General features: G+C 37.5%; 57 protein-coding genes (2 of these 57 only partly in view). 12 read left to right on the top strand and 45 right to left on the bottom strand.

Features of this window, described 5'->3' with window-relative positions; translation table 11 throughout:
• The 34 genes from T8I65_RS11975 to T8I65_RS12140 form a co-directional block, all read right to left on the bottom strand.
• Nucleotides 1-226 carry the beginning of a glycosyltransferase family 4 protein gene (locus tag T8I65_RS11975; protein WP_322300821.1) on the bottom strand. 779 nt of this gene lie to the left of the window's left edge, so 226 of the gene's 1,005 nt are visible here — the first part of the coding sequence; it begins with the start codon at nucleotides 224-226; its stop codon lies beyond the left edge, outside the window.
• A complete protein-coding gene (locus tag T8I65_RS11980) occupies nucleotides 226-1,239 on the bottom strand; it encodes a glycosyltransferase (protein ID WP_322300822.1) in 1,014 nt (337 codons plus the stop codon). Before T8I65_RS11980 ends, T8I65_RS11975 begins: the two co-directional genes overlap by 1 nt.
• On the bottom strand, nucleotides 1,196-2,536 hold the full coding sequence (locus tag T8I65_RS11985) for an O-antigen ligase family protein (protein WP_322300823.1): 1,341 nt from the start codon (nucleotides 2,534-2,536) through the stop codon (nucleotides 1,196-1,198). The genes T8I65_RS11980 and T8I65_RS11985 overlap by 44 nt, the downstream gene beginning before the upstream one ends.
• 50 nt (nucleotides 2,537-2,586) lie before the next feature.
• Nucleotides 2,587-3,654 (bottom strand): glycosyltransferase, encoded by a 1,068-nt coding sequence (locus T8I65_RS11990; RefSeq protein WP_322300824.1) that lies wholly within the window; start codon nucleotides 3,652-3,654, stop codon nucleotides 2,587-2,589.
• The gene (locus T8I65_RS11995; protein WP_322300825.1) at nucleotides 3,651-4,757 is read right to left on the bottom strand and encodes a glycosyltransferase family 4 protein; all 1,107 of its coding nucleotides are present in this window, start codon (nucleotides 4,755-4,757) and stop codon (nucleotides 3,651-3,653) included. The genes T8I65_RS11990 and T8I65_RS11995 overlap by 4 nt, the downstream gene beginning before the upstream one ends.
• Nucleotides 4,758-4,766: 9 nt before the next feature.
• The gene (locus tag T8I65_RS12000) at nucleotides 4,767-5,735 is read right to left on the bottom strand and encodes a hypothetical protein (protein ID WP_322300826.1); all 969 of its coding nucleotides are present in this window, start codon (nucleotides 5,733-5,735) and stop codon (nucleotides 4,767-4,769) included.
• A complete protein-coding gene (locus T8I65_RS12005) occupies nucleotides 5,732-6,754 on the bottom strand; it encodes a glycosyltransferase family 2 protein (protein ID WP_322300827.1) in 1,023 nt (340 codons plus the stop codon). The genes T8I65_RS12000 and T8I65_RS12005 overlap by 4 nt, the downstream gene beginning before the upstream one ends.
• Nucleotides 6,755-6,756: 2 nt before the next feature.
• A complete protein-coding gene (locus T8I65_RS12010) occupies nucleotides 6,757-8,304 on the bottom strand; it encodes a glycosyltransferase family A protein (RefSeq protein ID WP_322300828.1) in 1,548 nt (515 codons plus the stop codon).
• A complete protein-coding gene (locus T8I65_RS12015; protein WP_322300829.1) occupies nucleotides 8,301-9,452 on the bottom strand; it encodes a glycosyltransferase family 4 protein in 1,152 nt (383 codons plus the stop codon). Before T8I65_RS12015 ends, T8I65_RS12010 begins: the two co-directional genes overlap by 4 nt.
• 9 nt (nucleotides 9,453-9,461) lie before the next feature.
• On the bottom strand, nucleotides 9,462-10,529 hold the full coding sequence (locus T8I65_RS12020) for a glycosyltransferase family 4 protein (protein WP_322300830.1): 1,068 nt from the start codon (nucleotides 10,527-10,529) through the stop codon (nucleotides 9,462-9,464).
• A complete protein-coding gene (locus T8I65_RS12025; RefSeq protein ID WP_322300831.1) occupies nucleotides 10,526-11,965 on the bottom strand; it encodes a hypothetical protein in 1,440 nt (479 codons plus the stop codon). Before T8I65_RS12025 ends, T8I65_RS12020 begins: the two co-directional genes overlap by 4 nt.
• 3 nt (nucleotides 11,966-11,968) lie before the next feature.
• On the bottom strand, nucleotides 11,969-13,093 hold the full coding sequence (gene neuC, locus T8I65_RS12030; RefSeq protein ID WP_322300832.1) for a UDP-N-acetylglucosamine 2-epimerase: 1,125 nt from the start codon (nucleotides 13,091-13,093) through the stop codon (nucleotides 11,969-11,971).
• 1 nt (nucleotide 13,094) lies between these two features.
• Nucleotides 13,095-14,153, bottom strand: coding sequence for an N-acetylneuraminate synthase family protein (locus T8I65_RS12035; protein ID WP_322300833.1), 1,059 nt, complete (start codon nucleotides 14,151-14,153; stop codon nucleotides 13,095-13,097).
• The gene (locus tag T8I65_RS12040) at nucleotides 14,150-14,818 is read right to left on the bottom strand and encodes an acylneuraminate cytidylyltransferase family protein (RefSeq protein ID WP_322300834.1); all 669 of its coding nucleotides are present in this window, start codon (nucleotides 14,816-14,818) and stop codon (nucleotides 14,150-14,152) included. Before T8I65_RS12040 ends, T8I65_RS12035 begins: the two co-directional genes overlap by 4 nt.
• Nucleotides 14,819-14,825: 7 nt before the next feature.
• The gene (locus T8I65_RS12045; RefSeq protein ID WP_322300835.1) at nucleotides 14,826-15,722 is read right to left on the bottom strand and encodes a glycosyltransferase family 2 protein; all 897 of its coding nucleotides are present in this window, start codon (nucleotides 15,720-15,722) and stop codon (nucleotides 14,826-14,828) included.
• Complete coding sequence (locus tag T8I65_RS12050) at nucleotides 15,722-16,954, bottom strand: UDP-glycosyltransferase (protein WP_322300836.1); 1,233 nt, start codon at nucleotides 16,952-16,954, stop codon at nucleotides 15,722-15,724. The genes T8I65_RS12045 and T8I65_RS12050 overlap by 1 nt, the downstream gene beginning before the upstream one ends.
• Before the next feature lie 119 nt (nucleotides 16,955-17,073).
• A complete protein-coding gene (gene wecB, locus T8I65_RS12055; RefSeq protein WP_322300837.1) occupies nucleotides 17,074-18,108 on the bottom strand; it encodes a non-hydrolyzing UDP-N-acetylglucosamine 2-epimerase in 1,035 nt (344 codons plus the stop codon).
• A 67-nt stretch (nucleotides 18,109-18,175) separates the two neighbouring features.
• Entirely contained in the window at nucleotides 18,176-19,141 is a 966-nt protein-coding gene (locus tag T8I65_RS12060; protein WP_322300838.1) for a glycosyltransferase family A protein, read from the bottom strand.
• Nucleotides 19,142-19,187: 46 nt separating this feature from the next.
• Complete coding sequence (locus T8I65_RS12065; RefSeq protein WP_322300839.1) at nucleotides 19,188-20,123, bottom strand: SDR family NAD(P)-dependent oxidoreductase; 936 nt, start codon at nucleotides 20,121-20,123, stop codon at nucleotides 19,188-19,190.
• Nucleotides 20,111-21,007: a glycosyltransferase family 2 protein gene (locus T8I65_RS12070; RefSeq protein ID WP_322300840.1), complete on the bottom strand. Its 897-nt coding sequence runs from the start codon at nucleotides 21,005-21,007 to the stop codon at nucleotides 20,111-20,113. The genes T8I65_RS12065 and T8I65_RS12070 overlap by 13 nt, the downstream gene beginning before the upstream one ends.
• Before the next feature lie 69 nt (nucleotides 21,008-21,076).
• Nucleotides 21,077-22,024 (bottom strand): glycosyltransferase family 2 protein, encoded by a 948-nt coding sequence (locus T8I65_RS12075; protein ID WP_322300841.1) that lies wholly within the window; start codon nucleotides 22,022-22,024, stop codon nucleotides 21,077-21,079.
• A gap of 6 nt (nucleotides 22,025-22,030) precedes the next feature.
• Nucleotides 22,031-22,975: a glycosyltransferase family A protein gene (locus T8I65_RS12080; protein WP_322300842.1), complete on the bottom strand. Its 945-nt coding sequence runs from the start codon at nucleotides 22,973-22,975 to the stop codon at nucleotides 22,031-22,033.
• Nucleotides 22,976-22,983: 8 nt separating this feature from the next.
• Entirely contained in the window at nucleotides 22,984-23,820 is an 837-nt protein-coding gene (locus T8I65_RS12085; protein WP_322300843.1) for a glycosyltransferase, read from the bottom strand.
• Between the two features lie 9 nt (nucleotides 23,821-23,829).
• Nucleotides 23,830-24,699, bottom strand: a complete 870-nt coding sequence (locus T8I65_RS12090) for a beta-1,6-N-acetylglucosaminyltransferase (protein ID WP_322300844.1) — start codon at nucleotides 24,697-24,699, stop codon at nucleotides 23,830-23,832.
• 5 nt (nucleotides 24,700-24,704) lie between these two features.
• Nucleotides 24,705-25,535: a glycosyltransferase family 2 protein gene (locus T8I65_RS12095; protein WP_322300845.1), complete on the bottom strand. Its 831-nt coding sequence runs from the start codon at nucleotides 25,533-25,535 to the stop codon at nucleotides 24,705-24,707.
• 12 nt (nucleotides 25,536-25,547) lie between these two features.
• Entirely contained in the window at nucleotides 25,548-26,603 is a 1,056-nt protein-coding gene (locus T8I65_RS12100) for a glycosyltransferase (protein WP_322300846.1), read from the bottom strand.
• Nucleotides 26,604-26,659: 56 nt separating this feature from the next.
• Nucleotides 26,660-27,616: a glycosyltransferase family 2 protein gene (locus tag T8I65_RS12105; RefSeq protein ID WP_322300847.1), complete on the bottom strand. Its 957-nt coding sequence runs from the start codon at nucleotides 27,614-27,616 to the stop codon at nucleotides 26,660-26,662.
• Nucleotides 27,613-28,545, bottom strand: coding sequence for a glycosyltransferase family 2 protein (locus T8I65_RS12110; RefSeq protein ID WP_322300848.1), 933 nt, complete (start codon nucleotides 28,543-28,545; stop codon nucleotides 27,613-27,615). Before T8I65_RS12110 ends, T8I65_RS12105 begins: the two co-directional genes overlap by 4 nt.
• Before the next feature lie 12 nt (nucleotides 28,546-28,557).
• Nucleotides 28,558-29,304: a class I SAM-dependent methyltransferase gene (locus T8I65_RS12115; RefSeq protein ID WP_322300849.1), complete on the bottom strand. Its 747-nt coding sequence runs from the start codon at nucleotides 29,302-29,304 to the stop codon at nucleotides 28,558-28,560.
• Nucleotides 29,294-30,571 carry an ABC transporter ATP-binding protein gene (locus T8I65_RS12120; protein ID WP_322300850.1) on the bottom strand — a complete coding sequence of 426 codons (1,278 nt, stop codon included), beginning with the start codon at nucleotides 30,569-30,571 and terminating at the stop codon, nucleotides 29,294-29,296. The genes T8I65_RS12115 and T8I65_RS12120 overlap by 11 nt, the downstream gene beginning before the upstream one ends.
• A gap of 78 nt (nucleotides 30,572-30,649) precedes the next feature.
• Nucleotides 30,650-31,513, bottom strand: a complete 864-nt coding sequence (locus T8I65_RS12125) for an ABC transporter permease (RefSeq protein ID WP_322300851.1) — start codon at nucleotides 31,511-31,513, stop codon at nucleotides 30,650-30,652.
• Nucleotides 31,514-31,532: 19 nt separating this feature from the next.
• Nucleotides 31,533-31,889, bottom strand: coding sequence for a four helix bundle protein (locus T8I65_RS12130; RefSeq protein ID WP_322300852.1), 357 nt, complete (start codon nucleotides 31,887-31,889; stop codon nucleotides 31,533-31,535).
• Nucleotides 31,890-31,935: 46 nt separating this feature from the next.
• Complete coding sequence (locus T8I65_RS12135) at nucleotides 31,936-34,401, bottom strand: GumC family protein (RefSeq protein WP_322300853.1); 2,466 nt, start codon at nucleotides 34,399-34,401, stop codon at nucleotides 31,936-31,938.
• Nucleotides 34,401-35,189 carry a polysaccharide biosynthesis/export family protein gene (locus T8I65_RS12140; protein WP_322300854.1) on the bottom strand — a complete coding sequence of 263 codons (789 nt, stop codon included), beginning with the start codon at nucleotides 35,187-35,189 and terminating at the stop codon, nucleotides 34,401-34,403. The genes T8I65_RS12135 and T8I65_RS12140 overlap by 1 nt, the downstream gene beginning before the upstream one ends.
• A 68-nt stretch (nucleotides 35,190-35,257) precedes the next feature.
• On the opposite strand from T8I65_RS12140, the gene T8I65_RS12145 reads away from it, so the two are divergent.
• The 9 genes from T8I65_RS12145 to secA all read left to right on the top strand — a co-directional run bounded on the left by T8I65_RS12145 (nucleotide 35,258) and on the right by secA (nucleotide 45,506).
• Complete coding sequence (locus T8I65_RS12145; RefSeq protein ID WP_322300855.1) at nucleotides 35,258-35,491, top strand: hypothetical protein; 234 nt, start codon at nucleotides 35,258-35,260, stop codon at nucleotides 35,489-35,491.
• 1,317 nt (nucleotides 35,492-36,808) lie between these two features.
• Nucleotides 36,809-38,632: an ABC-F family ATP-binding cassette domain-containing protein gene (locus T8I65_RS12150; RefSeq protein WP_322300856.1), complete on the top strand. Its 1,824-nt coding sequence runs from the start codon at nucleotides 36,809-36,811 to the stop codon at nucleotides 38,630-38,632.
• 143 nt (nucleotides 38,633-38,775) lie between these two features.
• A complete protein-coding gene (locus T8I65_RS12155; RefSeq protein ID WP_322300857.1) occupies nucleotides 38,776-39,180 on the top strand; it encodes a four helix bundle protein in 405 nt (134 codons plus the stop codon).
• An 80-nt stretch (nucleotides 39,181-39,260) separates the two neighbouring features.
• Entirely contained in the window at nucleotides 39,261-40,067 is an 807-nt protein-coding gene (locus tag T8I65_RS12160; RefSeq protein ID WP_322300858.1) for an O-methyltransferase, read from the top strand.
• 43 nt (nucleotides 40,068-40,110) lie between these two features.
• Nucleotides 40,111-40,815, top strand: a complete 705-nt coding sequence (locus T8I65_RS12165) for an ABC transporter ATP-binding protein (RefSeq protein ID WP_322300859.1) — start codon at nucleotides 40,111-40,113, stop codon at nucleotides 40,813-40,815.
• Nucleotides 40,816-40,862: 47 nt separating this feature from the next.
• Nucleotides 40,863-41,036, top strand: coding sequence for a hypothetical protein (locus T8I65_RS12170; protein ID WP_322300860.1), 174 nt, complete (start codon nucleotides 40,863-40,865; stop codon nucleotides 41,034-41,036).
• A gap of 79 nt (nucleotides 41,037-41,115) precedes the next feature.
• A complete protein-coding gene (locus T8I65_RS12175) occupies nucleotides 41,116-41,688 on the top strand; it encodes a cob(I)yrinic acid a,c-diamide adenosyltransferase (protein ID WP_322300861.1) in 573 nt (190 codons plus the stop codon).
• 152 nt (nucleotides 41,689-41,840) lie between these two features.
• Nucleotides 41,841-42,062, top strand: a complete 222-nt coding sequence (locus T8I65_RS12180) for a DUF2795 domain-containing protein (protein WP_008272287.1) — start codon at nucleotides 41,841-41,843, stop codon at nucleotides 42,060-42,062.
• Nucleotides 42,063-42,149: 87 nt separating this feature from the next.
• Nucleotides 42,150-45,506, top strand: a complete 3,357-nt coding sequence (gene secA / locus T8I65_RS12185; RefSeq protein ID WP_322300862.1) for a preprotein translocase subunit SecA — start codon at nucleotides 42,150-42,152, stop codon at nucleotides 45,504-45,506.
• A gap of 463 nt (nucleotides 45,507-45,969) precedes the next feature.
• On the opposite strand, the gene T8I65_RS12190 is transcribed toward secA, so the two are convergent.
• Nucleotides 45,970-46,275, bottom strand: a complete 306-nt coding sequence (locus T8I65_RS12190) for a GIY-YIG nuclease family protein (protein WP_322300863.1) — start codon at nucleotides 46,273-46,275, stop codon at nucleotides 45,970-45,972.
• A 1,160-nt stretch (nucleotides 46,276-47,435) separates the two neighbouring features.
• Here T8I65_RS12190 and T8I65_RS12195 point away from each other — a divergent pair.
• Nucleotides 47,436-47,912: a DUF4199 domain-containing protein gene (locus T8I65_RS12195; protein WP_322300864.1), complete on the top strand. Its 477-nt coding sequence runs from the start codon at nucleotides 47,436-47,438 to the stop codon at nucleotides 47,910-47,912.
• Between the two features lie 32 nt (nucleotides 47,913-47,944).
• Here the strand turns inward: T8I65_RS12195 and T8I65_RS12200 are convergent, their stop codons facing one another.
• The 4 genes from T8I65_RS12200 to T8I65_RS12215 are packed head-to-tail and all read right to left on the bottom strand — an operon-like array spanning nucleotide 47,945 to nucleotide 51,185.
• On the bottom strand, nucleotides 47,945-48,622 hold the full coding sequence (locus tag T8I65_RS12200) for a peptidoglycan DD-metalloendopeptidase family protein (RefSeq protein WP_322300865.1): 678 nt from the start codon (nucleotides 48,620-48,622) through the stop codon (nucleotides 47,945-47,947).
• Nucleotides 48,623-48,660: 38 nt separating this feature from the next.
• Nucleotides 48,661-50,064, bottom strand: a complete 1,404-nt coding sequence (locus tag T8I65_RS12205) for a hypothetical protein (protein WP_322300866.1) — start codon at nucleotides 50,062-50,064, stop codon at nucleotides 48,661-48,663.
• A complete protein-coding gene (locus T8I65_RS12210; protein WP_322300867.1) occupies nucleotides 50,045-50,656 on the bottom strand; it encodes a hypothetical protein in 612 nt (203 codons plus the stop codon). The genes T8I65_RS12205 and T8I65_RS12210 overlap by 20 nt, the downstream gene beginning before the upstream one ends.
• Entirely contained in the window at nucleotides 50,640-51,185 is a 546-nt protein-coding gene (locus T8I65_RS12215; protein ID WP_322300868.1) for a sigma-70 family RNA polymerase sigma factor, read from the bottom strand. Before T8I65_RS12215 ends, T8I65_RS12210 begins: the two co-directional genes overlap by 17 nt.
• A 171-nt stretch (nucleotides 51,186-51,356) precedes the next feature.
• Between T8I65_RS12215 and T8I65_RS12220 the strand changes: the two genes are divergently transcribed.
• Complete coding sequence (locus tag T8I65_RS12220; RefSeq protein WP_322300869.1) at nucleotides 51,357-51,956, top strand: DUF2911 domain-containing protein; 600 nt, start codon at nucleotides 51,357-51,359, stop codon at nucleotides 51,954-51,956.
• Between the two features lie 2 nt (nucleotides 51,957-51,958).
• On the opposite strand, the gene T8I65_RS12225 is transcribed toward T8I65_RS12220, so the two are convergent.
• Entirely contained in the window at nucleotides 51,959-52,387 is a 429-nt protein-coding gene (locus T8I65_RS12225; RefSeq protein WP_322300870.1) for an organic hydroperoxide resistance protein, read from the bottom strand.
• 104 nt (nucleotides 52,388-52,491) lie between these two features.
• Between T8I65_RS12225 and meaB the strand changes: the two genes are divergently transcribed.
• Nucleotides 52,492-53,568 carry a methylmalonyl Co-A mutase-associated GTPase MeaB gene (gene meaB / locus T8I65_RS12230; RefSeq protein WP_322300871.1) on the top strand — a complete coding sequence of 359 codons (1,077 nt, stop codon included), beginning with the start codon at nucleotides 52,492-52,494 and terminating at the stop codon, nucleotides 53,566-53,568.
• On the opposite strand, the gene T8I65_RS12235 is transcribed toward meaB, so the two are convergent.
• The 5 genes from T8I65_RS12235 to T8I65_RS12255 form a co-directional block, all read right to left on the bottom strand.
• Nucleotides 53,565-54,131, bottom strand: a complete 567-nt coding sequence (locus T8I65_RS12235) for a phosphatase PAP2 family protein (RefSeq protein ID WP_322300872.1) — start codon at nucleotides 54,129-54,131, stop codon at nucleotides 53,565-53,567. The two genes, meaB and T8I65_RS12235, sit on opposite strands and share 4 nt — an antisense overlap.
• Nucleotides 54,132-54,362: a hypothetical protein gene (locus T8I65_RS12240; protein ID WP_298247568.1), complete on the bottom strand. Its 231-nt coding sequence runs from the start codon at nucleotides 54,360-54,362 to the stop codon at nucleotides 54,132-54,134.
• A gap of 3 nt (nucleotides 54,363-54,365) precedes the next feature.
• Nucleotides 54,366-55,730 (bottom strand): MATE family efflux transporter, encoded by a 1,365-nt coding sequence (locus T8I65_RS12245; protein ID WP_322300873.1) that lies wholly within the window; start codon nucleotides 55,728-55,730, stop codon nucleotides 54,366-54,368.
• Nucleotides 55,731-55,804: 74 nt separating this feature from the next.
• Nucleotides 55,805-57,220 (bottom strand): M20/M25/M40 family metallo-hydrolase, encoded by a 1,416-nt coding sequence (locus T8I65_RS12250; RefSeq protein ID WP_322300874.1) that lies wholly within the window; start codon nucleotides 57,218-57,220, stop codon nucleotides 55,805-55,807.
• Nucleotides 57,221-57,276: 56 nt separating this feature from the next.
• Nucleotides 57,277-57,671: the final stretch of a PPK2 family polyphosphate kinase gene (locus T8I65_RS12255; protein ID WP_322300875.1), read on the bottom strand. The gene runs 487 nt beyond the window's last position; 395 of the gene's 882 nt are visible here — the last part of the coding sequence; the start codon falls outside the window, past its right edge; its stop codon occupies nucleotides 57,277-57,279.

Below are 57,671 nucleotides of genomic sequence, written 5' to 3' on the forward strand. Positions count from 1 at the left end.
CAAAAATAAAATTCTGAGTACTGTAGGTATCAATCACAACTTTCTGATAATTACCGAACAGGCAATACAGGCACATTTCGAGCAGCCTCAAAATTTTGTTTTGATGGGAAGAGATCGCTTTTATGAAGATACCTTCATTTCTAAGTAGTTCCGGAATAGTATCAACAGCAGTAGGTGTTCTATCCCATTTTTCCAGTTTGTTTCCTATATAGAGAATTTTATGCATCAGGCCAGAACTTGATTCCAGTCATCTCTTACGCAGCTCCAGTCAAATTGATCAACCTTAACTTTGGCATTCTTACAAAGCAATATCCCTGAGTCCGGATTTTCCACGATATTCTGAATAGACATGGCCATTTGATGAGCAGATCTGTCTTCAACCAGGATCCCATCTGTTTTATGATCTATCAACTGGGGCATCCCGCCTACGTTGGTACTAACTACCACCAGGCCAAGGCTCATCGCTTCAATGACGCTTATTGGGGTATTATCCACAGTGGTGGTATTAATAAAAAAGTCATAATGTTGAGATAGGGAGGACCAGTATTTCTTCTTTAATTTCCCGGTAAAACGAACATCAAGCTTATATTTCTCCGCAAGTTTCTTACAGGTTTTCATGGTGCCATCTTTCTCCGGGCCTACCATACATAGACTTGCCTTTGGATATTTTTCAGAAACTATCTTCAATACTTCTATAGCCATAATAGGATTATATCGCTCCTGGAAACGTCGTACCCACAGCAATTTAGGCTGAAAAGTTTCACGCCTTTTGAATGGGTAGTTTGACGTTTTTATGGCGTTAGGAATTACTTTGGTATTTTGAAAGCCATGCTTTTCGAACGCATCCATTAAAAACATCGAGGGTGCTATATTAACCTTTGAATTTCCGAAGAGACTTTCACTAAATGATTTTGATTTTTCCAGTCGTTCCGGCAAATTTCCACCATGTAATATTGGGATATACTCAAGATCCAAAAGCTGACAGGCTTTCCCAACCAGATAAGCATAATAAAAGTTCAGGGCACCATAAGTATCGATAAGTACAATATCTGTAGAATTCTTGTAGCGTGCAATTAGCCCAAGCATTTCGGTAAGGCGCAAAGCCTTATTGGATCGTGTAGATGCAGTTTTAACCTCGTAACCTTCTTTCCTTAACATTTTACTGAAAAAAGAGATATAGGTGACGGTAAAACTATTAATTCGCAAGTCGTTTCCTATGTACAGGATCCTTTTTTTCATCTACTATATATAATAAAGCGAGTCCGTAAATAAAGCCTGGCAGCGCAATACGCATGGCGGAGTGATTAATGGTTAAGAACCAAAAGGCCATAAATGCCAGGAAGTAATAATTATTTTTAAACTTCGTCCAGAATACAATGGGAACGCTAATAAGTATTAACAAAGCTACCAGACCAAGCATACCATGTTCTGAAAGCAATCGACTAATTTCATTATGCGATGCCGTTTCAGTCCCAGCCTCTTCACTACGGAATTTTTTAGCCTTCCCTACTCCAACTCCAATTACCGGACTATCATAAAATGCAAGCAGTTCAGTCTCAATTAATTCAGCTCGACCGGTAGTAATATCAGATTTCAGCTCACCCGCTGCGTTTCTGTTCGTATAGCGATAGGTAATCAAACCTTCTGTTTTGATCGCAGTAAAACTCCAAATAACTACGACCGACAATAGTAAGAACATAAGTTTTTTAGCAAGTGAGCTTTTCTGAATATTGTTTTGTTTCTGATAGAATATAAAAATAAAGGTAGCAATACAAATAATTGCGGTTAGAACTCCTCCTCTCGAAAATGTTATGATAGCTCTGTAGCTGAATAAAGCCAGCAGAATAATATCTATCAAATTCATGACCCTGTCCTTAAATACGAATAATCTGGTACAAACCAGGAACGCGCCCAATCCCATCACTGCTGAAATCTGATTTGGACCATACCCCCCAGAAGTAGCATAATTAGAATTGGTTCCGGTCATTAACGCTTCACCAATACTCGGGGTATAGAAAAATAAGTAAGATAAATTAGCAACCAATGGTAACAGCAACATGAGCAACACATAGTTGAAATGATCGAATGTGATTTTTTTGTAGTAGCAGTAAAGGGCGGAAACACCCAGGCAAACAGGCCCGCTCAAATTAAATGCTATTGCTTTTCGAAATACCACATCATAATCGAGAGTAAAAGAAGCCACTACCACTCCGGGAAAAAGCACCAGCAAATAGATCCAGAAAGGTACCGTTTTAGAAGAAGTGCCTTTATAAAACATTCCAATTAATAGAAACAGAATGACCGAATATTTACCGGTTTCATAGAAGATCATAGCCCCATTCATTCTGTAAAATACCTCTGCTCCGGCGATATAAGCTGCTGCCATCAGAGCCTCATTATTCCGGTTATTCTTTAAAATGATCCAGAAAAACAAGCCCACCCAGGTAGCAAGCAGTAAAATGGAAGCAGATGATCTCTGAAAATAAATTACAAATCCTATCAAAACATGCAGTAGCACGAATTGTAAATAGGACATATAATTTATTTTTTTGATCGCCAATTGATTATTCTTTATTTATTACAACATTAAGAACTTTGGTAAAAATCGATAATTTCCGTCACATTCTTGGAAGCGGAATACTCTAGTTCGATATGATCGCGAAAAGATAGGGCTTTCTGCTTCAAATCTGGGTCCATATACATCGCTCTCATTGCCGCAGATAATGCAGCAAGGTTGTTGGATGGCACCTGGATTCCATGGTCTCCCATTACTTCGGCACATTGCCCTACATTGGTATAAACAGCAGGTAAACCGGCTAAACCATATTCGAGTAAAGCAAGGGGTAATCCTTCAGAAATGGAGGAGAGAATTCCCACGTCGGCCTCATTAAGATAAGCATCGACATCTACCTGACTTCCGTAGTAAAATATAGCATCCTTAAGCTCGGAATTTTCGATTTTTTGGAGAACCCGCACGCTGTAATCGTCCTGAAAGTTTTTACCTAAAAGATGCAGACTTACATTCCCCAAGTCCAGTTTTTCAAATGCCTCAATAAGAGAGATCTGATCTTTTTGTGGACGAAGATTCGCCACGCAAATAAATTTAAAGTCGGTTGTTGAACCTTTGAGTAATGTAAAACCTCGGGGTTTCCTGGTCTTCGGAAGAATAAAATTTCGAATTACCTGAATGTGAGAACACTCAAGGTGAATTTTCGACCATTCTGCCAGTTTTTGATTTACAGCGATCACCCCATCTATATAACCAGACAATAACTTTAAAATTGTTTTCGGCCTATTTTCAAGGAACTCACTTTTACCGTAGTGATCATGCCAGATTAATCGGATTTTGCTACCCAGATAAATTTTAAGTAGAGTACAGAGAAAAATAGATGTGCTATGAGCATGAACAATACTTATTTGATGTTTTTTGACATATTTCAGTAATTTTCTGAAAGCCCAGAGATCAAGACTTGATCTTTTGTTCAGGAAGAGAAATCTAACCTCAGCTTTGATTTCATTGCGAAGAAGTCCTTCTCTGCGCGTACAGCAAATATGTGAAGCCTCAATTTTACCAGCAAGCGCATTTGCACAGTTTACGGCCATTCGTTCTGCACCACCCGCATCCAGCGTATCGATCACCTGTAAAACTTTCATAAAAATTTCCTGATCTCGGTTTCAAATCGTTCCAATGTGTACTGCTGCGACCATTTTTGCGCATTTTTTGAAATCGCTTTCAATGCATTTCTGTTTTCCAGTTTATCCAGAATGATTTTTTTTGCATGGTCTGGATCTGCAGGAATAACAACTCCTCTTTCCCCTTCTCCCATCATCCAAGAAACACAGGATACGTTAGTGGCAACAGGAATGCAGCCAAAAAACATAGCCTCAGCTAGTGCCTTTGGCCAGCCTTCAGATTTGGAAGGCAGAACAAGAAAATTTGATTCCCGATAACGCTGCTTCAGCTCCTTCTTGTTTCTAAAACCCACTATGCTAATAGCTTCTGAAAACGTTGAATTCTTTATATAATCTTCAAGCTCCTCCAGTAAAACCCCATTTCCATAGAGTTTTAAACTTGCATCAACACCTTGTGAAATTAATGCCTCTACCAGTTTAATTGCAATTAAGGGTCTTTTTCCCTCTGATAAGGATCCTACGAACATGAATTTTAAACTCTTATCAAATTCTTTATTCACCGGAGAAATCTCCTCTTCGGAAAAGCTTGCAGTAAAGAAAGGGATGATGTTATCTGACTGATTTTTCCATTTCCCATACACCAGAACTTTGATGTTGCGGGATAGAAAGCGATTATTCAGGATCCATTTCTGAAGTCTGTAACTAAGTGGTTGATCTGACTCCGGATCCCAGTTTCCTGCGTACTTTACAGTTTTTTGCTTCTTCGGAAAAAAGATCTGAATGATGCATCCCAGAAAAGAGATGTTCCCGGGACAGCGTAGGTGAATATGATCTGCTTCCAGACAGATTCTGTATATCTTGATCAAAATTAATGGAGTCCGGAAAATTGATAATAGAATATTGGTTAATCCTTTAAAACTGAGTGCAGGTACCTCAGCAAACACAGGATCTTTAATGTAAGCGGTCTCACCAACTAATGGTTTGCGATTAATTTTTGGAGCCAGAACCATAAATTCATCAACCCCATTTAACCAAATATTCATTTCACTTATATAAGGTTCATACGAATAAAATTTCCCATTATATACAGCGTGTTCAATATAGGTAATGATCGCAAATTTCATAAATAACTTTCAGTTGAAAAGATCGTAAAAATTATACTTTAATGTACGCCAAATCTGAAAGGATTGCTCACCATCCAGATTATGATCTCCATCATAAACCGTATAATATCGGTTTCCTACTTGTTGAATATCTAAATGATGCATTCCCCGATTGAACCACTCCACCTCTGGTACATCTTGTAAAAATCTCTTTTCTACAAGTTCTAAAGATATTGTTTGTTCAGACTCTTTCAATTTGTAGATCGAGATTCCAGAGCCATAACCAAAAGTACGATCCTGAACAGGTAAGCACCAATCATTTTGAAACTTAAAAAAGCGGCCGCCGGGGCGAGTCTCATTTCCCTTACGACCATTAAATCTTTTCGATTCTTTCCATTCCCCGTGCAACGAATCACTCTCAAAAAACAGCTGATTCATATGATCGTCTACCGCTACCATTAGATTTTTCTCTAAAAGAATTGTTGCATCTTTTAAACTGCGGTTTTTGATCAAGGTGTCTGAAATTTCCCATTTCACAGGGAAATCGTCGGCTTTATAGAGCAACACATTTCCGCTTTGCTTGGTTTCCGGCAACATGTAAATTTCGTTTTCATGCCTGAAAACCTGAGGATAGGAAATATGGAATTCCTCATCTATAACTACTCCTTCGTACTTATAATCCATGCCGTTAGCAGAAGTAAACAGCGCAATATCTGCATTACGCTTCCCTTTTAATTCCACAAACAAATAATAGGTATTATTTTCATATATGAAAAAAGGATCGGCAATATAATTACCTTCAGAATTTAGAAATGTATCCACCTCGGCATAAGTGATCAAATTATTTTCATCTATATTCGGTTTTTCCATAGGTGCGCTAACAAATGAAAATCCTACAGACCATCTCCCAATCTTGCTTGTAAAGAAGGGATAGTTATAATTCAGAAATAAAATTCCGGAAACGATAATAAAAAAAAAGGCCAGTAGAAGCTTTTTCATTGATAGCTTGTAGGTTTTGGGGCATTAATAAATAGACTGAACCATCCACTTAAACGACCTGCAGCTTCAAAGAAAGCTTCTTTTTTAATTTTTGAGGTAAGAACATTGGAGAACCTAATGCTAGTAAGCAGCAAAGCGGTGGCATGCCATTTTAGTGTAGCTTTTAAAGAGGGATTGGAATATTTAACACGCCAGACATAATATCCATTACGCAATACCATTTTACCGTATTTAAAAACATCTGGCCTACCAGCGGTATCATGATGATGCTCTAACCTGGCCGCAGTATTTACAAAAAGCTTTCCCTTTTTGGCCAGTCGAAGGGAAAAATCGGCATCCTCGTAAAGTCCGTAACCTTCAAAATATTCTGAGAATGACATTTCTTTGAAAATACCCGTTCGGTAAGAAGATATTCCTCCCATCATCATTTCCACTTCGTAGATCTTATTCGAGGGAGGTAGAAATGCAGTCGAATATCCATGAGAAAAATCGGGCATCATTCCTGGTGCTTTATCTGGAGCAAGTCCAAATTTTCGACGCATACCAAACCTCGAGCCTTCCACTCTGCTCCAACCGTCGTAGGTAAACAGGTCTTTATCAGTTTCATCAGCATCTTCAACTTTCTGCCAGTCTACATCATTACTGATATATCCTGAAACTGCCAGAGCTTCAGGTTTAAGAATAAAAGTTCCAATAATTTTGCGGAAATAGTCTTTCTCCAGGATAACATCATCATCCAGAAAGCAAACAATATCGCAATCTGTATTAAGTCTTTTTATTCCATAATTTCGCTGCCTGGTCAAACCTCGATCATGTTCATCAACCTTAAAATATTCAAGATTAAGAATTTGATTCGCTTCTAGCATCTTAGCCGTATTATTATCAGGCGATCCATCGATGATTAAGATACGATCTGGATCGAGTGACTGAGTTTGTACAGATCTCAGCAACCTCAGCAGGGACTCTGCTCTTTTATAGGTGCAAACAATCAGGTTAAAATTCAGTTTTGCTAAGTTCATCTTTATCTACTTGTGCTATTGGATTGTTGTTGCAGTTCCATAGCTTTCTGCTCGCTGATCTCCCATCTTCTTTCCATCACTGAAAAATACCGTATTGGATTTCTTACCGACTGCCTGGAATAGAATTTTAAAAACAAATTTACTTTATATCCTCTCCGCATTATATTGTTATAATGTCTATTCACCAACAACATAAATGTTGGAGAAGGCTTAGGTTTTTGGGAAGAGACTATTTTTTCATCCTGCATAACATATCTGAATCCTCCTGAGGCAACTTTAAGATGTTGTAAGATAATTTGAGAATGATATATGATATCACAACCCAGTTTTCTCAATTTCATCCCATAATCATTATCCTCTCCAAATCCATGTTCAAAAGCAAGTGAGAAACTAACTTTCTTAGCAAACTTAGAGCGTACAATAGAAGCTCCGGAAGCAAAAACTCCCCATTGTTTCATCTTTGAAAATTCTGTTTTTTCTCCGAGCTGCAACGTGTTTAAATTCAAAGCGTCAATATTTAGTTTTCGCATCTCTGTAACTGCTTTGGACAGCATATCGGCTTCAAAACGAATATCATCATCTGCAAAGAAAACAAGATCTGATTTAACTTCTTTCAATGCTAAATTTCTGGCATTACAGGCACCTGTCTGATTGATAAAATGGTGTATGATTTGAAACGGCCATTCTTCCGTTTTCAAATAATTCAAATCTGAACTGGAGTTAGAATTTGGATTCTGCTCAACAATGATCACTTTTTCAGGTTTCATTTGCTGATTTCTGAGATCGAACAGAACATTTTTCAGATGCTGCGGTCTGCCCAGTGTGGGAATGATCACATCGATTTTTTCTGAATCAGGAATGTTGTTGGATTCTGGTAACTCAGGTTGGGGCAGATCTACATTCAGGGGGAAATAAGATGTTTTAAATAGAGCCTTCAGCAACGAAATCAAAGGGAACTTTCTTTCATATTTCAGAAAACAGAAGAACAAGATGAGAAGCCTAACTTTTTTGTAATGCTGACCAACGAAACTGAAAAGAACTGAAGTATTTCGAGTTGGTAGTTTTTTATTCTCTAGCTTACTTTGTACGAGAGCCGGATCACTATAACAAAAAAGAGAATTTTGCTGACCAGTTTTCGCCATGGAATTCAGCAAATAACCAAAGCTTTTAATATGTTTAAATGTATCCTCAAATTGCTGTGCTGTTTTTCCATAGATGCCTCCAACATCGGTGCTCATTCTCCAGGTTGGATATCTCACCTCCAGCTTTGGATTTACAAAAGGAAGTTGGTCCACATAGCCGATCTCATCTCCGATAAAATAATTCGCAACAGGATGAGACGCCATGATTAAAGAGTGCGGGAAAATGTGAGAAATATTATGCTCTTCAAACTGTACGCTGTCCTCTTTCCATATAATGAGATCCTCAGGAAATTTGTGACAGAGTTGCCAGAAAACCTGGGTGAGATCAACAGCAAAATTACTCAGTTCCTCAGCATTTCTGCTCACACTAACTAATTCCTCTGCCCTATGATGACTGATAATAATCACTCAGTTGATCTTTTTAAAACCTTTTTATAATAATTCAGGTTTATTCCGGCAATTATTGAGGACCTAAACTCCTCCTGAATTTTATTCCTGGCTCTTAATCCCATCCTTTTCCGAAGATTCTCATCTTCCAGCAATTTCAATATTCTTTGAGCAAACGCAATGTGATCTTGGGGATGCTCCATAAATCCAGTTTCTCCCTGAACCATAATTTCATTGGCCCAACCGATGTTTGAAGTTACCATGGCCTTCTCCATAGCCATTGCTTCAAGCCAGGTCATGGGAAAAGCCTCAGCAAAGCTTGGCAACACCACAACTGTCGACTCTTCCAGCAAACCAATTATAGATTGATAATCTACCTGTCCCAAATATCTCACATTTTTGACGGCTTCTGGAATAAGTATAGATTGAAAAACTTCCCAGGTACTTTTATGAACTTGAAAATCTGTTACATCTTTGCCGGCAATTACCAGTTTTGTCTCAGGATTTTGAAGGACAACCAGGTTAAATATCTCGGCTAGCTTCAAAAATCCTTTTTTTCGAATAAGACTTCCAAAATAAAGAAGTTGTTTAGTTTTCGGCGTCTTTGTTGAAGCTTTAAATTTTTCAGCATCAATCCCGTTTGGAATAACATGGTAAGTTCTATCTAATCCAAAAATCTGCATAGTCTTTTTTCCGGTAAAATCACTAACAGAAACTATATGATCTGCATTTCTTAAAGATTTTTTTTCGAACCAATGATTTTTCCATTTCTGTTTCCTTCCTTCCAAATCGCAAAAATAAGCATCGCTGCCATGAAGTCTTATCAATAAAGGAACTTCTAAATTCATAAAAGCAGTGATCCCAGTCCAGTCAGCTGCCTCAATAATATCTATATTTTCTTTTACTGCAAGATCGTTTATAGTTTTTTCCAAATACTTTCGGTATCTATACCAACCTCCAAAGGCATAATTTTTCTTAGCGACCAGGTGAAAATTTAAATTGTTCTTCTGGAAAAAATGATCCTTTTTCTGATCATAAACAATAATGCTCACCTTAATCCTTTCAAATCCATTTAAGGCCGTAGCCAGATTCTTAATACTGGTGCCAAGTCCCCCGGAATTTGAATCAGGAAGATCGGGATATTCAGGGGTTAGAAAAGCAATATGCATGATTTAGGATCACAGGTTTAAAAGGGCCGCGTGGTCGCCGACCATTTTATCAAGATAATAGTTTTCTTCCACTACTTTGTGAACAGGTTTTGAAATAGTCCTTTTCTTCGAAAGTATTTCCTCGATAATTTTTGAAAGCTCCAGCACATTTCCGGCTTCAAATATAAATCCATTCTGTCCATCAACGATAACCTCTGTATTTCCTCCTACCGTAGTGGTAATCACCGGAACGTTGGAAGCCAGGCTTTCCAGGATAGATAAGCTGAAACATTCCATATATGTTGGCTGAAGCATATAAAAGTAATGCTGAAAAAGATCTGGCAGATCTGGTGAACTTCCTTTAAAATTGAAATGCTCTACCAAATTCCTTTTTTTTACCATCTCCTTCAGCTCCTGTTCCATGGGACCTTCACCGAAAATATCGATTTCAATCATGTTTTTAAATTCTGTCGGCAGGATAGCTACGGCATGGATCAGATCCTGTATTCCTTTTGAAGGTCTTAAATGCGAAGCCACAATAAATTTTCCAAAGTTTTCTTCAGCACGTTTTTTATAAACATCTGTATCAATACCATTGTAGATCACTTCAGTTTTAGAACGAAGCCCGTGACCATAATCGTTGAGGATCTGATTTCGGGTATATTTTGAAACTCCGATAAAGCGATCGATATATTTTGAATTAAGACTGCCTTTCAGTTTATTTTTCAATCTCTTATTTAATGGAAAACCGTTTAAGGGTCTTGGGTTATGATCAACAGAAATGACATATGGCTGCCCATTGTTCTTAACCCCTCTAAAAAACGACGTACACAATTCTACAAAATGAGTCACTACAAAGTCAAATTCCCGCTTTTCTTTTCGCTGAAACTTTAAGAAGCAATTTTCTACTGAAGAGTCTCGGCAAATTTCAATGTCCAGATCTTTATAAAAACTAAATCGCTTACCGCTAGAAAAAAACCATTTGACGACGCATCCATGCGCTTTACATTTTCGATCATAAGCAACAAAAAACCGGTCCATCCCGCCTATTCGGGAAGGATTCAATTTGTAATTGCATACTACCGCCACCTGCTTCATACCAGTGATTTTAAAGCTTCTGCAATTCCTTCACTGGTATTTTCAAGGGGTTTACCAATCTGCAGCTTGATAAGCTCGCGTTGCACTGTTAATCTCGCCTCGGGATTTTCCAGACTAAAATTTATCGCTTCGATCAATTCTTCAGCAGTTTTAGCAATTGCTACGGCACCGCTTTCCACCACTCGTTCGTAATGAGCATATTTCAGAAATCGCTGATCATCATAAAGTCCGTTTTTCGTATTCCCAAATACCGGATTAATGACAGGTTTATCGAAAAGCATAAAATCAAGGCTCATGGTAGAACACATATTGATGCCAAGATCTGCATATTCCAGGATCATGCGCAGGTCTTCCAGATCTGTCTTGGTAGGAACACGCTGGGACCACAGCTCTGCATGATCCTGCCTGGTTTGTTTCCATTGCGGATAGTTCCATTTTATAAATGAAAATTTCTCCGCTACATATCGAAACCTGTCCGGCTCTTCCGCAGGAGATGTACGAACCAGAAAGTTTACTGATTTATCTAATTGATTGGTTTGAATAGCTTCCGCAATCGTTTCGATATAAATTGGATCATTGGCGCTAGTGGAGACATCACCACAACTAAAGCAAATGGTGCTTAGATCTTGATCTAAATCAAAGCGCGTGGCAAACTCTTCTTTCGAACTGCTGTATTGATTCATCACATAAGGTTCAAATTGTGGCGTTCCTACGATACTGATCTGCTCTTTGGAAACTTTCTTATAAAACTGAAGGAGTTCACTTCTCATTAGATCGCTCCAGACAAGATAATGATCAAAATCGCCAGCCATTCTGCCTTTTGAAGCCAGGTTATCCCAGCTAAAAATAAAACTACAGGTTTTAATCTCCTTTTTTTCTGCTGCAAAGATCAAGGGTGCAATATAAGGCGGGCGCTGATGGGTGAAAAACAATACAGATGGATTTAGCTCCAAGAGAGCTTGTTCAAATATTTTGACTTTCTCCGATTTTGCAAAGCTCTTTTGCTGAAGCCGGTAATATTTCCCGATCCATTTTTCAGAATGTAATTTTACGGTTACCTTGTAAATTAGCCTGGTAAGTTTCGCTCTTCTGGAAGAACCACCGTTGTAATTGGTCTTCAAATTATCCTGAATCCCGAAATTGCCAGCGGCATTGTTACGAAGATGGGCGATTTCCTTGGCTTTTCTAAAGAACCAGGTTGTCCCTTTTTCCTGGGTAGTGGGAAGTTCAAATACGATGATTTCAGAAGAAATAACATCCTTGTAGGTCGCTTTTGGAAGCGCAGAAAAGATTACTACTCTTGCAAACTTTTGCATTGCTTGTTCCAGAAAATCGCTGAGTATAAAATTTCGAAATCCTACCCCGTCAGTGATCACCAGGCCAAGGGTTTGCTGACAAGTTTTTGAATTTCCTTTATGGGTGGTATTTGCAGACATTCGCTAGATTTCCTTGAATTGTTTCTGATGATTTAAATCCCATATCTGCTTACTTTTTAAGGTATTCAGAAATAATACAGCGCTATCTCCTTTACCGAACTCTATCGAAGCATCAAACGCTACACTTTTAGTGGCAGATGATATAGCCTTCAGAATTTCTTTTTTACTATAATCTATATTGATTATTTCAGAATTTTTGCTTCGGTTATTTTGCCTGCTCCCAAGATTGATCGCAGGAATATTATAAAATGGAGCTTCTCTTACACCTGCACTGCTATTACCTATGATGAATTCACAATTTTTAAGTAAGCTTAGAAAATATTCGAATCTAAGGGAAGGAATTATCCTGAAGCGATGATCTGGTTTGAGTATACGATTATATTGGGAAATGATCTTGGAACTTCCAAGATCATTGTTAGGATAAATTACGACAAAGTTTTTATCGCTCTCCTGAAGAGTATCCATTAGCACATCTAGTTGATTTTGTAGTTCCTCAATTTCAGTAGTAACCGGATGGAATAGTAGTATGGCATATTCACCAAATTCAATTTCATAATAATCTTTTACGGTTTGAATATCTGGTAGTTTTTCCGAAGCCATTACATCAATATCCGGCGAACCTATCTCAAAAATCGATTCCTCAATTTCGCCCATTTGAATGAGACGATTTCCGGCTTCCTGATTAGCCACAAAATGGATATGGCATAATTTGGATACGCTGTGTCGCAACAGTTCATCTATGGTACCAGAGATCTCACCACCCTCAATGTGTGCAACCAGGATATTATTTAAAGAGCCTACAATTGCCCCGGCTAAAGTCTCTATGCGATCTCCATGTACTACGATCAAATCTGGATGAATCTGGGTGGCGTATTGTGAAAGACCCTCGATGGTTTTTGCCAGGCTGAGATCCATCGTCGTTTCTTTCGTTTGATTCTGAAATGTATGAATATTGGAAAAGTTACAGCGTTCTATTTCCAGAAGTGTTAACCCATACTCGTACTGCATATGCATTCCAGTTACAAACAGGAATACTTCAAATCCTGGTTCCTGTTCGAGGATCTGGATTAGTGGTTTTACTTTACCAAAATCAGCTCTGGTCCCGGTAAGAAATAGCACTTTTTTCATTTTAAAACTTTGGTTTAAAATCGATAATATCATCAGGTTGTAGCTGGCGATCATTGCTAATATTTCTCGAAGCTTTTTTTCCTATAACTTCGTTGAAAGCAGAGGCGGCAATCCCCCCTTTTCCCGGTCTTTTTACCCAGATATTATCTTTGGTGAAAATTTCGCCTTCTTTTACAGGCTGGATAGTACAAATGGAAGCAAAAGCAAAATCTATGGTTACCTGTTCTTCTTCAGCAGCTTTTTTGGTTCCACCTCTCATCAGAGCGATTTCTGAACTATCAATAATTAAACGTCTACAAGCTTCTTCATCCATACTACAGGCGATATCGGGACCGGTTCGATGCATATGATCGGTAAAATGTCGTTCAAGGATCGATGCTCCTAAAGCAACTGCTGCCAGACAGGAATTATTATTCAGCGTATGATCAGAAAGGCCGAAAACCTTTTTAGGAAATGCTGCGCTTAATTGCTGCATAGCTCCAAGTCTTACCAAATGTGGTGGAGTTGGATATAGGTTGGTGGTATGAAGCAAGGCCACAGGAACCTTGGCCTTATCAAAAATAGCAACGGCCCTTTTAATAGCTTCGATATTATTCATACCGGTGCTTAAAATAACAGGTTTACCGAAGTTAGCGATATGTTCCAAAAGAGGATAGTTATTGCATTCACCACTGCCAATTTTAAAGGCCGGAACCTCAAAATTTTGTAATCTGTTAGCTGCAGCTCTTGAAAATGGAGTACTTATAAAGATCATCCCTTGCTTTTCCACATAATTTTTAAGCTCAAGTTCATCTTCTTCATTTAATGCACAACGCTTCATGATCTCGTAGATGGAAATATCGGCATTTCCCGGAATAACTTCACGGGCTTCACTACTCATTTCATCTTCCACAATATGAGTTTGGTGCTTGATCATTTCTACACCAGCCCTCCTGGCCGCATCTACCATTTCCTTGGCAACTTTGAGAGAACCCTCGTGATTGATCCCTATTTCTGCAATAACCAAAGGCGGAAAATCCTGGCCAATTTTACGACCTGCAATTTCAATTAAAGGATTCATTGATTATCTATTCTGTTGATTAAAAATTCAGCATAGTCGAAATCTACCTGTTCATCTATGTCTACCTCTGCGAATGGGTGATCTACAATGTAAGGAAAACTGTTTTCATCCATTAATTTTCCATTCTTTATCATATCAGCTTTGGCAATATAAAGAAGTCCGTTTTCATAATAAAGCGGTTCCAGCTCTTGACTTCTTTGACCAAAGGTATAATTGAATGGCTTAAAATTATCGTTTTCAATTTTGCCGAATTTTCTATGATTTCTACTTACAGTAAAAAGACTTTCAGAGTTTGTATCCAATATAGTTTTCCAGCAATCAATTAAAAGATTTTTCGGCCTTAAAGGATTTGTTGGTTGCAGCAGAATAACACAATCATATTTTTCTTTTATATTTTCCAGAACATGAATTAAAACCTCCAGAGTCGAAGTGGTATCTTTTCCAAGGTTAACAGGACGTTCTATAACTCTAAGATTCTCGTTTTTTGCTATATCAATGATTATGGAATCATCTGTACTAATAATTATCTCATCGATAATTTCTGAATTAATCCTGGCATAATTAACACTGTGCCAAAACAAGGGTAAACCTCCCAGCTCCTTGTAATTTTTACCCGGTAGTCTTCTGGAGTATTTTCGTGCAGGAATGATTGCGAGTGTTTTCAAAATTATTTTAATTATTTGGCGACCAGTAAATTTGAGTGTTCGATAAGCCTTTCCATTTTCTAAACTCTTTTTGAGTTAATTGATTCCTTTCCTTCAAAATGTTATCTAAGTTTAATAATATTCCGATCATTGATTTAAATAGACTTATCAAAACCTTCGAGTCTCTTTGAATCCAGGCTTTTTCAAACTGTTTAACAATCGAATAAAATATCAGTCTAGCTGCATTTTTGGTAGGATAGAAAAGTAAAATATTAAACCAGTCAGCTTTTAATGCGTTGCTTCGCCGTCTGTAAAAATCCTTGTCTTTTTGTCTCTTGATATTATCTACCCGATGGTTAATTAAAATTTCTGGCACGTAATGTATTTCCCAGTCCTTCTTCAAAAGCTGAAATGATGCAAAATTTTCTTCGCCGTAGAATTTAAACCATTCCGGATAACTTGGAATTCCACGCCAGGCATCCATACGCCAAATATGACCGCAGCCAACAAAACTTTTTACTCTTTTAGAATTCTCAGAATGATTAAAATTTGAAGGCAAACTTCTACCCCAAAAAATCCTGAAGGCGATTACTCCACATGAAGGATGCTTTTCAAAATACTCTTTACATTTCTTTAAAGGCTTTTCGCTTATTAGACTGGCATCATCGTCCAGGCTCATTGCAAATTTTGTCCGGACTTTAGACATCAATAGATTCCTGTTGAATAAATACCCCATTCGTTTTGAGTTTTGAAAAACCCTGATCTTCGGAAAATTATTTTTTAAATAATTGAAAGTTCCATCGCTTGAATTATCGTCACAAACCAGGATTTCTACATCTTCCCCAATTTTTTTATCAATAGAAGATAATGTAACTTTTAATTCCGAGATGCGATTTCTGGTACTAATTAGAATTGAGCAGTCCATCAAATACAGCTTTCCATTATACTTTTCAAATTTTCTTTAGATAGATAAAACTCAAGATCTCGTCTTTGCATTTTGCATTTATTGACAGTCCATTGATAGTATAATTCTTCCAAAATCATTGTAAGTCGTTCTAAGTCATCTACCTCCACCGAAAACGCATAATTTTCTCCTAACAATCTCCTACATTCACTTTTTTTTGGTCCGATGTGAAGAATCGGCCTTTCAGCATTGACGCAATGTGGGAACTTACCAGGGAGAAATGGACTCAAATTTCCTTCAAATTCTAAAATCACGTTTACACTTGCAGCATTTTGCATGGCAAGGGCATTTGCATAAGGTAAGTTAGGATAAAGTTCTAAGGATGGAATTTCATTTTGGTATTCCACTATAGTTGACTTGTGATATGAATTATTTCCAATAAAAACTAGTTTGCTCTTCTTCGCGGCATCTGGATTTTTTCGCAAAAATTTTGAATATGCGACAAGTAGTGACTCCGGGGACCTTTGTTTCATAAGTGTCCCTGCGTGAAGAATAATAAATCGATTTTGAAAATATGATGGTACTTTACCTATTAAATTTTGCTGCTGTAATTGATGAGGAATAATCACTCTTTTATTCCTAAATGAATGAAAATGCTCTTCCATCCATTCCGCCAGATATAAAGAAGGATAAGCAGCCCATCTGCATTTTTCAGACACATTTTTGAAGAATCGAATTTTCTGCTCAAAACCGGGTTCAGACCATTTATAAGGTTCAGGATAGTAATGAAATGGATAAGGATCATGAATATAGGCCATCCAATTGTGATGAAACTCGGGCAAGTTCAGTAGGGCGTAATGAGGACGAAAACTTGCGCCTTTACTAAGGGTCAGTACCATATCATAATCACTAGGGTCGATCCTGTCTAATTCTCTTTCAATGCTTTTAGCATCATTGAAAAAAGTAAAACTAAAGCCAAATTTCGGTTCGAGTTGTTTTGCCAGGTTCCAGCCAAACCAATGTTGAATCTTTCGTTGAAACCTACTAAGAAAAAAAATTAAAGAACTTCTGTTTTCCGGTATGCTACGACACTCTAACCCGTCAAGCTGAATGTCTATTCTGGTATAATGCAATATAAATAGCTCACATCCCGCATGGTTTAAACTACGAATTAGAGCCACATTAGCTTTGGAACCACTACTGTCATCAATATTGATAGATTCAGCTATTACCAGAATGCGTTTAGAAGGCAAAAGTTCAAATTTTGGTAAAGCTATTAAATTTTAAAAGAAGAGAATGCTTTTAAGACCAGATATCAGTGATATAAGCGATTATATTATGATTCTCTTGAAATTATCGCGCTTGCCAAGCTTCAGAGCCACTTATTTTTCTCAAAAAAATCTACGATACGCATAGCTGCTCGCCCATCCCCAAAAGGATTCGGAGTATTTTTAAAACCCGCAGTGTTTTGCAGAAGCTTCATGGCAACTTGAAGAATTTTCATCGAATCAGACCCGGTAAGCATAGAGAAACCAGCTTCCACAGCTTCGTGCCTTTCTGTAAACTCACGAGTTACGATTACCGGTTTTTTAAAAGCAGGAGCCTCTTCCTGGATTCCGCCGGAATCACTGATCACCAAGTCACAACGTTTTAAAAGTGCCAGCATCTGGTCATATTTAACCGGAGGTAATAGTTTTATATTTTTATATCCACGTAGCCTTTGTTCTACCACGATTTTAATATTCGGATTCAAATGTACCGGAAATACAATAAGCAGATTCTGGTCTCGAGCAAGTTCAACCAGAGCATGACATAGCTCCTGCATTCCCTTACCAAAATTCTCACGACGATGTCCGGTTACAAGGATCATCTTCCTGAATTTTTCCAGATTAAATCCAAATTCACTTAAAAAATCAAAATTCTGGATTTTCTTTTCTATCAGTTTCAATGCGTCCACCACCGTATTCCCAGACTCACAAATCGAACCTTGATCAATTCCTTCAGAAACCAGGTTTTTTGTTGCCTTTGATGTAGGCGTAAAATGATAATTTGCCAACCTGGTGATAAGTTGCCGGTTGATCTCTTCTGGGAAAGGTGAATATCGCTGGTATGTTCTCAACCCAGCTTCGATATGTGCTACTTTAATTTTACGATGAAAAGCCGCTTGTGCTACAATCGTCGCAGTAGTAGTATCTCCCTGGACCATCACCAAATCTGGTTCTACGTTATCAAATATTTTATCAATTTCACTAAAAATTTTTCCACTTAGGGTATTAAGACTTTGATCCGGTTCCATCAATTGCAAGTCAAAATCCGGTTGTAAAGAAAAAGTCTCCAGCATCTGGTCCATCATCTCTCGGTGCTGGCCGGTAACACAAATGAGCACATTCATTTTCCTTTTTTTCATTTCCAGGATTACGGATGCCATTTTTATAGCTTCCGGTCTTGTGCCAAAAAAGAAAAGATACTTTTGTTTAGTAGTTCTCTGCATTTTCCAGTCCTATTGTCTTAAAATAATGCTTTTTCAAAAGTTTATGAAGTAGAATTTTTCTTAAAAGTTTACCTATATAAATTTTGATTTTACTGGCTGGTCGCATCGGACTAAGACTAAAATTTTTGATATAAGGATTGGAATTTTTATCATCGAGCTTTTTAAATTCCTCCTGCATCCAATCTTCTAACGTATTCCCTAGATGGTAAGCGAAATTAGAAATAGTAGATAATCTTAGAAAGCCAAGGTCTTCATTCGGTTTATCTATAAATTTACTTTCTACGCCTCCCATAATTTTTAAAAAAGCTGGCTCTGTAGTGCCTTTATCAAATACTTCTCTCCTAATAGTTGCAACAAAGTGGCCAGCTCCCATCACTGCCTTTGATTTTTTGTTTTCAAGAATCATGTATTTTTGAAGGTGCTGTTGATTATAAAGTTTCACATCATCTCCTAAGCTATCTTCAAAACGCTGCATAGCTTCCGGTTGCTTGACATTATGAAATTTCAATTCGGCATTACCCAAAAACCCTTGAAAAAAATTATTGGCTGTGTAATATTTATATAGAACACTATTTGGAACAGGACTTACAGTTCCTGCATTCGGAAAATCGATAAAAATCTGTTCAATATTCTCTTGCCAATTATGCTTAAAAAATACATCAGAATCAGAAATCGTAATCAAAGGCTCCAGATTACCTTTAACTGCAGCGAGAATACCATTTATTTTACCCAGGTTTTGTTTTGAATGAAATACCTGATCTACAACATCATATTTCAAAAAAATTTCGTCAATGTATTTCTTAACATCAGGATGAGAGTTATTATTGTAAATGGTAATTCTTGTTTTTGTGTGGATGGTTTTAATTAATGATTCCAAATTAAGTCTAAAAATTTTTAAACCATCCTTGAAATAATCATCCAGTTCTGGAATAAATACTGGAACCACCACACGATGATATATCTCCGTATGCAACTCTTTTTTAAATTTTTCGGGATTAGTCCCTACCCTCATAATGATTAATTAAACTTTTAATACCATGGTCCAAACTTATCAAATCTCTGTTTAATATACCTTTCATTTTAGATATATCTGGACAGCGTCTGGCCATATCACCTTCAGCTAAGGGCGGTAAAAATTCAATTCTGCTACCAGATTTTGAAATTTTAATAATTTTTTTTGCCAATTCAAGAATTGAAATTTCATCATCACTACCAACATTTAATAGTTGGTTTTCATAATTAGGATCTTCTAAAGTTCGCAAGGTAACTTCTACATTGTCTTCTACATTACAAAATGTTCTTGTTTGAGAACCATCACCATATATCCTAATTGGCTGATCTTTAAGAGCTGCTTTAATAAATCTAGGAATCACAAAATCTTCACTTTGATTTACACCATAGGTATTGAAGAACCTGAATATCGTATAATTTAAACCGTGTTCTTTTTGATAGGATTTAAAAAAAGATTCTCCCACGTTCTTAACGATGGCATAAGGAAGTTTGGAATTAAGTGGTGTGGTATTTTCTTTTTGCGGAATTTCAAAAGGCTCTCCATAAACTTCGGAGGAACTGGCGTAGAAGACTCGTTTAACCCCAGTTTCTAGAGAATAATGAAGAATATTCTTTATTCCTTCAATATCATTTAAAACCTTTAAAGGGTTGCTCAAAGTTCTTTGTACCCCAACCATGGCCGCATAATGAAATACATAATCAAATTCAAACTGATTAAAGAGTTCCTCTACAAAAATCCTTTCATTTACGTCTCCCTTGATGAAAATTAGATCTTCACTCTCTACAATTTTTGACCTTTTACCTGTTAACAGATTATCAACGACAACGACCTTATAATTTTTATCTGATAAGGCTTTAGCCAAAGCACTTCCAATATTGCCTGCACCACCTGTGACAAGAATAAAATTTAATTTTTCCAACCTTTTTTAATTTTTTTGATTAAGGGAAAGAATCTGATATATAGACTGTGTTTTATCTTATAATAATATTTCAATTCGACAAATATTCCATACTGCTTGAATAAAAAACTATAATTTTTAATAATATCTTTTTCAATTTTATTATAGTGCAAGAAAATTTTTAATAAACGCCATTTGAAATAAGAGTAATGAGCAATATTGTTGACGTTTAAACTAGCTTGTAAAAGCTGATAACTATAAATTTTTGCTAATAGATTAGCCTTAGCATTTTTAGATGTTGTAATTCTAGAGTAATTATGCTCTCTATATAAGACATAACAATTAGTAACGTTCAGAAATTGATCAGCTTCCGCTATTAATCTTCCAAAAAATTCAATATCATCGTTAAGAGATAACTTTATATTCCATAGTCCCGCTCTTTTGATCATAAGCGAGGGAGTTAATAAAGAATGTATTGGAAGAAATTTTAAATTTTCACGTAATTTTACAAATAATTGTTTTGCCTCAAAACTTTGATTAAAATCAAAGACAGAATTTGTTAACGATTCCTTTCCACAAGAATAAATTACCCAATCACACAATGCAATTGCCCTTAAGTTAGTTTCCTCCAGAACCTTTACTTGATTGGAAATCTTTTGCTTAGATAATAAATCATCATCATCCAGCCATTGAATATATTTGCCCGAACTTTTTAGAAATCCATAGTTACGACATGAAGTTACACCTTTAGGAAATTTTTGAGGTCTTTTAAAAAATTTTAAACGACTATCGCTCTTAATAAGTTCATTAACTATTTTCTCAGTCCCATCTTCACTTCCGTCGTCGACTATTATACATTCCCATGATTTGAATACCTGATTCTTGACTGATTGAATTGTTTCCAATAATAGTTCTTTCCTATTGAAAGTAGGTATTATAATGGAAACTAGAGGATCACTATGCATTAGTCAAGATTACAATTGAAACAATTTTGCAATTAACAAAGAATAAACTTTGTGAAGGAATAGACCTATTCTTAACCTAAAAAAAACAAAGGGATTAAACTTTTGCTTTTTAGATTGCTTTAATAATGCTTTAACTAAATCCGGTCTTGGCTGTGATATTAAAAAATTTTTACCAAAAAAAATAATACTCCTTTTTGTATGGAGATTATTACTATTAAGAAAATTAAAAATTTTTATTCTTATGATTGCTGATGTCTTGATTTTATCATAGTTTTTATCATCACCCATGGTAAGACTATCGTAATGCTTTCTATATTTGAATAAGTATTTATTAACTACTGAATAGCTATCTGGAAATAAATAACCTAATCTTACAAATAACTCCCATTCTTCGGCATATTTGAGCGTTTCATCAAACCTAAAGTTATTTATAAAATTCATTCGAAATAATGGACATAAACTATTAATTCTAATATCACCAGTCAATACTGAATCTCCCAAATGAGCAGAATGCATGTTCAATTTAGGATTTATAATTCTTTCTTCACCTTTATTTCCTACAATCTTTTGAAATTTACATACAGTGAAATTTATTTTGACATTATTCAAAAGAGGTTTTATCTGCAGCTCCAATTTTTCAGGATGCATAATATCATCATCATCAAAAAACTGAATAAATTCTGCATTTCGTTCAGCTGCCAGGTCTAATCCGTAATTCCTTGTCCCGGAAAGTCCGCGTTTATACTTATCTTTTTTCTTGTAGTATTCGAATCTGTTATCCTTCTCTAAATATACACCAATTACCTCTTCAGTCTCATCTATAGAATGATCGTCCACAATGAGACACTCCCAATTAGTATAGGTCTGAGCCATGATTGAATCCAGCGTTTCTCGAATAAGATGCGCCCGGTTAAAGGTGGCAAGTAGGATCGTTATTTTGGGCTTGTCTGAAGTCATGAAAATCTATCTTCCCAAAATTAAAAGTTTATACATGAATTTTATATAAAACTGATGAAATTGAATGATCCAGTTAAATTTAAATCGTTCCATGGAGGAATACGAACTGGATGATTTCACAATTTTCACAACTTTAACTAGATACTTCTTGTTATGGTTCTCCAGTAGAAATTGCCGGGTTAAAAATGCAATACTTTTTTTATTTACTATTTTCTCTTTATCCAGGAAATCCCAGAGTTTTTCATGAATTACAATTTCTGAGCCTCTTTTTAATAACCTTGAATTATTCTCACCGGTAAGTGACTGCTGATGATCTCTGTAGTAAAATAGCGTAGCATTTAAATGAAGCGAGACGGGCTGATATTTAAAAAAAATCCTGAGAAAAAACTCCTTTTCTTCGCCATAATTGAGATTTTCATCAAATCTTTCAGTCTTCAGCAAATCAGCTTTTAGCAAAGTGCTACCAATGTTCAACCTTATTTTCGTAAATAGGAAATCCTCCGCGACAGTTTGACTTTTCTCCTTTTTTACATTATTTATTTCTTTGTAATTAACTCCAGACTGAAACCGTTCAAAATTACAATAACTTACTGATGCTTTCGGATCATTTTCTAAAGCTTTCAGCTGCAGAGACAATTTTTCCGGATGCATCAGATCATCATCATCGAAAAAATGAATATACTCTGCATTTTCAGCTATCGCCATTTCCAATGCCATATTCCTGCAACCAGAAGGACCCTTTTTGTAGGTGTTTGCTCTCAGATAATAGTTAAATCTGATGTCGTTCTCTGTAACATTATGCATAACCTTTGATGTATCGTCTGTAGAATGATCGTCAACTACAATACATTTCCAGTGCGTTAGGGTTTGTTTTTGAAGAGATGCAATAGTCTCTAGCAGGAGACTAGAACGATTATATGTAGCTATTAATATAATAAGGTTTGCAGACATCTTTTTATTCAGGATTCAAGGAGCTGTTTTAAAAGTCGATAAGTCTTTTTTTCTCTAGGATATATCTTCCAGTACTTAATCCAGTAAATTATGGAAAATAGTTTATTTTTTTTTGAATGATTATTAATGAGTCGCATATAACTATAAGCATTCTCATTCATTCTTACTCTATTGTCTTTAATTGACTGCGGTAAATAACTTTTATAAAGGTTGAAAAACAATTGATTAGAGCTTTTCCAGTCATCTCCTTTCGAACCGCTTGAGAAATGTTCGATAAGTATTTCTCTGGTTACTTTAATTTTATATCCTTTGTTTCTGCAACGCATCGAAATAGCCTGATCATAGTTGTGAAATCCATGAATTCTTTCATCAAATTCTAATCTTGAATCCTTATGAAGGGCAACAAAAACACCGTCAATCACCACCACTTCTTCAAGAGCATTTGCAAATCCCCTATCAATTCGTTGTGTTTTGCCCGAATTATAGTGTTGTATAAGATTCATTACCCAGTTATCAGGCTCATTCTCCCACCATCCGGTTGGAGTTTTTGTTTTTGTTTTAGATCCAGCAATCCCTAGCAATCCTAACCGTGCGTCGTCTTCAAAATAATCTGTCAGTAATCTTCCCCAATCTTGTGTATGAAATTTAATATCCTCGTGAATACATAAAACAATATCGTTTTTTGCTCTTTTTAATAATCTGTTATATACTATTGCAATACCTTCATTATATGCGTTGTACTGACAAAGAAACTCGTATGAATCAATTCCAATAGTATTGGCAATATTATCCCTTAAATTTTTTAAAAGATCTGGATTTACCGAACATACAATTATGGATAGCATTAATATCTTTTAGGCGTTTAATTGTGTTAATAATTCTTTTGAAATAGGTAATTCAAATTTTCTTGCGAAAAACGCATCAGAATTTTGCAGCTTTGCCAGATCAGTCAGATCCAAAATAGCGGGATTATTGCCGTTTCGTGGTTTCCAGTCAATATATCTAAGATTGTTATTTCTAATTGTATTTTTTAATGGAGAATTCATCAGAATAGTTTGAAAATAAAATTCTTCTGAACATAGGGTATGCCTGAATCGTTTTAAATATCCCGGATGTTGATTCTGGAACTGCTTTATATATTCCGCAGCGTTTTTATTTAAAGACCACCATGTGGAGCCCCCATAAACAGGAGGAAACCAGGCCGGAAAGTTTCTTTTAACATTTAACCTTTTCTGATAAACCAGAGCTTTGTTAATCCACCTAATTTGCCTGTTATCCTTGTAATTAAAAACATCGAATAGATTATAATACTCAAGACGGTCTAGACCTCCATTGTTCGCCCAACCCCTAAAAGGCACTTTGAAATTCTCAATGTAATTTAAATGAATTTTTTCTAAAAAGAATCTTTTGAATTCTTCAGGCTTTTTAATTGGGAAATCATGACCGCTGATTAAATGAAAATAGTAATTTTCACTATCCTCTGATGCAAGTTTGAGAAGGTGTAGTATAGATTTCAAGTGGTTAATTCCTCCCCAGTTCACTTTATAAATTTGACATAGACTTTGTACGTTCGGATAGGCTAACAACTGTTGAAGCTCCGAATCTGAAATTATACTTTTTTTATCCAGGTGGATATATATCTGGAAATCATCATCAAAAAAACTAATGATCTTCTCAAGATGAAAATAATTCTTATAAGCTGTTATGAGTATAGCCTGTTTCAAAAAATTTAAAATTTGAGGGGTAGTAGTTTCTTAACAAACCTAAGAGGCTGTAACAACAAGTATCCAGTTTTGAATTCAATAGCTTTTTCCTTCTTTAGCTTATTTAACTCCTCCTGTTCAATCCTTTGTAAAAGATGATCGATAAAAAGTGAATGATGCTGAATGTATAGGTTTTCATGCTTCTGATAGATATACCTTAAAAGATCATATTTTCTGGAATTGGCTTTTTTACTTACAGAATCTTCTCTCATTCTATAATGAAACAATATTTCCGGAATCACATGGGTTTTACCCCCATTCATATGCAATCTTATAAAAAACTCCCAATCTTCAAATCCATGTATCATTTTTTCATCATAACCACCTGCCTGCCTCCAATCAGATTTTCTGAACATAGAATTGCTTAAAGTGGCATTTTGAATTAAAAAATCTTTCAAATCGCCGCCTGAGGGTTTAAATATTCTAAATTTTTCATCGCTTTGGAACCACCTGGCATAACAGGTAACAGCTTTCACATTTTCGTTTTTCTGAAGAACCTCAATGGCTCTATTGCAAAAGGAGGACTCAAAATAATCATCACTATCATGTACCAATATATATTTACCAGTAGCTGCAGTTATACCAGCATTACGTGCGGCAGAAGGCCCTCGGTTTTCCTGAGTGAGTAATTTTGTAATTCTTGGTTCCAGTCTTTTTAAAATTGTCTTGGTTTTTGCATCGGAACCATCATCTACCACGATCACTTCAATATTCCCGTAATCCTGATTTAAAGCTGAGTCTACGGCACTTTCTACAAATTGAAAGTCATTGTAGCAAGGGATTATAATACTTATCATAGACTTTTTCAACTAACCTAATATTTTTTTTAACTTTTCTAATTTATTTTGATTTGCGTGTTCATCCAAATAAATATTTCTTAGGGAATTTGAAAGTTTCTTATAATCCCTTTCAGAAAGATTCAATAATCGCATGGCACTTTTAAATAATTGCTCATGGTCTTCAGCAACTAACCATTGATATTTTCCTAATCTTTCACTCATAGCACCAACATTATAACATAATACTGGAATTCCAGAGGCCATAGCCTCTAGCCCGGTTATTGGACCACCTTCAGATACAGATGTAATCAAAAAAGTTGATATTTGATTGAAAAATAATTCCGTTTCGGTAGGTGATAATGATTCATAGTTAATAGTTATAAAATTTTGAAGTTCATTCTCAAAAATAATAGTATTTAAATATTTCAAATAATTTAGATCACCTATTCCTTGAATGAGTAAAGATGAGCAAATTCCCATGCCGTGCAGTTTCTTTATCAGAATTATGGCGTCCTCAATTTGTTTTTCTTTCGATAATCTACCAAATACTCCAAAATCATAGGTTCTTCGAGAATTTACCTTAAGAAGATTATTTTCGTTAGGTGTAAAAATATCCTGCACGAGGACGTTTGTTAATCCGAAATTTTGATTGAAGAAATTCTTTTGATCCTTACTCATGACGATATTGAAATGAACCTTTGCCAAATATTTTTTTAGTTTGTTCGAAAATGCTTTCTGCTGAAACATGGTAAATTTCATTGTTATTTTAGAATCATCAAAAGCCTTTAGTATAGGTAAGGAATATTCTAAAGTTTGTGAAGTTAGAATATAAATTTTATCATATTTTCTTCTTTTAGAATACCAGTAAAGAAATTTTAAAGGTGAAGAACTTAAATTTAAATTTCGTTTTATTTTATTGTCAAGTCGAAGAATATTTGGGAAATTTAATAGAGCAGGATAACTGAATACCTTTATACCATGATCATAAACGATCTTATTCAGCATATCATTACTTGGTGCTAACGGTGAAAATAAATATACTTCTTTAAAAATATTGGATTGACTGAGGAAAATTGTTGAATACATTGCTTCAATTTCAGTTCCCCCAATATTGTTCAAAAAAGGACTTACGATCAATATTCTCATAGATTTTTAAACATTATCTTTCTTATACGATACGTCCTTTTCGACCAGATACAAATGGTTAATAAGAAACAATGCTTTATTCTATCAAGAAATTTCAAATTTGTTTCTGTATCAATAATATTATCTCTAATATATTTCGAATTACTATCGTCTTTATTATCAATGGTTTGAAAAAAGACTAACATTAAAGACCTCTTAAAATGATTAATCAATTCCAAATCATTTAGACTAAGAGAAAATCTCAAGTTTTGAATCATGATGTAGATCTTGGACTTCATGAATATTGGATCATAAGATTTATCCAAATAAGACTTGGAATACTTATGCTGTCTATAAAGAAATAAAGGTGTATTATTTATAACAAAATCTTTAGCATCAATTTCAAAAAAAATCCTCGAGAAGAATTCTGTTTCTTGACCTCTGAAAATATCCAGGTTAAATAGATGCCTGTTATAAAGAAAATTCTTTCGAAAAATGACAGAGGGAGTCAAAATTTCCATTCTCCACAAAACATAATCTTTGAATAAAAATTTTGTGTGGATTAAGTTAATTTTCTGGCAAATATTTAGATTTTCATCCGTATAAATTCCTGAACAGACAGTCAAAGACGTTTGCTCACTGAAAGCGCTTAAATTACTACTCAAAAAATCTTTTAACATGAAATCATCACTATCAAACCAATTGATAAATTCTCCTTCGCTTAATTCAAACCCATAATTTCTACAGGCATTTGCTCCTTTTGGTTGGTTTGATGGTCTTTGATAGTATTTTATTCTATTGTCTTTTTCACAGTAACAATCGAGTAATTCTTTGGTATAATCCGTGGAATTGTCATCTACCACAACACATTCCCAGTGTTGATAGGTTTGGGCTATGACGGAATCCAGGGTTTCACCAATTAAATGTGACCTGTTGTAAGTGGGGATAATTATAGATACTAATCCTTTCTTCATTCACCACGTAAAAAAAACTGTCCTTTATTTACAAACTTAAAAGATAAAACAGCCAGTACATACTTTATAAACCATTTAATGGTTATAAGATCAAGCCTCCCGAGATCTCTAAACAGCAAAAAATTACGTTTTGTAATCTCATGATTTCTATATAAAAACGGATATTTTTTAAGCTGCTGTTTAAGTAAGAAATATTCGGTTTCCTTTTTAGGATTTAATGGCAACAAGGTTTTTATCAACTTGTTAATTGTGAAATACAGGCTTTTAATGGTTTTCTCATTAAAATCCTGAGAAATGGAATTATCAGTCTGTCTGTATTTCGTGAGATAATCATCCAGGAAATTGATGTTGGGGTTCTCCAGCAGCCGTCGAATATGGAAATCTCTATCCTGGCCTTTAAGCAGATGCTCATCGAACAATTTTTTATCAGCAAGAAACTTCTTGCGATACATAGGATCGGGCAAGTACCAGCTTATTTTTAAAGTAATGAAGTCTTCCAGTAAATTGACGCTGTTTTTAGTCCTGATTTCTTTCCCAATAATTTCTTCATTCTCATTCATTAAAATGCTTTTGGAAACCACCATGTCTGTATTAGATTTGAATCCATCTAATTTCCTTTCTATAAATTTCGGAGCCATGAGGTCATCACTATCAAACCAATTAACATATTTTCCTATGCTTATTTCAAAACCATAATTCCTACAGGTATTGGCTCCTTTTGGTCGGTTCTTAGGGCGTTGATGGTAAGAAATCCTTCTATCTCTTGTTTTATAAAACTCCATCAGTTCAGCAGTATAATCGCTGGAGCCATCATCAACCACTATACATTCCCAATTTATATAGGATTGTGCAATAACCGATTCTAAAGTTTCTCCAATGAGATGAGCTCGATTATATGTAGGAATAATTATGGAAACCAAATTTTGCATCACGTTTAAAGCCTAATGAAGATTTGTTAATTGCAGAGGCTTTACATCAAATAGGGAATTATCTTTTAATACCGCATATCTATTAATAAATTGCATCTGCTTATTCATAAGTTTTTTCCATTCAAATGCTATTTCCCTTTCATCATCCCGGTTTATATCATCTAAATAAATACTGCAGCCTTTATCAATTTTAGCCTTTAGAAATGGAAGCGCTGAATATCTGGCATAGGGAGTACTACCTCCAAAAGGTCCATCCACGAGTATGAGGTCAATCTTTGATATGTCTTTCAACTCGTGGTTCAGTTTTCCGGTATCATACCAAAGCACCTGATTATTTAAAGTGATTTCAGACGGAGCTTCTTTTAAAGAAGCATGAATTATCTTAACAAATTCATTTAATTTATATACCTCAAGTTGCCTGCTTAGTTCATCGGCCCAACCACGATCAGATTCAATAGCATAAAATTTTGTATCCAGTCTCAATACCTTTATTAGTTTTGCTATGTAGAAGGTGGAAGCCCCAGCACCGAATTCTACTACACATTGTTTTTTATTGATGGTAATGTCATTTAATACATGAAGAACTGTATCTGGAGAAATGGCCCAGGCAGAGAAAGGGATGAAACTTTCCTCATCAAATAATTGGGCCAACTGGTTATAGTAAAAAACTGTTTGTTGGTTGAGTCTCTCTTGATTCTTAATCAGGTTAACTCGTACATCTACAAAAGTTTTTATTCTATTTTTGATCCTATTGATCATTAAATTGAAAATTGAATTCGGTTAATATTTTACTTTGGGTTGGTGGCACTTCTATCCCTGAAGAATAAAATAATCCTTCTTCCACCTTAAAACTAAAAGCGTTTTGTATCCAGTCAGATTCCATTTTTCTAACTCTCAAATATAAAGTTACAGAATAGTGACCTTTATTCAAGATACATTTATCCATTCTGGCTGTAATGGTCTTAAGAGCCGAGTTATCACTTTCAGCTGACATTTTTGTGCTATTCCAAATAAGGCGTTGCCCAATATTGTCATCTATTCGGAACTCCAATACAATTTCTGATAACTTATAGTTTTTTTTATTTTCCAGGTGGAATTTCAAAGTTAGTGGCTTTCCAGTTTGTGGAAGTTTGGAAGCCTCTTCACCATACACTGAAACTGAATTTATGCGTACTTCTCCATTACCTGTTCGTTCTATTGAGGGATGAAGAAGTGAAATATTTGTCTGACCTTTTTGATGATTCTTCAAATAATGTTCTATGACCTTTTCCACATCTCCTTCTTTGCAAACCTGTCCATTCTTTAATTGTATTGCTCGGCTACAGAGATTTTTTACACTGGCCATATTATGACTTACAAAAAGAACAGTTCTTCCCTCCCCTGTAGAAAGATCCTGCATTTTCCCGATGGCTTTTTTTTGGAATTCGGCATCTCCCACCGCTAACACCTCATCTACTACAAGGATCTCAGGCTCTAAATGCGCGGCTACGGCAAAACCAAGTCTAACAGTCATCCCGCTACTATAACGCTTTACAGGAGTATCTATATATTTTTCACAACCGGAGAAAGCGATGATCTCATCAAGTTTGTTTTTAATTTCAGCCCTGCTCATTCCCAACACCGCACCATTCATAAAGATATTTTCTCTACCAGTAAGTTCCCCATGAAAGCCGGTGCCTACTTCCAGCAAAGAGGCAATTCTTCCTTTGGTCTTTATACTTCCTGTTGTTGGTGCAGTAACCCTGGAAAGAAGTTTTAACAAGGTAGATTTCCCGGCACCGTTTTTACCGATGATTCCAAGTACTTCGCCCTGCTTCACCTCAAAATTAATATCTCTTAAAGCCCATACATAATCTTCTGTAGCCTTAGTGCTTCTATCATTCACACCTCCAACTTTTAAATAGGGATCTTCCTTGCCTCGCAAAGTATGCCACCATCGGTTTAAATCGTGCTGCAAACTACCGGTACCTACCGTACCAAGACGGTATTGTTTAGAGATATTTTCAGCTTTAAGTATTACACTCATTCCTTCTATTCTTACCTCGAATTATTTTTTTCACTCTCCACTCCTCACCCTTAACTCTTCACTCTTCACACTTCACTCTTAAACAGTATCTATAAAATTCTTTTCGGTCCTGTTAAAAATAATTAATCCAAACAGAAAAAGTGCAACCGATACTCCTAAAGTGTAAAGAAAACCCGTCCAGGAGAAGACCCCTGTATCCAGGATCATATATCTAAAGCCTTCAATAACTTGTGTTAACGGATTATATTTTACCAGCCAGGCATACTCTGGCATCTTTTCAGAAACTTCAGCAAGTGGATATGGTACGGCAGAAATATACATCAGCAATGTCGTTGCGAACCCTACCAAAACCGTTAAATCACGATACTTAGTAGTCAAAGCAGAGATCGTCATTCCCGCACCAAGCCCTAGTAAAGCCATCATTAACACGTAAACGGGGAAGAGGATTAGATTAGTATTAGGATTTATCTCATAACCTCTAATTATAAAGTAAAAATAAAAAATAATTAATATAAGTAATTGAATTCCAAATTTAAACAAATTGGAGATCACGGTTTTTAAAGGCATAATTACCCTGGGGAAATAGACTTTTCCAAAAATAGCTGCATTGGCAGTAAAAGTATTTGAGGTCCCAGTAAGGCATTGGTTAAAATAATTCCAGGCGGTGATGCCAGTTAGGTTAAAAAGAAAAGAAGGCACATTCCCGGTAGGAATACTCGCTATATTATTAAAAACCAGCGTGAAAATTATCGATGTAAATAATGGTTGAATAAAATACCAAAGCGGACCTAAAATAGTCTGCTTATAAACCGTGACTATATCCCTTTTCACAAAAAGGATCAAAAGATCACGATACCGCCAGATCTCCTTAAAATTAAGGTCTATCAGCTTTCGCTTTGGGGTGATTTCGTATAGCCAGTCGTTATTATTCGCTTCGCTCATTATTTCCGGTGAATCGTGATTAGTGATTGGATTTTTTCTTAATATAATTTCTAAAACCAATAATCAATTTTCGAACTTCTGTTATCTGCTCAAAAATAATGTCTGCAGTAGAAATAAAATTGAGTCGTAGAGCAATTTCCACTTGAGTTTCTACTTCTGCAAGTGAACCTAAAGCTACATTCAGAAAATACAACAATTCTTTATCACTACTACGACCAGCTCCTTCAGCGATATTAGATGAAATTGAAACCGAAGCCCGCCTAATTTGATTTGTTAATCCATAAATCTCAGAAGCCGGAAATTGAGCAGAAATCTTATAAATAGTTTCAACCAATTCGATACTTTTCTTCCAAACATCCAATTCCTTATGATCCATAATTCTTTCTATTCACTACTCACTATTCACCCTTCACTAAAAAACACTATTCGAAGTTCCTCATAAATTTTCTCCAGGAAGCCTTCACCTGGGATAAACGAGACGGTGCCGCCCCATAATAACCTTTCGCATAACGATTATATCCATAACCATAACCATAGCCATAACCGTAACCGTAGCCATAACCATATTTGGCGCTATGCACAAAATGGTTTAGCACAAAACTGATATTTTTAATCTCTTCCTTGGCATATTTCTGATTAATGGTTTCTAACATGCCTCTTTTAGTATAATCCTGTCTAATCATATATAAAGTGGCATCCGCATGTTTTACCAGGTTAAGCGCATCTGCCACCATTCCAATGGGCGGCGTATCTAAAATTATATAATCATAAGTTTCTTTCAGGTCAGATATCAGGTTATCCATCTTTTCCGTGAGCAGTAATTCGGATGGATTAGGAGGAACAGGACCTGAAGTTATAACATCCAGGTACGGAATTTTACTTTGTTGTACAATTTCCTTCGCTGTTGCCTGGTCTATCAAATAATTTACAATCCCAAGATCATTATTCAGTTCAAAATCATCGAAAATCTTTGGTTTTCTAAGATCAACTCCTACAAGTACCGTTTTCTTCTCGCTTAAAGCGAAAACGGTAGCAAGGTTCATGGCACAAAAAGTTTTACCTTCCCCGGAAACTGAAGAGGTTATTAGTACAGTTTTAGATCCCGTCACTCCCTGTCGCTTATACATAAATTGCAGACTAGACCTTAAGCCCCTAAAGCTTTCTGAAATTGAAGATTTTGGAGATTCAAAAACCGCCAGATTACTGTTCATTTTATTTCTACCTATCAATCCTAGTATTGGAATTGGAGAAAGCCTTGTAATTTCCTGAGCATTATGGATATTGGAATTTAAAAATACCAGCAAAAAAACAAAAGTTAAAGGTATCACACCTCCAACAAGGACCGCCATCACATAATTTAATCGCGTATTAGGACCTATTTGTCCACCCCCGGTGTCCTTTGCTTTATCTATAACAAGCACATCACTTACATTAGCAGCCTTAACAAGACCTGCTTCACTTCGTTTTTCAAGAAACATATTATACGTTCTTTCATTCAAAGAATACTTGCGCTGAATCTTTAAAAGATCCTGTTCTTCCTGTGGGAGTTTTTTAACTTCGTTTTCAAGTTGAGCGATCTTAGTCCTTATTTCCCGTAGCTCTGAATTTAACAACCCTTTTGATGAATTGATATTCTCTAAAATAATAGACTTCACAGAATTTATCTGTCTGTCTATATCGGCAAAAACCGGTGAATTCTCTTTTAATGTATATTGATAGTTCTTTCTTTCTTCTGCTAATTGTATTATTTTAGAGACTCCACTGGCAATATTACCTTCTGAAATCCCCGCGACAGATGGTGCCGGAACATTGGAATAATCGTTTCTGCTTTGTAAATACTCCTCCAGATTATCATAATAAGTCAACTGCCGGCGTATCTCCTCTTTTTGAACGTCCAGGGTGGATAATTTCCCCGAAAGATCACTACTTTCAGATGAAATATTAAGAACAGAATTTTCATTGCGATAATCATTCAATTCATCTTCCACTCTTTTTAGCTCCGCAGCCTGCACAGCGAGACTACTATCTATAAACCGAATGGTTTTGGTAGCAAAAAGATTCTTGCGTTTAAGCATATTTTCACTTAGCACCTTTACTGAACCATTAAGGTAATCTACTATTCGAGCTTTATTTAACCCCGTCTGACTTAAATTAAGAACAGAAGATCCATCGCCATTAGAAATACTCATCCCCCGGTAAGTGCTCACGGCGGAATTGAAATTTGAAAAGTTGATATAGATCGTTCTTTCTTTATCATAATTCCCCTCATTACGCACGATGTATCCAGAAAAGAATGGCAGGGTAATATGCTCACCAAATTTATAATTCCTGTTAAACTCATTTTCCTCAACTACCCTGGTATCGGTTTCTTTGGTTCTGTAATTAGTACGGTATAGTAAAGCAGGAATCTCAGCCTTTAAATTGAATGTATGCTCGTCCTGCACTTTGATCTCCATGGTTACATTATTCGCCTGGAAAGCAGCTGAATCTGCTATTACATGAAATGGGGTTTGCCCGTAGACATCTATTTTCTGATATTCGCCCTGTGCGCGGTAATTTATATAGAACTGCAATCGCTCCACCACTTCTTCATTATGCGACCTGGATCTAAGAATGGTTATTGCTGTATTAACCTTATCTGAAGTCCCTCCCCAATTAAAGGTCAAACTTGTGTTTGAAGTAAAAAAAGGGTTTTGATCATCCTTTATGGAAATAGTGTTTCCCAGCTGATATACCGGCAGTTTTCGAACGTTATTATAGTAGGCAACAGCGAAACTGATTCCAATTGAAAGTAAGATAAGCTTCCAGTAGCTTATAACTTTCAGAATAAAACCCTTAAAGTCAAAGGTTGAACCTACATCGGATATATGATCTTCTTCATGCGCCATTATCTTGTAGCTAATAAAATTACAGAGGTCACTACTGAAACAACCGAAAAAATAGTAGTAAACACTCCCAAACCAGTGGTTCCGATTCCTAGCGCCTTCTGAGGCAATGGATTCACGACGATCATATCATTTGGCTGGATATAATAGTATGGACTACTAAGAGCATTTATATTGGTAACATCTATAGTGTGAACTTCCTCTCCCTGCGGGTATTGCCTTATAATCTGAACATGCTCTCTGTCCCCGTAATCTGAAATACCCCCGGCATTGGCAATCGCTTCCATAATCGTTACCTGTTCTTTATAAATCACCTGGCTTCCCTGGCCTATTTCCCCAAGAGTTGTATACCTAATACCTGCAAGCTTAACGGTAACAAAAATATTGGCCTCTTTCCTAAAATATTCATCCAGTAATTTTTCTTCTATTCTTTCACGAACCTCTTTTTCGGTAAACCCAAGAACATTGATCTCTCCCATGGTGGGTACTCGAATATTACCATGATCGTCTACCGTAAAACCATCAAAATAAACAGCTTCTTCAGTAGTTGCATTAGGATTAGCTTCTCCAACAGGGTTAAACATTCCCACAAGTTCCTGGTCCAGAGCTTTAACTCTTATACTTAAAAGATCTCCTACCTGAATTCGATATGGCTTGCGCAATCGCTGAACCTGAATAATGCTGTCTACCTCTTCTTCATGTTCCTGAAGATAGGACATTTGCTTTGTAGATACGCATGAGGTTAAGGCTAGTATTGCAGCGAATAAAAACAAAAAGGATTTAAATCGCATAAAGGGCTTCACATTGTTTTAACAAATATAGTTTTTACAGGCAAATATCAAAACTTTAGGGTGAAATTATGTTTGGGGTTTGGGGTTTGGGGTTTGGGGTTTGGGGTTTGGGGTTTGGGGTTGGTGGTTGGTTGTTTGTTGTTTGTTGTTTGTGGTTCGTGGTTGGTGGTTTGGTGTGGGTTGCCATACGCCTGTTGTCTGTATTGACGCTAAAACAAAAAACCAGAAACAATGATAATACCCAGGTACAGGCACCTGGAAAATGGCATAGCGGCCTACCGAAAGTTTCCCGTAGATTTTGAAGTGAGGAGATCGTAAAATTTTATGTTGTTTGAGCCGCTACGACGGTTCTTTTAAAAACATAATCTTTAAAGGCGAGTTCATAAAATTTAAATCCCGAACGATAAAATCAGGGAAACTTTCGTAAGCCTAGACCTTTTTGTTTCTTTTTCCGGCGATGGGAAAAAGAAAAGGTAAAAAATTTAAATTCTACATTATGTCATTTCGAAGAAGTCCCGACTCTTAGGGACGACTGAGAAATCTCAACTATTTGACTCACTCAAAAGAGATTTCTCCCCGCGGTCGAAATGACATTGACGCTAAAACAAAAAACCAGAAACAATGATAATACCCAGGTACAGGCATCTGGAAAATGGCATAGCGGCCTACCGAAAGTTTCCCGTAGATTTTGAAGTGAGGAGATCGTAAAATTTTATGTTGTTTGAGCCGCTACGACGGTTCTTTTAAAAACATAATCTTTAAAGGCGAGTTCATAAAATTTAAATCCCGAACGATAAAATCAGGGAAACTTTCGTAAGCCTAGACCTTTTTGTTTCTTTTTCCGGCGATGGGAAAAAGAAAAGGTAAAAAATTTAAATTCTACATTATGTCATTTCGAAGGAGCATGGCGACTGAGAAATCTCAACTATTTGACTCACTCAAAAGAGATTTCTCCCCGCGGTCGAAATGACATTGACGCTAAAACAAAAAACCAGAAACAATGATAATACCCAGGTACAGGCATCTGGAAAATGGCATAGCGGCCTACCGAAAGTTTCCCGTAGATTTTGAAGTGAGGAGATCGTAAAATTTTATGTTGTTTGAGCCGCTACGACGGTTCTTTTAAAAACATAATCTTTAAAGGCGAGTTCATAAAATTTAAATCCCGAACGATAAAATCAGGGAAACTTTCGTAAGCCTAGACCTTTTTGTTTCTTTTTCCGGCGATGGGAAAAAGAAAGGTAAAAAATTTAAATTCTACATTATGTCATTTCGAAGGAGCATGGCGACTGAGAAATCTCAACTATTTGACTCACTCAAAAGAGATTTCTCCCCGCGGTCGAAATGACAAAATCTAAATTTGAACATTGAGACCCTGAAATAAAATTCAGGGTGACGAATGCTCCGCATATAGGCAGCGTCATATTCCCAAGCTTCGGAAGTTTAAGCGCCTCAACAGACAACTGATAACGCACATAAAACCTTTTGCTCATACTCCGACAGGCTCAGCATGGCAAAAAAGGAACTATAATTCTCAATTATCTATTGTCAATCATCAATTGATAATTTACTTCGTACTTTTGACCCCAGAACGGAAAACATACAACCGACAACAATACATGAATTATCTCTCAGTAGAAAACATAGCCAAATCCTATGGCGAGCGCCGACTTTTTGAAAATATAAGCTTCGGAATAAATAAGGATCAAAAAGTTGGTTTTGTCGCTAAGAACGGAACCGGAAAAACCAGTTTACTGAATATTCTGGCAGGAACCGATACTCCTGATGACGGGCAGGTGATCTACCGGAATGATATTCGGGTTGCTTTCCTTTCCCAGGAACCAGATCTGGATCCTGATCTTACTATTGAACAAAGTATTTTTTCCAGCGAAAATCCAACGCTCAAAATTGTAGAACAATATGAGAAAGCCATCCAGAATCCGGAAGACGCTGATGCCTTGCAAAAGGCAATGGACGCTATGGAGGCTAATAATGCCTGGGATTTTGAAACGGAATTCAAACAGATACTCTTCAAATTAAATCTTGAAGATCTTCATGCGGTAGTGAAAAACCTTTCCGGCGGACAAAAGAAACGTCTGGCTTTAGCCAGAATGTTATTGAAAAAACCAGATTTTATAATTCTTGATGAACCTACCAACCACCTGGATCTTGATATGATCGAATGGCTGGAAGAATACTTTAAAAAAGAGGATTTTACCATTTTTATGGTGACTCACGACAGGTATTTCCTGGAGAGAGTTTGCAACGAGATCATTGAACTGGAAGATGGGAAGCTTTACACTTATAAAGGTAATTACTCTTATTATCTCGACAAGAAAGAAGAAAGACATCAGCTCGAAGCCACCAATACAGATAAGGCTCAGCAATTATACAAGAAAGAGCTTGACTGGATGCGCCGCCAGCCGAAAGCTCGTACCACGAAATCTAAGTCTCGAATTGAAGATTTTCACGAGATAAAGCATAGGGCGAGTCAGCGCAGGCAGGATCATAAAGTTCAGCTGGAACTAAATATGGAACGCCTGGGAAGTAAGATCGTTGAAATTCATAATATTTCGAAGGAGCTGGGAGGAAAAGAACTGATTAATCACTTCAGTTACACCTTTCAAAAAGGAGAGCGCCTTGGAATCATTGGAAAAAACGGAACTGGAAAATCTACATTTCTGAATATGCTTACCGGGAATCTTGAGCCGGATAAAGGTAAAATCGTGATTGGCGAAACGGTAAAATTCGGTTACTACACTCAGAAAGGTATAAAAATAAAACCCGGACAAAAGGTTATTGAGGTCATTAAAGAATTTGGAGATTATATTCCGTTAAAAAAAGGAAGACAAATTTCAGCTGAACAGCTTTTAGAGCGATTTCTTTTCAGCAGAAAGAAACAATACGATTTTGTAGAAAAGTTGAGCGGTGGAGAAAAGAAGCGGCTTTACCTGTGTACTGTTTTAATTCAGAATCCTAATTTTCTGATTCTCGATGAGCCTACTAACGATCTGGATGTTTTAACCCTAAATGTTCTGGAAAACTTTTTGCTGGATTTCCCCGGTTGCATTATTGTGGTTTCTCACGACCGTTATTTTATGGATAAGATCACCGATCACCTGTTTGTATTTCAGGGAAAAGGAGAAATACAGGATTTCCCCGGTAATTATACAGATTATAGAGAATATGAAGCTTCAAAACCTAAGGTCGAGAAATCTTCTTCAGAAGATTCTCAGTCTAAAAAAGAGAAAAAGGAATACAGTAAACTGGTAAAAGAGATCGCAAAACTGGAGAAGAAGAAAGAGAAAATTCAGCAAAGCTTCCTGGAAGAACTTAGCGCTGAAGAGGTTGCTGAAAGATCTAAAGACCTGAAAAAAGTTGAAGACGAGATCGAAACTAAAACCATGCGCTGGTTTGAATTGATGGAGAAGTTGGAGGGGTAGGCGTTCTTTCTCCATCAATTGATGAACGTTGGCCAGAACTTTCTTCAGTAGATAATTTCTTTATTTGTTGTTTAGTGTTTGTTGTTTATGGCTCATTGTATCTCGTTTAAAGATTTTAATTAGATTCATGGCAAAATTTGAAGATGGCTAAGATTAATAATTTTGAAGAACTAGAAGTATGGAAAATGGCAAGGACTATTTGTAAATCTGTGGAAAAACTTCTTAGAGAAACACCCTTAGGAAAAAACTATGCGCTCGCTAATCAAATGGAACGAAGTTCTGGTTCAATTATGGACAACATAGCAGAAGGTTTCGGGCGAGGTGGAAATGCTGAGTTTCACAATTTTCTAAGCTACTCAAAAGGATCAACTTCAGAATTGAAATCTCAATTTTATAGATCAATAGACAAGCAATTAATAGATGAATCTAGCTTCAACAAGCTGATAGATCAGTGTAACACTTTGGAAAACAAACTTGGTGCCTTTATGTACTATTTAAGAAAGTCTGACCTGAAGGGAATCAAGTTCAAAAAATCAGATCATAATTAAATATTTTCAAATTCAAACCATAAACTATAGACCACGAACGAACATCATCTCTTTCCACTCTCCACTAAGATCTAACTACCTTGTATTTCCAACTCAAATCCTATATAAACTTTCTCCTGAAAAGTCAAAACGAACACGGACTCCACTCCCCTTTTGTTTATGAGCTGGTAACCAAGTGTTTTTATGATACATCGGAACATTCGGAATATAAATTGATTAAAGATTACCGCAATGATCTTCTTCGGAATAAGGAAATTATTGAAGTAAAAGACTTTGGGGCGGGAAGCAGGGTTTTTAGTTCAAATCAAAGACCGGTGCATGCCATTGCGAAAAATGCCGGGATCACCCTATTTAGGGCGAAATTACTATCCAGAATCGTTAATTATTTAAAGATCGAGAATGCTCTGGAACTGGGAACTTCCTTAGGAATAGCTTCCGCAGCTATTGCAGCAAATAAATCCACAAAACTTACCACTATAGAAGGTTGCAATGAAACTGCAAAAATCGCCCGGCAACAATTTGAAAAATTTGATCTCAAAAATATTGACTTAAGAATTGACAAAATCGAAAATGTTCTTTCTGATCTCACTTCTAAACTCCGAACATCAAAAATCGGACAGAAAACTTCAGAGAAATTCGACCTTATTTATTTCGACGGCAATCACCAAAAACAGGCAACACTGGACTATTTCCGCACATTATTACCTTTTGCGCACAATGATTCTGTCTTTATATTTGATGACATCCACTGGTCTGCTGAAATGCAGGAAGCCTGGAAAGAAATTATCGAACATCCACAGGTTCGGGTTTCGATCGATACTTTTCAATGGGGCTTTATATTCTTCCGAAGGGAACAGGTGAAGGAGCATTTTACGATTAGGGTGTAACAAATTAGTTGAATCGCCGTCAAACAGGCGTAAATTAAAATCCATGAGTAAAGTAATCGAAATTCGTACGATCACCAGAGATTTTCCATTGGGGCAGGAAGTCGTAAAAGTCCTAAAAGGTATCGATCTGGATATTGAACGAGGTGAATATGTCGCGATCATGGGACCTTCAGGTTCCGGTAAATCTACTTTAATGAATCTTCTGGGCTGCCTGGATACTCCAACCTCCGGGTCTTATATTCTCAATGGAAAAGATGCAAGTCAAATGAGTGATGATGAACTTGCGGAAATTCGGAATAAAGAAATTGGATTCGTTTTCCAGACATTTAATTTACTTCCCAGAACTACCGCTTTAGATAACGTAGCTTTACCAATGGTCTATGCCGGAGCGACAAAATCTCAACGTAAAGAACGTGCTGAAGAAGTTCTTCGTAGCGTAGGACTTGGTGACCGAATGGATCATAAACCCAATCAACTTTCAGGAGGACAGAGACAACGTGTGGCGGTAGGTCGTGCGCTGGTCAATAAACCTTCCATTATCCTGGCAGATGAGCCAACTGGAAACCTGGATTCAAAAACTTCCGTAGAGATCATGAACCTTTTTGATGATATACATGCTGCAGGAAATACTGTAATCCTGGTTACTCACGAAGAAGAGATCGCCGAGCATGCACATCGGGTAATCCGCTTAAAAGATGGCAGAATAGAGACCGATGAACGCAAAAAAGTGCATACTCCTACAGTTTAGATCAGATTTTTCAGGTTTTTTGTAAATTAGATTTCTAAACAACTCTTATGATCGACCTTGATAGGGAAACCTGGCTATACCTACTTATTATTGTAGCTATTCTCGCATTTTTTATATGGAATTCCAACCGTAGTAAAAAAATCAAAAAAGAACGAAAGAACAGGAATTTCAGAAAACGTTATCTCGAACGTAAAAAGGAGCACAAATCTGATACTCTTTAATCTTTCTGAATGTTAAGCTATCCGCTTTATTTTTCTTAGCTACTCGAACTTCGTACTTTTATCCAGATAAAAATTTGCAATGAAAATATATACCAAGACCGGGGACAAGGGCTCCACTTCTCTATTTGGAGGAACCAGGGTTCCCAAGCATCATATACGTATTGAAAGCTACGGAACGGTAGACGAGTTAAATTCACACATAGGTCTTCTAAGAGATCAGCCAGTGAATGATAGTACCAAGCAGTTACTAATAGAAATACAGGACAGGTTATTTACCATTGGAGCGGTACTGGCTACAGATCCTGAAAAGGAAAAACTCAAAAATGGAAAGGATCGTTTGAATATTCCTAAAGTATCTGATGTTGATATTGAAAAACTGGAACATGCGATCGACGAGATGAATACCGAATTGCCCGAGATGACGCATTTTGTTTTACCTGGCGGACATCAAAGTGTGTCATTCTGTCACATAGCGCGTTGCGTTTGTAGAAGAGCCGAACGTATTTCTACCGCGTTATATGACATTGAACCATTTCAGGATCAGGTTTTGGTTTATTTGAACCGACTTTCAGACTACCTGTTTGTGCTGGCACGGATGTTGTCTCATTCCTTGCAAGCTGAAGAAATTCAATGGATTCCAAAAAAATCCTAAATCAATTAGATTTTCATCATATTCATTGTGAATAATGCAAATAATGATCGAAATCTTTACGTTCTTATCATTATTGAGTAAATAATAGATTTTTTTCTTGGCTATTAGAGCAAAAAAATTATTTTTGCCAAAATTTAAAACCCGATTAATCAATGTATTGGACTTTAGAATTAGCATCTTATTTAAGTGATGCACCCTGGCCGGCCACCAAAGACGAGTTAATAGACTACGCAATTAGAACAGGAGCACCGCTTGAAGTTGTCGAGAATTTACAGGCAATAGAAGACGAAGGTGATTCATATGATTCTATTGAAGAGATCTGGCCGGATTATCCAACAGATGAAGATTACCTCTGGAATGAGGATGAATATTAAAATATAACACGTAGAAATTAGGGAAAAGTCTCAATCATGAGGCTTTTTTTTTGCGTAAATTTGAACCCCTTAAATAAAAAAACCACTATGAGTTTTTTAAATACCGTATTAAAAGCTTTCGTTGGAGATAAATCCAAGAAAGACGTAAAAGCAATTCAACCCATTGTAGACAAGATCAAGGCACTTGAGTCAAAGTTCGAGGCATTGAGCCTGGATGAATTGCGTGCAAAAACAACTGAATTTAAAACTCAGATCTCTGATGCTACCAAAGAAGTTAGAGATAAGATAGAAGCGCTAAATAAAGAAGCTGATGAAATTGATGATATCACCCGCAAGGAAGATATCTATGCTGAAGTCGATGCTCTTAAAGATAAATCCTACGAGCTTTCTGAAGCAGTTCTCAACGATATCCTTCCCGAAGCTTTTGCAGTAGTGAAAGAAACAGCTAAGCGTTTCTGTAATAATCCGCAATTAAAGGTTCAGGCTTCTGCTTACGATAGAGAACTTTCCGCAGAAAAAGATTACGTAAATCTTGAAGGTGACTACGCCATTTGGAATAACTCCTGGGATGCAGCCGGCAAGCCGGTAACCTGGGATATGATTCACTATGACGTTCAGCTTATTGGTGGTGTGGCCATGCACCAGGGAAAAATTGCAGAGATGCATACCGGGGAAGGTAAAACCCTTGTAGCTACTTTGCCTGTTTACCTGAATGCACTTACCGGAAACGGAGTGCACCTGGTGACTGTAAACGACTATCTGGCGAAACGTGATAGCGCGTGGATGGCTCCTATCTTTCAGTTTCACGGTTTAAGTGTAGACTGTATCGATTATCACCGTCCAAACTCTGCCGCACGTAGAAAAGCTTATAATGCTGATGTTACCTACGGAACCAACAATGAATTCGGTTTTGATTATCTGAGGGATAATATGTCTCATGCTCCCGATGATCTGGTACAGCGCCCGCATAACTATGCGATCGTGGATGAGGTGGATTCAGTATTAATTGATGACGCTCGTACTCCATTGATCATTTCAGGTCCCGTACCTAAAGGAGATACGCATGAGTTTATGGAATTGAAGCCTGCGATCGCCAATATCGTGGAAGTTCAGCGTAAATATCTAGTAAAAGTACTAGCTGAAGCTAAGAAACTGATCAAGGTAGGTGACACCAAAGAAGGTGGTTTCCAACTATTGAGAGTATATCGTGGTCTTCCGAAGAACAAAGCATTGATCAAATTCCTGAGTGAAGAAGGTGTAAAGCAACTATTGCAGAAAACCGAGAATCACTACATGCAGGATAATAATCGTGAAATGCCGAAGGTTGATGCCGAGCTGTATTTTACGATCGAGGAAAAAAGCAACCAGATCGATCTTACCGATAAGGGGATTGAGTTTCTTTCCGGAGAAAATGATCCTGACTTTTTTGTGATGCCTGAAATTGGAATGGAGATCGCAAAAATTGAAAAAGAAGGTCTTTCTGCCGAAGAAGAAGCTGAAAAGAAAGAAGAACTATTCAGAGAATATTCAGTAAAAAGTGAACGTATTCATACGCTTCGCCAGTTATTGAAATCATATACCCTGTTCGAAAAAGATACAGAATATGTAGTGATGGATAACAAGGTGAAGATCGTGGATGAGCAAACCGGTCGTATCATGGATGGTCGTCGTTATAGTGACGGACTCCACCAGGCGATCGAAGCTAAGGAAAATGTAAAGATCGAAGATGCAACACAGACCTTTGCTACAGTAACCCTTCAGAATTACTTTAGAATGTACCGTAAACTTTCGGGGATGACTGGTACTGCTGTAACTGAGGCTGGTGAATTCTGGGAGATCTATGAACTTGATGTGGTGGAAATTCCAACCAACAGACCTATTGCCAGAAATGATAAAGAAGATTTGGTTTATAAGACCAAACGTGAAAAATATAATGCGGTGATTGATCATGTGACCGATCTTTCAAATGCGGGCAGACCGGTACTTATTGGTACTACTTCCGTAGAAATTTCGGAATTACTTAGCCGTATGCTGAAACTTCGAAATGTACCTCACAACGTACTGAACGCGAAACGTCACAAGCAGGAGGCAGATATTGTTGCTGAAGCTGGTAATGCGGGTATCGTAACGATCGCCACCAACATGGCCGGTCGTGGTACCGATATTAAATTGAGCAAGGAAGTGAAGGAAGCTGGCGGTCTGGCGATTGTTGGTACCGAGCGTCATGATTCAAGACGTGTGGACAGGCAGTTGCGTGGTCGTGCCGGTAGACAGGGTGACCCGGGTAGTTCACAGTTCTATGTGTCTCTTGAAGATAACCTGATGAGATTATTTGGTTCTGAGAGAATCGCCAAACTTATGGACCGTATGGGTCTGGAAGAAGGTGAAGTTATTCAGCATTCCATGATATCCAAGTCTATTGAGCGTGCACAGAAGAAAGTAGAGGAAAATAACTTCGGAGTTCGTAAGCGTTTGCTGGAGTATGATGATGTAATGAACGCACAGCGTGAGGTGATCTACAAACGTCGTTACCATGCTCTTTTTGGAGACAGGTTACGTGTGGATCTTGCCAATATGATCTTTGATATTTCTGAAAATATTGCTGAAACCAATAAAGGAGCTGAAGATTTTAAGAACTTTGAATTTGAACTGATCAGGAATTTCTCAATGAGTTCTCCTGTTTCTGAAGAAGAATTCAAGAAAATGATGCCTCAGAAGCTAGCTGGAGAGGTTTATAAGGCTGCATACTCACATTACGATACCAAGATGGCTCATAATGCTGAACGTGCATTCCCGGTCATCAAACAGGTTCATGAAGATGAACGAAATAACTTCGAGCGTATTTCTGTTCCTTTTACAGATGGCACAAAAACATTAAGCGTGGTTACTAATCTTCAGAAAGCTTATGAAACTGAAGGGAAACAGTTAATAAAAGATTTTGAGAAGAATATCACGCTCGCTATCATTGATGAAGCCTGGAAGACTCACTTAAGAAAAATGGATGAGTTAAAGCAAAGTGTTCAGTTAGCTGTACATGAGCAGAAGGATCCGTTGCTTATATACAAATTTGAAGCATTTGAGCTATTCAAAGCAATGCTGGAAACCGTGAACCGTGATGTGATGTCCTTCCTATTCAAGGGAGAGATTCCAACGGCGAGCGTTCCTAATATTCAGGAAGCAAGGCAGGTTCAGCAAAAAGAGAAAGTTGAAACCAAGAAGGAAGAGATCCCGAATATGGATGAACGTGCTGCTCAAAGTCGAGCGGTTGGTAATACTCAGCGTAAACCTGAGATCACTGAAACCATTACCAGAGACAGACCTAAAATTGGAAGAAACGATAAGGTTACTTTGAAGAACGTATTGAGTGGTGAAACAAAAGCCATGAAATTCAAACAAGCGATCCCATTGTTAGATAAAGGAGACTGGGTTCTTGTAGATGAATAGAACCTGATATTATAGATTTAAAAGCCTGAAGTTTTACTTCAGGCTTTTTTTATGCGTTTGCCGGACTGAGCTTTCCATAGTTAGTTTATCAAAGCAGCACAATTGAAACCACACTTCGACAGGCTCAGTGCTGCATACTGCTGATCAAGAATGTTTGCTTTTGATAGTGTTGCCATCTTGAGCCTGTCGAAAGCTGGATTATAACAATGCTATTGCCATCCTGAGCCTGTCGAAGGATGAGCAAAATATAGGATGTCTACATCAGAACCAAACATATAACACTTTCATGATCTCTAGCGGGAGCGTGTCGAAGACTAGAATAAAGTGAGCCCGCATAATTGAAACCGCACTTCGATAGGCTCAGTTCTACAAACTGCTGATCAAGAATGTTTGCTTTTGAAAGTATTGCCATCCTGAGCCTGTCGAAGGATGAGCAATCGCAGAAACCATATTCAAAATAGATTTATCCAGGCTTTCCGTATTGCGAATAGTTTCTTGAAAACTTCTGTAACTTATCCCAGTCTTTCAGAATTAAGGCAGTTTTCTTTTTCCTGCTCCATCCTTTCAATTTCTTTTCTAACCCTGAGGCAATATTGGGATCCGTAAATTGCTGCACCCACATTAATTCTACAGGTCTTCTGTTAAAGGTATATGCGCCACGGTATTTTCCTGAATGGTGTTGTAATAATCTTTCTTCCAGATTGGAGGTCATACCTAAATAAAAGGAGTGGTCATTACATTTTAATATGTATACATAATATAACTCCACGTTTATCTTTTCGCACTTCTACAGGTTCCATGCTGCAGACTATTTTCTAAAATTGAAAATAACACAAAACTGCTTACTTTTAAAAAATATAATTCTTAATGGATATTATGATATCTAAAACACCTGCCATAATGAGCTTTTTCATAGCTGCATTATTATAGACAGAACAAATGTAACCGCACTTCGACAGGCTCAGTGCTGCAAACTACTGACCAAGAAGAAATGGTCTTGAGCCTCACTTCGACAGGCTCAGTGCTACAAATTGCTGATTAAGAATAATTGCTTTTGAAAGTATTGCCATCCTGAGCCTGTCGAAGGATGAGCAAAATATAGGATATCTACATTAGGACCAAACATATAATACTTTCATGATCACTAGCGGGAGCATGACGAAGACTGGAATAAAGTGAGCCCGCACAATTGAAACCGCACTTCGACAGGCTCAGTGCTACAAACTGCTGACCAAGAAGAAATACTCTTGAGCCTCACTTGGACAGGCTCAGTGCTGCAGACTGCTAAAAAGGAATGTTTGCTTGTGAGGGTGTTACCCTGAGTCAATCGAAGGCTGGATTATAATAACGCTATTGCCATCCTGAGCCTGTCGAAGGATGAGCAAAATATAGAATATCTAAATCAGAACCAAACATATAACACCTTCATGATCACTAGCGGGAGCAGTCGAAGACTGGAACAAAGTGAGCCCGCACAATTGAAACCGCACTTCGACAGGCTCAGTGCTGCAGACTGCTAAAAAGGAATGTTTGCTTGTGAGAGTGTTACCCTGAGCCAATCGAAAGCTGGATTATAACAATGCTATTGCCATCCTGAGCCTGTCGAAGGATGAGCAAATAATATACTAGGCTTAATTAGAACCAAACATAAAACCCTTGCATAATAACCAGTATGAAGAGCTACTCCATAGTTGAATCTATCAAGAACATAACTAATTAAACCACACCTGGACAGTCTCAGTGCTGCAGACTGCTTACGAATATAGTTCCTGGAGAATTATCTGAAGTGATGTTTGAAAAGTGCCGCAATTTTTGAAAGAACACTCTCCAGCAGACGTTTCAGTAACCCCTTAATAGCAAGAGATTTTAAAAAGATTTCAAATTTCTACTAATATAATTTTTAGTAATTTTAACAAACAAATCATCAGTATGAAACGCTTTGCGATTGAAATAAAATGGGGAATAATCTTTAGTGTAGTATCCTTATTATGGATGTATCTGGAAAAGGCTTTGGGCTGGCATGATGAACTTATCGCCAAACATGCGATCTACACTAATTTCTTTGGAATTGTAGCGATCGTAATTTACGTATTGGCGTTGCTGGATAAAAGAAAGAATTTCTTTGAAGGCAAAATGAACTGGTCTCAGGGATTCATATCTGGAATTGTAGTAAGCATCGTCGTAGCCATCCTAACTCCGCTGGCACAGTATATCACACACACTTTTGTTACACCGGATTACTTTCCTAATATCATAGATCATGCTGTTGAAAGAGGCAGTATGACTCGTGAAGCTGCGGAAGAATATTTTAATCTTACTTCCTATATCCTTCAGTCGTTCTTCTTTGCGCTGGTCGTTGGAGTGGTGACCTCAGCCATTGTTGCACTTTTCGTTCGAAAAAAATAGTTTAATTAGCATACAGTTCCGAAGAGAGTCTTCTAAATTTTCAGCAGTAGATTAGGATCAGGACAATTCTGCAAATAATCTTCAAGCTCTTCTTTTCGAACCACCCCTGGATAATCTGCTAACTTGCCCTCCATATCTTTGATGACCTGAAAATGCAAATGTGGTGCATAATCACCATTTTCAGCATAATCTCCGAGTTCAGCAATTTTATCTCCTTTTTTGAATTGCATTCCTGTTTCCAAATTATCCAGTGAGGCGCGGGATAAGTGTCCGTACAAGGTGAAAAACGACTGACGATCAAAATGATGCTCTAAAATTATTGTAGGTCCATAATCACCAAAATTTGAGTTATCCTGAAAACTATGTACGTGACCATCCAGTGGAGCTATAATATCTGAATACGCAGGAACCCACACATCCAGTCCTATGTGAATGTTTCTATTCGAGCTCGAATGATTGAATAACTCGCTGCGATTATACAAAGTTCTTAGTTCATTGTAACCACCATACGCAGCTTTGGCCGATCGGTTTCTCAGATATTCATCTATAAAAACCGAAAAAGCGGCAGATGATGCCACTTCCAGTTTCAGCAGATCCCTGTTATTTTGTGAGAGATCAATATATTCATAATCTTCCTGTGCATAATCTCCACCTATCACCGGTGTGAATTCTGAAGTTAGACCTTTTATAAATTTGGAAAATTCTATCATTGCATTCAGCTTAGTAAGCCAAATGTAAGGGCTAACTCCTAATTTATCAATACATCGCTATAATTTGCCTTGATTGTGATATTACCGCTTCCGTCTTTCGATTTAAAGTAGCCTTTCAGCATCTCGTTATCATAAGACTTCGTGGATTTTAATTTCATCGTGGCAGGGTGCTTTATATTACTTTGCATTCCATTAAAACTAAAATTAAAAGCAGTCTCAGGCACATTGAGTTCCAGATCGCTATTTTCCAAACTGATATTCAGATCCTGAAATCCTGAACCAAGATTTTTAATTTCCAGCTTTCCAAAACTACCACTAAGTACCCCTGTTTTTTGAAGTTCATTGATCACCACATCGCTACTATTTGACTCTAGCTTGATACTCACCGCCTTGTCTATTGTACAGTTCTTCACAAATTCTGTTGAAAGCACTCCATAGTCCCAATGAGCGACTTTTACCGGTGTATACGCCGCTTTCACCCTAGTATTTTGTCCGGTGAGTCTATTGGCTGATAGCCGACTGTGAGACAGATCGGCTTTCAGGTTTTTAACTGTACTTCCAAGTTTTAACTCTCCATGACGAACGTTTAGTTCTAGTTTTGCATCCTTGGGAACCTTGATCCTGATGGTCTTCTGATTTTTAGATGAATTCCCGTCACTATTCCCAGCAAACATTTTTCCACCATTGGCTTCCATATTAGCTTCGAACTGTTTTCCAAAATTTTCACCCCAGGCTTCCATTTTCTTTCCGAATTTCTCACCCCATGCTTCCATATCTTTCTCGAAATCCTTGCCCCAGGCTTCCATCTTCACTTCATATTCTTTTTCCCATTCTTCAGAATTCTTCTCGACTTCGGCAGCCCACTTCTCCATTTTCGCCTCGTATTCCTTGCCAAACTTCTTGTCCATTTCAGACTCCCATTTTTCAAGGTATTTGTCCCCGTCTTTTTTATAAGCGCTATAATCGAATTTCATTTCCTCCATATCATTAGCAAAACCTTCCGGTAGCGGATTTTGCGCAATATTAGCCAGTAAAGGCCCCACAAGTTCATTCATCATAGGCTGCAGCATTTCCGGCAGCATAGACAAAGGCTCTTCAAGTCCTGAAAGGTCCAGGTCAAGATTCATGTTGATATTGGTGTTCCCACCTCCACTGGATTTGATCTTAACCCGGTCACCATTTTTGGAGGTCTTTACCTGCCAGTTTTCCAGCAGTTCTTTCGTAGCTTTTTTGTTACCGGAATTTCCGTTTAGATAGGCTTCCACAACAACCTCGTTCTTATCCCAGTTCTCTACAATGATATTGGTATACCTGGAATCCAGTTCCACGGTCACATTTGATGAAGTTTTATAGGAATTCTTCAGTTTGCTTGTTTGAGCAAATGATCCTGCTGTGATAAAGAGCAGCATCAATAAAATATATTTATGCTTGATAGTTTTCATTTTTAAGGTCTTTTGATTGTTCGATTTCATTTAATTTGTTCTTCAATTTCTTTAGAAGATCCAGTCTAAGCTGCAAGTTCGCGATCATAGCTTCTACTGTTTCCTCATTCAAACCAGTCTCTTGAACTTCCGCATTAAGCGCGATATATTCATCGTTCAGAGTTTCCAGTTTTCTCATAAATGCATCTATAAGTTCTTTGTTTCCAGGCGTCATGTCCAGTTTAGCCAGTTGTATATTCAAACTGGCCATATAATAATCTTCGATTTTCTTAAACTCAGGGGAGACATCGCTCAACCTATAGTCAGTACCGGGAACTTCTTCTTTTTCTACTTTTTCTTCGGAAGGAGTTTCCACTATCTGTGGTGAGTTCACTATTTCAGCTTCGTTATTGCTGAAGTATAAGAAAGCTCCCACAGCCAACGCGATCATAAGTCCTGCGGCTATCTGAAGAAAATAGAAATTGTTCTTCTTTTTCTCCATAGGCATAGCCTTATTCAATCGTTCTTCAAAACGTTGTTGGTGCCCTGACTGAAGCTTCTGTTCTTCCTGTTCCGGCTTCTCCTGAAACATCTTCCTAATATCCTGTCCCATGACTTAAGTATTTTAATTCTTCCTGCAATTTCTTTTTTCCTCTATGCACCAGAGTTCTGGATGCCACCTGGGTGATATCCAGGATTTCGCTTATTTCTTCATGATCGTATCCTTCCACCAAAAACAACATCAAAGGATACCTGTATTTTTCGGGCAGCTCCTGCATTTTCAATTTCACTTCTTCTATCCCGATCCCGTCATCCACCTGCCAGTCATTCTCTTCTTCTACGGTGCCAAGCGTTTGCTCATTTATGGCTACCAGTTCCATTTTTCTTGCCTTGAGTTTGTCCAGACATTTATTGATCACGATCTTCTTTAACCAGGCACCAAAAGTGACCTCGCCATTGAATTGATGTAACTTAGAGAAAGCTTTGATAAATGCTTCCTGCATGGCATCCTCGGCCTCCATCGTATCCTTCATAAATCTCAACGCCACATAGTACATCCCGTCACAATATTTGTTGTACAGCTTCAACTGGGCCCTACGGCTGTTGTTTTGGCAAGCTTCTATTAGCTTATGCTGTATCAATTTAATTGGTTTTTGATGGGTTAGTTCATTCTAAAGACGAACCATAAAAGTCCGCGTTGCAAAAATTCCGAAATTTATTTCACAATCGCTCTATATTCTTACATTTAAAGCGATTAGCGCAAGTAAACCTTATGGCAGGTTTATTGGATAGGTTATAATAAATGCTAGAAAATGAACTCTAAACTAAAAACAGGCTTGAGTATTGCCGGAGGATTGATCCTCGCTGGTTTACTTACAATGCTTATAATGAGATATACAACGAAAGCTCATAGCCCTGAAGATATTGCTAGCTATAAGCAGAATGGGATAGAACTGGAGGTCTTTTATAACAGGCCTTACAGGAAAGATCGCGAGATCTTCGGTAAACTTGTACCTTATGATGAAGTCTGGCGAACCGGTGCTAACGAAGCAACAACTTTTGAAACCACTTCAGATATCCTCGTGGATGGAAGTCTTTTGAAGGCTGGAAAATATACTCTCTGGAGCATCCCAAAGCAGAATAGCTGGAAAGTGATCTTTAACGATCAAATGTATCCATGGGGAATAGACATGGATAAGAAGGCTTATAGAGATCCACAATTCGATGCTCTGGTACTGGAGAGACCAGTTAAGAAATCTGCTGGAATTACCGAGCAATTCACTATTTCCTTTGAAGAAGCCGGCGACTTTATTTCCATGGAACTTGTCTGGGATCAGGTAAAAATAGAGATCTCTATAAAAAAAGAAGAGACGCCTACAGGCGCCTCAACTAATACTATTATATCTGGATGATATTATTCTTCGTCCAGCATCAGGTTTAGAGTAACATCAATATTATCTCTGGTTGCTCTAGAATAAGGACAAACTTCGTGAGCTTCATTTACGAGCTTTTCACCAGTTTCTACATCAACTGCCGGAATGTAGGTGTCCAGAATTGCAGATAGCTGAAGATTTCCAGAATCTGTCTGACCCAGTTTTACTGTAGCTGTTACACTATAATCTCCAAGATCGATCTTGTGCTGTTTTGCAACATGCTCCAGTGCACTACCATAACATGCGGAATATCCCGCTGCAAATAATTGTTCCGGGTTAGAATAGTCACCTCCATCACCACCAAGGCTTTTAGGTTTTCTCAATTCCATATCCAGTATACCATCTTCACTACGAGTGTGCCCGTTACGACCTCCCTGAGTAGTGACTGTAGTTTTATACAAATTCTTCATTGCGTAAAATAATTTAAGTAATTTAGTTTTCTCCAATATACCAAGCATTTAAAGATGCCTGAAAAAGCCAGTCATAATTTTCTCATAAATATTACCGCTTCATTTTGAACGAACATCAGCATAAGTCTGCGCTAAGCGAATCTCAAAGCAACAATTCCTCCGGAAATGTTAGTGCAGAATCTGCCCAAAGAATAAGAGATTCCCGCCGCAATAAATCTTCGGAAAAATCTTTACTGAAGGATTTACTGGACGGAAATAAAACTGCTTTGGGAAGAAGTATCACTCTGGTGGAAAGCAATCAACTGAAGCATAAGGAAATGGCTGAAGCGATCGTGGAAGGAGCATTGCCTCACGCCAAAAAATCGATTCGCGTTGGAATTACCGGAGTTCCCGGGGTTGGAAAAAGTACTTTCATCGAAAGTTTTGGTTCCTATCTTATAGAACAGGGTAAAAAGGTTGCTGTCCTAGCGGTAGATCCCAGTAGCTCCGTATCTCACGGAAGTATCCTGGGAGATAAAACCCGCATGGAGAAACTGGTCACTCAGAAAAATGCCTTTATTCGTCCTTCGCCAAGTGGCGATTCTTTAGGTGGTGTGGCTCGAAAGACCAGGGAGAGCATTCTGCTATGTGAAGCAGCAGGCTTTGATGTCATTCTTATTGAAACTGTTGGTGTTGGACAGAGTGAAACTACAGTTCATAGCATGACCGACTTCTTTTTACTTCTAAAACTGGCTGGTGCCGGTGATGAATTACAGGGAATCAAACGCGGCATCGTAGAAATGGCAGATGCCATCGTGATCAACAAAGCTGATGGCGAGAATCAGAAAGCTGCCCGTGAAGCAAGACTTGAATTTAAACGTGCGCTTCAACTTTACCCTCCAAAACCGAGCGAGTGGAAACCACAGGTACAGTTAATTAGTGCTTTATACGAAAAGGGTATTTCCGAAGTATGGGAAATGATCACTGAATTTAAAAATTCCACAGAACAAAACGGCCATTTCGAACACAACCGGCAGGAACAGAATAAGTTCTGGCTATTTCAGAGTATTAATGATCACCTGAAAAGTCGGTTCTATAATGATCCTAAAGTTAAAATAGAACTTGAAAAGCAACTCAGATTAATCGATGAAAATAAAACTACTGCTTTCACTGCCGCCAGGGCATTGCTGAAATTATCCTAGTCCTTCAGAAACTTCAGAAAAAGATATTTCCTTAGTACATGGAATAAGAGTCCAAAACATATTCCTATCAATATCCCGGTAACGACATCTCCCGGATAATGTACGCCCAGATAGATCCTGCTATACGAAACTACAAGTGCCCAGATACTCAACAAGAAAAGCATCTTAGGATACGCTCTTCGGAATAAAAGTCCGAGGAAAACAGCGACACCCGTCGAATTTGCGGCATGAGCAGAGAAATAACCGAACCTGCCACAACGTTCTGCAACATATCTTGCATATTCCATGACTCCTTCTTGTCGGCATGGTCTGGGCCTTTCAAATCCATGCTTAAATAAATTTGCAAGCTGATCTGTAGCCGTAATGAGCAGTGTTACTACCACCATCGTTAGCAGCGTGGCTTTCCAACCGAATTTTCGAAAAATCAAGTAGAGTAATAGCGCATATAATGGAATCGCCATCCATTTATCACTGATCGCGATCCAAAGCCAATCCCACTCTTCTGCCCCCAGGTTATTGAGATACAGAAAAAGTTCTTTGTCCAGGGCTACTAATTTCTCCATTTAGCTCTCTTCGTAACGGCTTACTTCGCGGTCATAAAATTCAGACGCATCTTTAATGATGCCTTCCATTTCACCAGATAATTCTTTTTCATCCTCTTTATCAAATTCTTCCAGCCATTCTACTTCGTCGTCTTTAAGATCGATGACAAAGCGTGGAAATTCGGTATGCACCACGAATATGGATTCAGGATAATCGGTATTATCACCTAATATGAACTTTGGTAATTCCATAGTTTATGTGTTTAATTTTGCTTCTTTAGTTCTAATTAATTTTCGGCTTAGATAATTGAATCGGAAATATAACATAATTGCTGAAGCCGTTAAACCAGCCAGTAAACCAAGCCAGATTCCCATACTACCAAGCCTTTCTGGCTGGCCGTAATAAAAACTCACCGGAAAGCCGATAATCCAGTAAGCGATAAAACAGAATACTGTTGGGATCTTAACATCCTGCAGTCCTCTCAAAGCGCCAAGGATCACGACCTGTATGCCATCGCTCAATTGAAATAAGGCTGCTATCACCAGCAATTGTGCAGCAAGTGAGATCACTTCAGCATTATCTATATAAAACGTTGGTAAAATATCCTTCAGCAGTACAAATAAGAGTGCAAATACAGCTTCAATAAGGAAAACCAACAGGAAGATCGATATTCCTATTCGTCTTAGTTCCCGGTATTTTTTTAATCCTACCTGATTTCCAACTCTAATAGTTGCCGTTACGCCCAAACCAACCGCGATCATAAAGGTCATACTTGCCAGGTTGAGAGCGATCTGGTTTGCAGCCTGCGGATTCGTTCCCAGATTTCCAGCCAGAATAATCGTCCCTGTAAAAATGGCTACTTCAAATAGCATTTGTAAAGCCGTTGGAAATCCAAGGGATAACAATCTCTTAAAAATGCTCCATTTCAGCATTTCCTTTTTGGACCATTTAAAGTACTCGGCAAATTTGGATTTCCTACGGAGGATCTCCCAGACGAACCAGAGCATAAAAAATCTTGAGATCAGGGTCCCCCAGGCAGCTCCTTCAAGCTCCAGTCGTGGAAAGATCCAGATCCCATAAATAAGTATATAGTTGAAAATAACGTTCACCACATTCGCCAGTAATGTCGCATACATCGCATATCTGGTTTGTGAGAGTCCGTCTGCAAATTGTTTGAACGCCTGGAAGGCCATTAATGGCAACATGGAAAGAGCCACAATATTAAGATACGGAATAGCCAGATCCACTACCTCTGGTGGTTGATCAAGACGGTACAGCAGAGGTTTTGCGATAAGCAGAATGATAAATAAGAACAAGCCATTCAGAGTACACAGAATAAGACCATGATGAAAATAGCTTCGACCACCTTCTACATCATTAGCACCATCGGTTTCAGCAATAAGCGGAGTAATAGCAAAACTAAAGCCGATACCCAGAGACATAGCTATAAAAACCAATGCATTTCCCAGGGAAACTGCAGCCAGTGGAGCGGCGCCCAATCTCCCAATCATCAAATTATCAACAAGGCCTACCATGACATGCCCCAACTGCCCAAGCATCACCGGGTAGGCGATGTTCAGGTTTTTACCAAATTCTTTCGTATAAGCTGATAATTGCAAAGCTTGAATTTAAGTTTGCAAAGGTAGAGCCTTTAAATATCTTTTAAAGAAATGACCCAAAAATAATTCCCTTCCTACTTCTTTAATTGCGGTGTATTGGAGATAGATTCCAATCCGTATTTATCCACAAGATAAACCAGGGAAGCCATCGTTGCCGCACCCAATTCAAGTTCTCTTTTATTCACCGCATCAAAAGTATCGTTCGCGGCATGGTGATAATCGAAATAGCGTTGAGAATCTGGTCTCAATCCAGCAAGCACCGTATCGCCACCTTCCAGCGGACCAATATCAGCTCCACCACTTCCTTTTTCAAAATAATGGATCAGGTATGGCTCGAAAAGTGGCTTCCAGGATAGAACTTTATTGAACTGAGAATCGCTCGCGTTAAAAGTAAATCCTCTTGGAGTAAATCCTCCCGAATCACTTTCAAGTGCAAATACATGATCTTCATTTTTTTCCTTTGCAACCTCAGCATATTTGTTTCCACCACGAAGACCATTTTCTTCATTCATGAACAATACAACACGTAATGTTTTTTTAGGTTGATACCCGGTTTCTTTCAGTAATCTAAGGACTTCCATAGATTGCACCACTCCTGCGCCATCATCGTGAGCACCATCTCCAAGATCCCAGGAATCAAGGTGACCACCTACTACCATAATCTCATTTGGAGTTTCAGAACCAGTAATTTCACCAATTACATTATACGACTGCACATCTGGAAAGTTCTTGCAATTCATTTTAAAATAGACCTGCAGGTCGTTCTGAATCTTTAGCATACTGCTTAGATATGCGGCATCGTTAGTGGAAATTGCCGCTGCCGGTATCTTTTGGTCTTCTGTTAACTCACCATAACTCATAGAACCGGTATGTGGCAAATCATCCATTCGAAGATTCATAGAACGAACGATAACGCCAACAGCTCCATATTTAGCTGCTTCCTCGGCCCCAGAATAACGCTGATCCACACAACCACCATAAGCTTCAAAAGTAAGTATTTGATCTGCTCGCATAGGTCTGTTATAGAAAACGATCTTTCCTTTTATCTGCTCTTCCCCGTATTCTTTTAATTGCTCCAATCCCTGTACTTCTATCACCTGTGCTTTCGTACCACCTTCAGCCGTAGCAATAGAACCACCAAGAGCCGTAATATTTACGTTGCGAGTATCGCCAGGACCGGTTTGCACATAAGCAAATTCCAGTTCTCCACGAGTCCACTTTGGAACCATTACCGGTTGTAACCATACTTTGTCCAGACCTAAATTCTCCAGTTCCTTTTTGGTATATTCCACCGCCTGTTCAGCATTGAAAGAACCAGATAAACGACCGCCTATTTGATTCGAAAGATGATCCAGCCACTCATAGCTTTTTCCATTTAGCAGCGACATATCATAGATCTTCCTGATATTCAGAGAATCTGAAGATTGCGCGATCGTTGCTGAATGAATTCCGAAGAAAGACAGCGCCAGGGTACAAAGTATTTTTTTCATTAAATGGGATTTGGTCGCAAATTAATAGAATTTAAACAGTTCGAAAACCGAAGCTGTTATTTTTCAGCATTTAATTCTTCTTTGTATTGATCTAAATTTTCCAGGATTTCCGGAGCAAGTTCCGGCTCCTGCACTTCCTTATATTTCGAAAGTTCATCCCTCAGGATCTTTGCGACCAGGTATCTTGCCGTTGGTTTATCATCGGCCGGGATGATATACCACGGAGAATTTTCCGTAGAAGTCTTATTGATCGCTGCTTCATAACACTCCTGGTATTTATCCCAGAGTTTTCTTTCCTTAAGGTCATTAGGAGAAAATTTCCAGTTCTTGCTGGGTTTGTTAAGCCTTCTCAATAATCGGTCACGTTGCTCATCCTTGGAAAGGTGCAGGAAAAATTTGAAAATGATCGTTCCATTCTGGGCAATATGATCCTCAAAATTCCTGATTTGTT

The organism is Christiangramia sp. OXR-203 (assembly GCF_034372165.1).
Lineage (GTDB): Bacteria > Bacteroidota > Bacteroidia > Flavobacteriales > Flavobacteriaceae > Christiangramia.

Coding starts and splice junctions, on each gene's coding strand:
- T8I65_RS12080 (WP_322300842.1), bottom strand. CDS start 22,975: ATGTCTGCAAACCTTATTATATTAATAGCTACATATAATCGTTCTAGT.
- T8I65_RS12165 (WP_322300859.1), top strand. CDS start 40,111: ATGAGTAAAGTAATCGAAATTCGTACGATCACCAGAGATTTTCCATTG.
- T8I65_RS11995 (WP_322300825.1), bottom strand. CDS start 4,757: ATGAAATTTGCGATCATTACCTATATTGAACACGCTGTATATAATGGG.
- T8I65_RS12005 (WP_322300827.1), bottom strand. CDS start 6,754: ATGAACTTAGCAAAACTGAATTTTAACCTGATTGTTTGCACCTATAAA.
- T8I65_RS12135 (WP_322300853.1), bottom strand. CDS start 34,401: ATGGCGCATGAAGAAGATCATATATCCGATGTAGGTTCAACCTTTGAC.
- T8I65_RS12170 (WP_322300860.1), top strand. CDS start 40,863: ATGATCGACCTTGATAGGGAAACCTGGCTATACCTACTTATTATTGTA.
- T8I65_RS12220 (WP_322300869.1), top strand. CDS start 51,357: ATGAACTCTAAACTAAAAACAGGCTTGAGTATTGCCGGAGGATTGATC.
- T8I65_RS12110 (WP_322300848.1), bottom strand. CDS start 28,545: ATGCAAAATTTGGTTTCCATAATTATTCCTACATATAATCGAGCTCAT.
- T8I65_RS12105 (WP_322300847.1), bottom strand. CDS start 27,616: ATGAAGAAAGGATTAGTATCTATAATTATCCCCACTTACAACAGGTCA.
- T8I65_RS12125 (WP_322300851.1), bottom strand. CDS start 31,513: ATGAGCGAAGCGAATAATAACGACTGGCTATACGAAATCACCCCAAAG.
- T8I65_RS12155 (WP_322300857.1), top strand. CDS start 38,776: ATGGCTAAGATTAATAATTTTGAAGAACTAGAAGTATGGAAAATGGCA.
- T8I65_RS12225 (WP_322300870.1), bottom strand. CDS start 52,387: ATGAAGAATTTGTATAAAACTACAGTCACTACTCAGGGAGGTCGTAAC.
- T8I65_RS12140 (WP_322300854.1), bottom strand. CDS start 35,189: ATGCGATTTAAATCCTTTTTGTTTTTATTCGCTGCAATACTAGCCTTA.
- T8I65_RS12250 (WP_322300874.1), bottom strand. CDS start 57,220: ATGAAAAAAATACTTTGTACCCTGGCGCTGTCTTTCTTCGGAATTCAT.
- T8I65_RS12175 (WP_322300861.1), top strand. CDS start 41,116: ATGAAAATATATACCAAGACCGGGGACAAGGGCTCCACTTCTCTATTT.
- T8I65_RS12130 (WP_322300852.1), bottom strand. CDS start 31,889: ATGGATCATAAGGAATTGGATGTTTGGAAGAAAAGTATCGAATTGGTT.
- T8I65_RS12045 (WP_322300835.1), bottom strand. CDS start 15,722: ATGGACTGCTCAATTCTAATTAGTACCAGAAATCGCATCTCGGAATTA.
- T8I65_RS12100 (WP_322300846.1), bottom strand. CDS start 26,603: ATGTATTCAACAATTTTCCTCAGTCAATCCAATATTTTTAAAGAAGTA.
- T8I65_RS12205 (WP_322300866.1), bottom strand. CDS start 50,064: ATGAAAACTATCAAGCATAAATATATTTTATTGATGCTGCTCTTTATC.
- T8I65_RS12200 (WP_322300865.1), bottom strand. CDS start 48,622: ATGATAGAATTTTCCAAATTTATAAAAGGTCTAACTTCAGAATTCACA.
- T8I65_RS12000 (WP_322300826.1), bottom strand. CDS start 5,735: ATGAAAAAGCTTCTACTGGCCTTTTTTTTTATTATCGTTTCCGGAATT.
- T8I65_RS12035 (WP_322300833.1), bottom strand. CDS start 14,153: ATGAATCCTTTAATTGAAATTGCAGGTCGTAAAATTGGCCAGGATTTT.
- T8I65_RS12015 (WP_322300829.1), bottom strand. CDS start 9,452: ATGCATATTGCTTTTCTAACCCCTGAATATCCCGATCTTCCTGATTCA.
- T8I65_RS11985 (WP_322300823.1), bottom strand. CDS start 2,536: ATGTCCTATTTACAATTCGTGCTACTGCATGTTTTGATAGGATTTGTA.
- T8I65_RS12025 (WP_322300831.1), bottom strand. CDS start 11,965: ATGTCTGCAAATACCACCCATAAAGGAAATTCAAAAACTTGTCAGCAA.
- T8I65_RS12150 (WP_322300856.1), top strand. CDS start 36,809: ATGAATTATCTCTCAGTAGAAAACATAGCCAAATCCTATGGCGAGCGC.
- T8I65_RS12020 (WP_322300830.1), bottom strand. CDS start 10,529: ATGAAGCAGGTGGCGGTAGTATGCAATTACAAATTGAATCCTTCCCGA.
- T8I65_RS12235 (WP_322300872.1), bottom strand. CDS start 54,131: ATGGAGAAATTAGTAGCCCTGGACAAAGAACTTTTTCTGTATCTCAAT.
- T8I65_RS12240 (WP_298247568.1), bottom strand. CDS start 54,362: ATGGAATTACCAAAGTTCATATTAGGTGATAATACCGATTATCCTGAA.
- neuC (WP_322300832.1), bottom strand. CDS start 13,093: ATGAAAAAAGTGCTATTTCTTACCGGGACCAGAGCTGATTTTGGTAAA.
- secA (WP_322300862.1), top strand. CDS start 42,150: ATGAGTTTTTTAAATACCGTATTAAAAGCTTTCGTTGGAGATAAATCC.
- T8I65_RS11990 (WP_322300824.1), bottom strand. CDS start 3,654: ATGAAAGTTTTACAGGTGATCGATACGCTGGATGCGGGTGGTGCAGAA.
- T8I65_RS12210 (WP_322300867.1), bottom strand. CDS start 50,656: ATGGGACAGGATATTAGGAAGATGTTTCAGGAGAAGCCGGAACAGGAA.
- T8I65_RS12095 (WP_322300845.1), bottom strand. CDS start 25,535: ATGATAAGTATTATAATCCCTTGCTACAATGACTTTCAATTTGTAGAA.
- T8I65_RS12085 (WP_322300843.1), bottom strand. CDS start 23,820: ATGCTATCCATAATTGTATGTTCGGTAAATCCAGATCTTTTAAAAAAT.
- T8I65_RS12145 (WP_322300855.1), top strand. CDS start 35,258: ATGTTTGGGGTTTGGGGTTTGGGGTTTGGGGTTTGGGGTTTGGGGTTT.
- T8I65_RS12195 (WP_322300864.1), top strand. CDS start 47,436: ATGAAACGCTTTGCGATTGAAATAAAATGGGGAATAATCTTTAGTGTA.
- T8I65_RS12075 (WP_322300841.1), bottom strand. CDS start 22,024: ATGACTTCAGACAAGCCCAAAATAACGATCCTACTTGCCACCTTTAAC.
- T8I65_RS11980 (WP_322300822.1), bottom strand. CDS start 1,239: ATGAAAAAAAGGATCCTGTACATAGGAAACGACTTGCGAATTAATAGT.
- wecB (WP_322300837.1), bottom strand. CDS start 18,108: ATGAAAAAAAGGAAAATGAATGTGCTCATTTGTGTTACCGGCCAGCAC.
- T8I65_RS12180 (WP_008272287.1), top strand. CDS start 41,841: ATGTATTGGACTTTAGAATTAGCATCTTATTTAAGTGATGCACCCTGG.
- T8I65_RS12115 (WP_322300849.1), bottom strand. CDS start 29,304: ATGATCAATAGGATCAAAAATAGAATAAAAACTTTTGTAGATGTACGA.
- T8I65_RS12120 (WP_322300850.1), bottom strand. CDS start 30,571: ATGAGTGTAATACTTAAAGCTGAAAATATCTCTAAACAATACCGTCTT.